Source organism: Micromonospora ferruginea, from assembly GCF_013694245.2.
Lineage (GTDB): Bacteria > Actinomycetota > Actinomycetes > Mycobacteriales > Micromonosporaceae > Micromonospora > Micromonospora robiginosa.
In genome coordinates this window covers 2,632,435-2,687,138 of sequence record NZ_CP059322.2, presented here as the reverse complement: position 1 = coordinate 2,687,138, position 54,704 = coordinate 2,632,435, and the positions used below count along the sequence as shown (strand labels likewise).

The following is a 54,704-nucleotide window of genomic DNA, read 5'->3' as shown; positions in this document are numbered from 1 at the left end:
GGCTACAAGGACAACGTCATCCCCGGCCGGGCCACCGCCACCATCGACTGCCGCAGCCTGCCCGGGCAGAGCGAGGAGCTGGAGCGGCAGCTACGCGACCTGGTCGGCCCGGACATCGCCATCGAGTACGTCCAGCGCCAGCCGGCCCTGGAGACCACCTTCGACGGCGACCTGGTGGACCAGATGTCGGCCGCGCTGCGCGCCGAGGACCCGGGGGCGCACCCGGTGCCGTACATGCTCTCCGGCGGCACCGACGCCAAGGCGTTCTCCCAGCTCGGCATCCGCTGCTTCGGCTTCGCGCCGCTGCGGCTGCCGGCCGACCTCAATTTCTCCGGCCTGTTCCACGGCATCGACGAGCGCGTCCCGCTGGACGGACTACAGTTCGGCGTGCGGGTTCTCGACCGCTTCCTCCGCAACTGCTGACCGCGCCCGCCGCGGCGCCGCCGGCGCGGACCTGCCCCCATCGCGAAGGGACTGCCTCACATGACCGACCAGCACGCTGAGCTGGACGCCGCCCTCGAGCAGGTGATCGACGCCGCCCGCGCCCACCTGGCCGCCGTCCGGGCCGCCCAGGGCCGGATCGACGACGACGCCGTCTGGCAGGCGTACGTCGCGTTGAACAACGCCTCGTTCGCCTACGACGAGCAGCTGCTCGACGCGTTCGGCGAGGTGACGCCCTGGGACGTCGAGTCGATCGACCCGGACGAGGCGGACGAGCGCTTCGGCGCGGTGGAGGGCGGCGAGCCCACCGACCCGCACCCGCGGGTGATCTCGGTGCGGCAGCGGCGCGACTACCGGGTGCCCAGCATCGCCGCGCTGCTGCGGGTGGCCGAGGCGGCCCGCCGGGAGGGCACCCCGGAGGAGGACGAGCCAGCGCCGGTCGAGGGCGTCGGCGAGGCGGTGCTGGAGCTGCTGCAGAGCGGCGACGGCTCGCTCTCCGCGCTCGACGTGCCCGAGCTGGAGCCGCTCGACGGCGTGGTCATGGTCAGCGAGGTCGGCACGCCAGTCGACCTGGAGTCGTTCGACGACGACGACTCGGTGGGCCCGTTCCAGCCGGCCGTGGACGACCGGCTGGTCGGCCGCCTCGACGAGCACCCCTTCCTGGAGCTCGACGAGGAGCACGACCACGCCCACTAGGCCGTGCTCGCCCCGGGGCCGCACCGCGCGACGCGGCCCCGGGACGGGACGCCCGTCAGTACGACAGGCCCGGCTGCGGCTTGCTCACCACGCGACGGCGCAGCATCACCTGCCGCGTGCCGTCCCGGTAGAGCCGCACCCGGGCCAACTCCCAGCCGGAGAACTCCGCCTGGATCGCCAGCTGCGCCGCGGCGGTCAACCGATCGACGTTCGAGGGCAACCGCAGCGGCGCGTATTCGTAGTCCATGGCTCCTATGCTGCCCAGCTCGCGAGCCCTTCGCCACCCCCTGACGGTGACCCGGATCGCGTCGCCGGGGCGGGGTCGCTCAGCCGTCGCGCTCCGGGTAGCCGACCGGCACCGCGGAGACGTCGTCCAGCGCGGTGACGATCTCGTCCGGCAGGGTCATCCGCTCCACCTGGAGCGCGCCGAGCAACTGCCCGACCGTGCGGGCGCCGAGGATCGGCGCGGTCACCCCGGGCCGGTCCCGGACCCAGGCCAGCGCCACCTCCGTCGGCGACACGCCGAGCCCGCCGGCGGCGATGGCCACCGCCTCCACGATGCTGGAGCAGCGCGGCTCCAGGTAGGTGCCGACGAAACGCTCGAAGTGCGGCGACACCGCGCGCGAGTCGGCCGGGCGGCCGTTGCGGTACTTGCCGGTGAGCACCCCCCGGCCCAGCGGCGACCAGGGCAGCACCCCCAGCCCCATCCCGCCGCAGGCCGGCAGCACCTCGCGCTCGATGCCACGCTCCAGCAGCGAGTACTCCACCTGGACGGCGACCACCGGCGCGCGCCCCGGCCAGGCGGCCTGCCAGGCGGCGGCGCGGGCGGTCTGCCAGCCGGAGAAGTTCGACACCCCGACGTAGCGGGCCTTGCCGCTGGACACGGCGTGGTCGAGCGCGGTGAGCGTCTCCTCCAGCGGCGTGTCCGGGTCGTAGCCGTGCACCTGCCACAGGTCGACGTGGTCGGTGCCGAGCCGGCGCAGCGACGCGTCCAGCGTGCGCAGCAGATGCCCGCGCGACCCGTCGCGGCGGCGTCCGCTGCCCGGCCGCAGCCCGGCCTTGGTGGCGATGAGCAGGTCGTCGCGGTCGACCAGGCTGCCCAGCAGCGAGCCGATCACCGACTCGGCGTCGCCGTCGGCGTACACGTCGGCGGTGTCGACGAGGTTGCCGCCCGCGTCGAGGTAGCTCTTCAGCTGGGCGGCCGCGTCGTCGGCGTCGGTGTCCCGTCCCCAGGTCATGGTGCCGAGCGCGAGCCGCGAAACCGCCAGCCCGCTTCGGCCGAGCGGTCGCTGTTGCATGGGTGAACCTTATTTCCATCCCGGGCGTCACGGATATCCTCGCCGCAGTCAACTTCCCGCGCGAGCGCAGAGCGGTGTGACGTGTTCGGGGCGAGCCGGTCGTCGGCGGTCGCACCAGCATTGCGTAACCTGATGCGACCTGTGGTGCGGACGGTGGGAGGACCAGTGCGACTCGGGCTCAACCTCGGATACCAGACGGCATGGAGCACGCCCGCCGACCATCTGGCGTTCGCCCAGGAGGCGGACCGGCTCGGCTACTCGGTGGTGTGGGCCGCGGAGGCGTACGGCTCCGACTCGCCGAGCATGCTCGCCTGGATGGCCGGGCAGACGCAGCGGATCGACCTCGGCTCCGCCGTGATGCAGATCCCGGCGCGCACCCCGGCGATGACCGCGATGACCGCCGCGACCATCGACACGCTCTCCGGCGGCCGGTTCCGGCTCGGCCTCGGCGTCTCCGGCCCGCAGGTCTCCGAGGGCTGGCACGGCGTCCGGTTCGCCAAGCCGCTGTCGCGCACCCGGGAGTACGTCGACATCGTCAAGCTCGCGGTGGCCCGCAAGGAGGTCGCGTACGAGGGCGAGCACCACACGCTGCCGCTGCCGGACGGCCCGGGCAAGGCGCTGCGGCTCAGCTTCCACCCGCCGCGCGCGCACATCCCGATCTACCTGGCCGCCGTCGGCCCGAAGAACCTGGAGCTGGCCGGCGAGATCGCCGACGGCTGGCTGGCCGTCTTCTACGCCCCGGAGTTCGCCGAGGAGCACCTCGCCGCGATCCGGGCCGGGCGGGCCACCGCCGGCAAGGAGCTGGCCGGCTTCGACGTGGTCCCGTCGGTGCCGGTGGTGGTCGGCGACGACGTCGCCACCTGCGCCGAGCTGGTCCGCTGGTACGCCGCGCTCTACGTGGGCGGGATGGGCAGCCGGAAGCAGAACTTCTACAACCAGCTCGCCACCCGGATGGGCTACGGCGACGCGGCCCGCGAGGTGCAGGAGCTCTACCTGGCCAAGCGGCAGCGCGACGCGGCCGCCGCGGTGCCGATGGAGTTCATCGACCGCACCTCGCTGCTCGGCCCGAAGGAGCGCATCGCCGAGCGGATGCGGGAGTACGCCGCCTCGGGCGTGACCACCCTGTCGGTGTCGCTGTTCGTGGCGGACCGGGACAGCGGCGTGGCGACGCTGCGCACCGTGGCCGAGGCGCTGGAGCTCTCCGGAGTCGGCGAGTGACCTGGGTCGAGGCCATCGTCCTGGGCGTCGTCCAGGGGCTGACGGAGTTCCTGCCGGTGTCGTCGTCCGGGCACCTGCGGATCACCTCGGCGATCTTCTTCGGCCGGGACGCGGGCGCGTCGTTCACCGCGGTCACCCAGCTCGGCACCGAGGCCGCCGTGCTGATCTACTTCTTCAAGGACATCTGGCGGATCGTCCGCACCTGGTGCCTGGGCCTGGTCGACCGCTCGGTGCGCTCCAGCCTCGACTACCGGATGGGCTGGTACGTCATCGTCGGCACCATCCCGATCGGGATCCTGGGGCTGCTGTTCAAGGACCAGATCCGCACCGCCGGCCGCAACCTCTACCTGATCTCGTTCACGTTGATCTTCTTCGCCCTGGTGCTGGCGTTCGCGGAGTACTTCGGCCGGCAGACCCGCACGCTGGAGAACTTCCGGATGCGCGACGGCGTGGCGATGGGCCTGGGCCAGGCCATGGCGCTCATCCCCGGCGTCTCCCGCTCGGGCGGCACGCTGACCGTGGGCCTGTTCCTCAACCTGACCCGGGAGACGGCGGCGCGCTACTCGTTCCTGCTGGCCATCCCGGCCGTGGTGATCTCCGGCGTGTTCAGCCTGCCGGACGTCTTCGAGCCGTCCGCGCCGGGCACCGCCGCGCCGAGCGTGGCGCAGATGGTGGTGGCCACGCTGATCGCGTTCGCCATCGGCTACGCGGCCATCGCCTGGCTGCTGCGCTACGTCGCGCACCACACGCTCTACCTGTTCGTGCTCTACCGGGTGGCGCTCGGCACGCTGGTGCTCTGCCTGCTGCTCACCGGCACGATCAGCGCCACCTGATCCCGGCGACACGACGAAGGCCGGCACCCCGTCACGGGGTGCCGGCCTTCGCGCTGTCGGTCAGCCGTTCCAGTGCTGGGCGACCAGGTCGGCGGCCTGCTGCTCCCACTGCGCGTACGCGTCCGGGTACGCGGAGACCTGCACGGTCTGCGCGGCCTGGGTCAGCGGCATGTCCTGCCAGCCGTCGACCTGCTTGAGGCCCTTGAGGAAGGCGAGCGTGGAGTACTCCGGGTCGGTGATCTGCTCCGGTGTGCCCCAACCACTGGACGGGCGCTGCTGGAACAGGCCCAGCGAGTCGTGGTCGTTGCGGTCGCCGAGGTGACCGAGGTTCTCCAGCTTCGACTCCTGCAGGCTGGTGGCGATCGAGACGACCGCGGCGCGCTCGTCCATGCCGGCCTTCTTGGTGGCGGCGACGATCGCCTTCACGTTGGCGGTCTGCTCGTCGTTCAGGTCGATGCGGGACTGCGCGCCCTGCATGCCGTGCGGGACCAGCGCGGCCGGGTCGGCCTGGACGGTGACGGCCGCCTCGCGGGCGGTCGGCGCGCCGTCCTGGTGGTTGAGCGGGCCGGCGGCCAGGCCACCGGCGACGGTCAGACCGGCGATACCGAGGATGCTCTTACGCAGCATGGTGTTCATGGGGGGCTCCATTCGGGGGTTCGACACACCGGGGGTGTGCGAGCACCGTCAGGCGCTCTCGCGGGGGACTTCGTCGGCGCACGGGGCGGGGCCTCGTCGTGGCGGCGGAACCATGTGCAACGACCGGCCCCCCACCGTCATTCCCCGGAACCGGTACTCCAGGCGGTGGGCGTTTCCGCTGCTCAGCCGTGCACCGGTTACAACGCCCCCGCCCCCGGACCCATTCCACCCGACATCTGTCCCAGACCACCTCCGCCCCGGACATACCGCCCACCCGGGGCGGCCGGCATGCGGTGTGCGCGGTTCGGGTCGGCTGGCCCCAGCGGCGGAAGGGGACGACCCACCCCACCCCACCCCACCCCACCCCACCCCGCCCCCGCCCCTCCGCCGATCTTGCACTTGCGGCCCCCAAACGCCGGAATCATCCCGCTATGGGCGGGCCGGAAGTGCAAGATCGGCGGGCGGGTGGCCGTTGGTCCTTACCACTCGCGCAGGGTGGGCGGACTTGTCGGCTTCCGTGGGCGTCTGGTGCGGGACGCGACGCGCTCCCCGCGCCGGACGCCCGACTCGGTCGATCATGAGGTTGGCGGGGGTTCTGTGTGATTTGCGACGGTCAACTTCATGGTCAACTACTCCGGGCGACCGAGCCGATCGAGCCGGTCGAGCCGCCGGGCCGGTTGGGCGGTGGGCCGGTGGGCCGCCGGGCCGGTGGGGCGGCGGGCCGGTGGGGCGGCGGGCCGGTGGGGCGGCGGGCCGGTGGGGCGGCGGGCCGGTGGGGCGGGGGCCGGCGGGCCGGTGGGGCGGCGGGCCGGTGGGGCGGGGGCCGGTGGGGCGGTGGGGCGGTGGGGCGGGGGCGGTGGGGCGGTGGGGCGGGGGCGGTGGGGCGGGGAGTGCGGGGGAGTGTGGGCGGCGCTGTGGTGGTGGGGCCGGTGGACGAGGTGGCACGGCTAGGGTGGTGGGCGTGGCGACCCTTCTGCTTCTGCGACACGGCCGGACCACCGCGAACGCCGACGGTGGGCTGGCCGGGCGGCAACCGGTCGAGTTGGACGACACGGGACGGGCCCAGGCCACGGCGGTCGGCGGTCGGCTGGCCGGGCTGCCGCTCGCGGCGGTGGTGACCAGCCCGCTGATCCGCTGCCGGCAGACGTTGGAGCTGGCGTTGCCGCAGGCCGAGCCGGTGGTCGAGGACGGGCTGATCGAGTGCGGCTACGGCGCCTGGGAGGGGCAGGCGCTGAAGAAGCTGGCGAAGGAGCCGCTCTGGCCGGTCGTCCAGCAGCACCCCAGCGCCGCCGCCTTCCCGGAGGGGGAGTCGATGGCGGCGATGTCCGCGCGGGCGGTCGCCGCGGTGCGGGCGTGGGACGCGCGGGTCACCGCCGAACACGGGCCCGAGGCGGTCTGGCTGGCGTGCAGCCACGGCGACGTGATCAAGGCGATCGTGGCTGACGCGCTCGGCGTACACCTGGATCTCTTCCAGCGGATCGTGGCCGACCCGGCGTCGGTGACGGCGATCCGCTACACGCCGCTGCGGCCGTTCCTGGTCCGGCTCAACGACACCGGCGGCGACCTGTCGGCGCTGGTCCCGCCGCCGCGCAAGCGGCGACGGCGGGCGCCGCGCGCCACCGAGTCGGACGCGGCGGTCGGCGGTGGCGCGGGGGCGGGGAGGTCGTGACCGCGTGCGGCGGGCCCGGCGGGGCGCGTTGCGCTCTGGGCGGATTCGGCGTCGGTGGGCTGCGCGGTGCTTCCGCGCGCCGGATAGGGTCGTGGGTATGACGCACCAGGTGCACGCGTTCGAGCCGCCGGAGCGGTTCGTCGCCGGAACGGTCGGCCCGCCGGGGGAGCGCACGTTCTTCCTCCAGGCGCGTGGCGGCGGCCGGCTGGTCAGCGTCGCGCTGGAGAAGGTCCAGGTGTCGCTGCTCGCCGAGAAGCTGGAGGAGTTGCTCACCGAGGCGCAACGCCGGTTCGGGGTGAAGCTGCCGGAGTCGGCGCCGATCGCGCTGGGCGACAACGAGCCGCTGGACACCCCGGTCGACGAGGAGTTCCGGGTCGGCACGCTGGGCCTGGCCTTCGACGTGGACACCGCGACCGTGGTGATCGAGGCGATCGCCGTCGGCGAGGCGGAGGTCGAGGTCGAGCTGGGTGACGCGGACGACGACGAGGTGGAGATCGACGAGGAGCCGGACGAGCCGGACGACGACCTCGACCGGCTCCGGGTGCGGCTGACCCCGGAGGCGACCCGCGAGTTCATCGAGCGCGCCAAGCGGGTGGTCAACGCCGGCCGGCCGCCCTGCCCGCTCTGCGGCCAGCCGCTCGACCCGGCCGGCCACCTCTGCCCCCGGCACAACGGCTATCACCGGTGACCTCGTCGGAACTGCAGCCCCGACAGGACGGCGCCGAGGCGCTGCGGTTGCTCGCCGACGGTGAGCTCACCCTGGAGGGGCGGCTGGTCGACGCCTCCAACGCGACGTTGCGCGCCGTCATCGCCCTCGGCGAGGTGAGCGCGCACTGTGTCTACAAGCCGGTGCGCGGTGAGCGCCCGCTCTGGGACTTCCCGGACGGCACGCTGGCCGGTCGGGAGGTCGCCGCCTACCTGGTCTCCCAGGCCAGCGGGTGGGACCTGGTGCCGCCCACCGTGCTGCGCGACGGCCCGTTCGGCCCCGGCTCCTGCCAGCTCTGGATCGACGAGCCGGCCGACGCCGAGCCGCTGGTCGGCTTCGTGCCCGCCGAGGCGGCGCCGCCGCGCTGGTTTCCGGTCGCCGCGGCGCGCGACGACGACGGTGCGGCGTACGCGCTGGCGCACGCCGACGACCCGCGGCTGGCCCGGCTGGCCGTCCTCGACGCGGTGATCAACAATGCCGACCGCAAGGGCGGGCACGTGCTCGTCGGCGCGGACGACCGCATATACGGGGTGGACCACGGGGTCAGCTTCCACGTGGAGGAGAAGCTGCGCACGGTGCTCTGGGGCTGGGCCGGTCGCCGGCTCCCACCGGACGCGGTCGAGATGCTCGACGGGCTGGCCGCCCGCCTCGACGGCGCGCTCGGCGAGGAACTGGCCGAGCACCTCACCCTCAGTGAGGTCAGGGCGGTGGCGGCCCGGGTGGACCGGCTGCGCGACACCGGCCGGTTCCCGCTGCCCCCGGAGGAGTGGCCGGCGATGCCCTGGCCACCCATGTGAGCCGCTGTCGCGTTGATCACCCGTGGGCCGGCACCGGCGCGCCTGACGGATCGTTAGGCTGGCGGTCATGGAGTCTTGGGCGGGACACGAGGTGCCACGGCTGCCGGGCGAGGGCGTGCCACTGAGGTTGTACGACTCGGCGCGGCAGGGCCCGCACCCGTCCCGGCCCGACGGCGTCGCCTCGATGTACGTCTGCGGCATCACCCCGTACGACGCCACCCACCTCGGGCACGCGGCCACCATGATCACTTTCGACCTGGTGCAGCGGATGTGGCGCGACGCCGGCCTGACCGTGCGTTACGTGCAGAACGTCACCGACATCGACGACCCGCTGCTGGAGCGCGCCGAGCGCGACGGCGAGGACTGGAAGGTCCTGGCCATGCGGGAGACCGCGCTGTTCCGCGAGGACATGGAGGCGCTGCGGATGATCCCGCCGGCGCACTACGTCGGCGCGGTCGAGTCGATCCCGGACATCGCCGACAAGGTGCTCGTGCTGCTCAAGGACGGTGCGGCGTACCGGCTCGACGACGGCACCGGCGACGTCTACTTCGACGTCTCCGCCGCGCCCGCGTTCGGCTACGAGTCCAACCTGTCCCGCGCCGAGATGCTGGAGATCTTCCCGGAGCGCGGCGGCGACCCGGACCGCGCCGGCAAGCGGGACCCGCTCGACCCGCTGCTGTGGCGCGGCGCCCGCGAGGGCGAGCCGTCCTGGCCCGGCGGCGAGCTGGGTCCGGGCCGCCCCGGCTGGCACATCGAGTGCACGGTCATCGCGTTGAACCTGCTCGGCGACCGGATCTCCGTGCAGGGCGGCGGCAACGACCTGATCTTCCCGCACCACGAGTGCTCCGCGGCGCACGCCGAGCGGCTGACCGGCGAGACACCGTTCGCCGACCACTACGTGCACGCCGGCATGATCGGCCTGGACGGCGAGAAGATGTCCAAGTCCAAGGGCAACCTGGTCTTCGTCTCCCGGCTGCGGGCCGACCGGGTCGACCCGATGGCGGTGCGGCTGGCGTTGCTCGCCGGCCACTACCGCAGCGACCGGTCCTGGACCGACGAGCTGCTCGCCGAGGCGCTGGAGCGGGTGGACCGCTGGCGGCGGGCCGCCGCCGCGCCGGCCGGCCCGTCGGGCGAGGCGTTGCTGGCCGGGGTACGCGACCGGCTCGCCGACGACCTGGACACGCCCGGCGCGCTGGCGGTGGCCGACGCCTGGGCCGAGCGCACCCTGGCCGGCGACGCCTCCGACGCCTCCGACGCCGGCGCGCCCGCGCTCTTCGCCGACACCCTGGACGCCCTCCTCGGCGTCCGGCTGTAAGGCGGGGCCCCCGCTTAACGCTTTCGGTATAGGCGGGGCCCCTGCTTAACGCCCCTCCGCCGGTGGGTCAGCCCAGGACGAGCCCGGGATCGGGGTCCGGGTCGGGCGACGGGGCGGGGATCTTGTACTCCTCGGTGAGGGTGGTCATCGGGCCGGGCCAGGTGGCCTGGGCGACCTCGATCGGCTTGTGCCGCTCGTCGTAGGCGACGTGCAGCAGGTGCAGCACCGGGGTGTCCGGGCGGATCTGCAGGATCTCCGCCTCCTCCCGGCTGGGCTGGCGGGCGCTGATGGTGTCCGTCGCGGTGGTGTACCGCCGGCCGGTGGCCTCCTCGGCCTCCTGGTAGAGCGGCCGGCCGAACGCCTCGGCCCGTTCGAGGGAGGTGCCGGCGGTGTCGGCGGGCAGGAACCAGGAGGCGCCGACCTCGACCGGGGAGTCGTCGGTGCGGACCAGGTGCCGCCGGCAGAGCAGCTCGGTGCCGTCGGGAACGCCGAGCGCGTCGGCCACCTCGGCCGGGGCGGCGGCGCGGCCGACCGAGACGAGCTGCTGGCGGTACCGGGCGGCCAGGTCGGTGTGGTAGCCGCGGAAGCCGCCGTACCGGCCGCGGGAGAGGCGGTTGAGTCGGCGGCGGGTGCCTCGGACGTACGTACCGGAGCCGGGTTTGGTGATCAGGATGCCCTCGACCCGAAGCTGGTCGACGGCGCGTTGCACGGTCTGCTTGGCGACGCCGAACATCTCGGCGATGGCCGGGATGGACGGCAGTCGCTCGCCGGGGCCCCAGTCGCCGCGGCGCACCTGGGCCTTGAGCTGCGCGGCGATCTGCCGGTGCGGGAATTCGGCCGCGCCCGGGTTGATCTGCATGCCCGCCTCCTCGTGACAGCTAGGTTCCTAGGATGCCCTACGGCGTGTGACCGCGCCACCCCGGACACGGAGAAGCCGGGCCCCGACAGGGGAGCCCGGCCTCGGCGGGAGGAGCTACCAGGAGCCGGCGGTCGGCCCGGCGGAACCGCCCCGCCGGCGCAGGTACTTCTCGAACTCCTGGGCGATCTCGTCCCCGGTCAACGGGGTGATGCCCGCGTCGCCGACGCGTTCCTCCAGCTCACGAACGTATTCACCGAGCTCGGCGTCCTGCTCGGCGGCGCTGCGCACCCGCTGCTCCCACTCGGCGGCCTCCTCGGCCAGGTCGGCCATCGGCACCGGCAGGTCGAGCACCTCCTCGACCCGGTGCAGCAGCGCCAGGGTGGCCTTGGGGCAGGGCGGGTTGTTGGCGTAGTGCGGCACGTGCACCCAGAACGACACCGCGTCCACCTCGGCCCGCGTGCACGCGTCGTGCAGCACCCCGACGATGCCGGTCGGGCCGTCGTAGCGGGTCGGGGTGAGCTGGTAGCGCTTGGCCGCGTCGGCGTCCGACGCGCTGCCGCTGATCGGCAGCGGGCGGGTGTAGGGCACGTCGGCCAGCAACGCGCCGAGCAGCACCACCCGCTCGACCTCCAGGCTGTGGCAGATCTCCAGCACCTGCTCGCAGAAGGTGCGCCAACGCATGCTCGGCTCGATGCCCCGGATCAGCACCACGTCCCGCTCGGTGCCCTCCGGGCTGGCCACCATGAACCGGGTCGTGGGCCACTCGACCCGGCGGGTCTCCCCGTCGGCCATGGTGATGGTCGGCCGGCTCACCTGGAAGTCGTAGAAGTCCTCCGGGTCCAGCTCGGTCACCTGCCGGGACTGCCAGACCTGCTCCAGATGCTCCACGGCGGCGGTGGAGGCGTCCGCGGCGTCGTTCCAGCCCTCGAAGGCCGCGATGGCGACCGGCGAGCGCAGTACCGGCAGCCCGTCGAACTCGGTCACGCCGTCACCTCACCCTGCTCGTCGGGAGCGGTGCCGCCCCGTCGCACGGTCGCCTCCCTGATGTCCTTCACGTCCGCCAGCCTACGTGCCGCCGACGGAGGCGGCCCGTCGGCCGCGCCGGTCGCCCGGCCGGACCACCCGGTCGAACCGGATGAAAGGTACGGGTGATCCGGCCGACAGTATGTGGGAAGGCGTCATTGGGGTGACCGTCCGACAGCCGAGCGCACTAACCTGGCCGTGTGCCTACTTCGTTGCGTGACCTACTGGCGGACCGGATCCTGATCGCCGACGGGGCCATGGGGACGATGCTCCAGGCGGCCGACCTCACCCTGGACGACTTCGACGGCCTCGAGGGCTGCAACGAGATCCTCAACGTCACCCGGCCGGACGTGGTCCGCGGCGTGCACGAGGCATACCTCGCCGCCGGCGCGGACTGCGTGGAGACCAACACGTTCGGCGCCAACCTGCCCAACCTCGCCGAGTACGGCATCGCCGACCGGATCCGGGAGCTGTCCGAGGCGGCCGCGCGGATCGCGCGGGAGGCCGCCGACGCGTACGCGACCCCGGAGCGACCGCGGTTCGTGCTGGGCTCGATGGGACCGGGCACCAAGCTGCCCACCCTGGGGCACGCGAGCTACGCCTCGCTGCGCGACGCGTACCAGGAGAACGCCGCCGGCATGATCGCCGGCGGCGCGGACGCGCTGATCATCGAGACCTGCCAGGACCTGCTCCAGGTCAAGGCCGCGGTGGTCGGCGCGAAGCGGGCCCGCGACGCCGCCGGCCGGGACGTGCCGATCATCTGCCAGGTGGCCGTGGAGACCACCGGCACCATGCTGCTGGGCAGCGAGATCGGCGCGGCGCTGACCGCGATCGAACCGCTCGGGGTCGACCTGATCGGGCTCAACTGCTCCACCGGCCCGGCCGAGATGGGCGAGCACCTGCGCTACCTGTCCCGCCACTCGCGCATCCCGTTGTCGGTGATGCCGAACGCCGGCCTGCCGGTGCTGACCGCAGACGGCGCCTACTTCCCGCTCGGCCCGGACGAGATGGCCGACGCCCTGGAGCAGTTCGTCGACGACTACGGCGTCGGGCTGATCGGCGGCTGCTGCGGCACCACTCCGGAGCACATCCGGGTGCTGGTGCAGCGGCTCGGCGGGCGTCGCCCGGTGGCCCGGGAGCCCGAGCCGGAGGCCGGTGTCTCCTCGATCTACCACCACGTGCCGTTCGCCCAGGACGCCAGCGTCCTGATGGTGGGGGAGCGCACCAACGCCAACGGCTCCAAGGCGTTCCGCGAGGCGATGCTGGCCGCCGACTGGCAGGCCTGTGTGGAGATCGCCCGTAACCAGGCCCGCGACGGCTCGCACCTGCTCGACCTCTGCGTCGACTACGTCGGCCGTGACGGCACGCAGGACATGCGGGAACTGGCCGGCCGGTTCGCCACCGCGTCCACCCTGCCGGTCGTGCTGGACTCCACCGAGCCGGCGGTGATCGAGGCCGGGCTGGAGATGCTCGGCGGCCGGTGCGTGGTCAACTCGGTGAACTTCGAGGACGGCGACGGCCCCGACTCCCGCTACGCCCGGATCATGCCGGTGGTCCGCGAGCACGGTGCCGCCGTCGTGGCGCTGCTCATCGACGAGGAGGGCCAGGCCCGCTCCCGGGAGTGGAAGGTCCGGGTGGCCCGCCGGCTGATCGACGACCTGACCGGCCGGTGGGGGCTGCGCCGGGAGGACATCCTCATCGACGCGTTGACGTTCCCGATCGCCACCGGGCAGGAGGAGACGCGCCGCGACGGCATCGAGACGATCGAGGCGATCCGCGAGATCACCGCCGAGTATCCGGGGGTCAACTTCACCGCCGGCATCTCGAACGTCTCCTTCGGCCTCAACCCGGCGGCCCGCCAGGTGCTCAACTCGGTGTTCCTGCACGAGTGCGTCCAGGCCGGCCTCAGCTCGGCCATCGTGCACGCCAGCAAGATCCTGCCGATGTCGAAGATCCCGGACGAGCAGCGCGAGGTGGCGCTCGACCTGGTCTACGACCGCCGCCGCGAGGGCTACGACCCGGTGCAGCGGTTCATCGAGGTGTTCGAGGGCGTCGACGCGGCGTCGGCGCGGGCCACCCGGGCCGAGGAGTTGGCCGCGCTGCCGCTGGAGGAGCGGCTCAAGCGGCGGATCATCGACGGGGAGCGCAACGGCCTGGAGGCCGACCTGGACACCGCGATGGCCGAGGGGCGCGCGCCGCTGTCCATCATCAACGACCTGCTGCTCGACGGCATGAAGGTGGTCGGTGAGCTGTTCGGCTCGGGCCAGATGCAGTTGCCGTTCGTGCTCCAGTCCGCCGAGGTGATGAAGACCGCGGTGGCCTACCTGGAGCCGCACATGGAGCGGGCCGACGACGACGGGAAGGGCCGGATCGTGCTCGCCACCGTTAAGGGCGACGTGCACGACATCGGCAAGAACCTGGTCGACATCATCCTGTCCAACAACGGCTACGACGTGGTCAACATCGGCATCAAGCAGCCGATCAACGCGATTCTCGACGCGGCCGAGGAGCACCGGGCCGACGCGATCGGCATGTCCGGGCTGCTGGTCAAGAGCACGGTCATCATGAAGGAGAACCTGGCCGAGATGGCCTCGCGCGGCGTCGCCGAGCGGTGGCCGGTGCTGCTCGGCGGGGCGGCGCTGACCCGGGCGTACGTGGAGGACGACCTGCGGTCGATCTACCCCGGTCAGGTGCACTACGCCCGCGACGCGTTCGAGGGACTGTCCCTGATGGACCGGGTGATGGCCGCCAAGCGCGGCGGCGCGCCGGTGGTCGACCCGGCGCGGGAGGCCGCGCTGGCGGCCCGCCGGGAGCGCCGGGAGCGGCAGCGGGCGCAGGTCCGCGAGGCGCTGCCCGAGCTGGACGACGCGTCGGTCCGTTCCGACGTCGCTTCCGACGTGTCGGTGCCCACCCCGCCGTTCTTCGGCACCCGGGTGGTCAAGGGCGTGCCGCTGGCCGACTATGCGGCGCTGCTCGACGAGCGGGCCACGTTCCTGGGCCAGTGGGGGCTGCGCGGCGCCCGCGGTGGCAAGGGCCCGTCGTACGAGGAACTGGTGGAGACCGAGGGCCGGCCCCGGCTGCGCTACTGGCTGGACCGGCTGATCTCCGACCAGGTGCTGGAGGCGGCCGTGGTGTACGGCTACTTCCCGGCGTACTCCGAGGGCAACGACCTGGTGCTGCTGGACGAGAACGGGCACAGCGAGCGGGCCCGGTTCTCGTTCCCGCGGCAGCGGCAGGAGCGCCGGCTGTGCCTGGCCGACTTCTTCCGCCCGCAGGGCGACCAGCTCGACGTGGTGGCGCTGCAACTGGTCACCGTCGGGCAGCCGATCAGCGAATACACGGCGAAGATGTTCGAGGCCAACGAATACCGCGACTACCTGGAGGTGCACGGCCTGTCGGTGCAGCTCACCGAGGCGCTGGCGGAGTACTGGCACCGGCGGATCCGGGCCGAGCTGGTGCTGCCGGGCGGTGGGACGGTCGCCGACGACGACCCGGCGGACCTGGCCGGCCTGCTGCGCACCGACTACCGGGGCTGCCGGTATGCGTTCGGCTATCCGGCCTGCCCGGACCTGGAGGACCGGGCGAAGATCGTCGGGTTGCTGGGCGCGGAGCGGATCGGGGTGCAGTTGTCGGAGGAGTTCCAGCTCGTCCCGGAGCAGGCCACCGACGCGATCGTGGTGCACCACCCGGAGGCGAACTATTTCAACGCCAAGTGACGTCGAAAGGCGCTCTGGCCTTCGAAAGTGCCTGGTCTCGCATGACGGTTTGACGAAACGGCATCGCAGGACGCTTGACGTTAGGTCGAGATCGATAGGTTCTGCGGCGATGGTAGGCCGAGGTCGTCCCGGCGGGGCCTGTTCGCGTTCGGGTTCCGGCCGCGGGATGGCAGGATGCGTGCGGTGAGTTGGCACTTGCTGGTCACGCCGCTGTATGTGGCGGCCGCAGACGGTGGACTTGAGTGGGCGGCTGCCGCTGAGTCGGCCTTTGGTCTGCCCGACGAGCCACCGGCCCCCCATGAGTTGCCAACGGTGGAGCAGGTGCTGGCTGCGTTCCGCGAGGCCGGCTGTCACGGCGTGCGGTGGTTCCAGATCGCCGGACATGACGCGACCAGCGATCTTCCGGGCTGTCCGGATCCGGCTACCTGCGCGTCGGTGGGTGGCCTGGACCTCGGCGAGGTCAGTGTGGGAGTCGATGGTGCCGGCGGGGACGAGCCTGTGAAGTTGGACCAGGCCGTGACCGACATCGGGTTCCGTAAGCCATCCGGCAGGGGGGTGTTGGCCGCGACGGTGGCGCTGGCATCGCAGACGGGGCCGCTGCTGGTGTTCGGCGACAGCGGCGAGCACGTGTTCGTGGTGTCTCCGGGCGACGATCCGACCCACCTGGGTCAGCATTGGCCTTGGTAGCCATCACCCGCCCGCTCGCTCGATGCAGCCACGTCCCCGAGCCGGCGCGGATCAAGCGGCGCTCGGGGCCACGCCGAGCGCCGGGGGACGGCGGCGCAGGACGCGCCGGCTAACAGGGCCGACGGTGTGGGGCACGCGCGCAATGATGGCGTGATGATCGTGGACCGGATGCGGATGGTGGAGCACCTGGAGGGGCTCCCCGGCAGCTCCGACGGCTGCCTTCTCGCCCTGACGTTGGAGGTTCCGACCTTTCTCCGCGTCGGCGATGTCTGGTGGGTCGAGAACGCGGTCATGTACGTGCGACGAGGAGATGCCTCCCCGATGGCGCATCGAGGTCGACTCGAATGGCGTCGGAAGTGGTGATGCCGGCGGCGACCACCCGGTGACGCTACCGGTCTTCGTCCTCGTCGTCGCGCATCAGGCGGTCGAGGTCGTCCGGACGCATCCGCTTGATCTCGGTCTCCAGCTTGCGGCTGTACGTACGGTCGTTGGGATCCATTCCGTTGCGCCGCCGTGAGCTGCGGCCGTATCCCTTGAGGAAGGCACCCAGCTCCCGACGCATCCGTTCTCGACGGCCCGGCATGGACGCAATGTAGGGGCCGGCGGTCGGCTCGCGCTCCCATTTTCCGGATGGCAGGTGGTTTCGGCGCAGCCCGCTCACGTGCTGGGGGGATTGCGGTGCCGCTCGGCGAGGCCCGACGCGAGGTGACGCTCCGCCTCGTGCCGACGCTGGTCGGCGCCGGCGTGCCGGACCGCCGTCTGATCCTCCTCGGACGAAAGCCGATCGCGGTCCCGCCGGCTCACGAAGACGACCACGGCGAGCACCAGCACCACGAGCACCGCGACCGACACCACCACCGTCGTCATGCGATCGACGCTACGGCATGCCCGCAAGTGCCGGGTGACGTCGCTGGGCGGCGTGGCGATCGGCGGGGGACTCTGCTATCCGGTGCAGCACTCCACCCAGCGGCAGGCGGCGCGCACCGAGCAGCGCCGGCAGGCGCTCGCCCTGGCGGAGAGCCGGCGCGCCGAGCGGCTCGCGTTGCTGGAGCGGTTCGTCGGGGTGGCGGCGGACGCGGAGCGGTGCGCGTTCACCCGGTGACCGGGGATGGTCACTCGGACGGGTTTCGCCCTCGTCTTCCGCTTATGTGAAGAAGTGTCCGGTCTTAGCGTGAGGTCGCACGCCGGCACGGGTCCGAGGCCCGTCGGCCCGACCGGAAGGCGACGACCATGCCCGACATCTCTCGACGTACGCTGCTCCAGGCCACCGCGGCCGTCGGCGCCGGGGCGGTCGTCGCGCCGGCCGTGCTCGCCGGGGCCGCCCAGGCCGCCACCGGCACCGACGGCTCGGGGGCGCCGATCTGGGCCGATTGCCCGCCGGCGGAGCTGACCGGCCGGATCGTGCGTTTCGGTGATCCGGACTATCCGTCCGCGAGTCTCGGCTGGGACGAGCTGTTCGTGCGCAACCCGCTGGTCATCGTGTTCGCGCAGAACACCCAGGACGTGGTGAACGCGCTCGCCTGGTCCCGGCAGAACGACGTCGCGCTGCGGGTGCGCAGCGGCCGGCACAGCCTGGAGGGCTGGTCGAACGTGGACAACGGCATCGTCATCGACGTCAGCGAGCTGAAGTCGGCCGACATCGACCGGGCCGCGCTCACCGCGCGGGTCGGCGCCGGGCTCAACCAGTTGGAGGCGGTCACCGCGCTCGCCCAGCAGGGCCTCGCGGTGACCACCGGTACGGAGGGGAGCGTCGGCCTGTCCGGCGCGACGCTGGGCGGGGGTTTCGGCTTCCTCACCCGCTGGCTCGGCATGGCCTGCGACAGCCTGATCGGGGCGGAGATCGTCGTGGCGTCCGGCGCGAACGGCGCCAGGGCGATCCAGGTGGACCTGCGCAACCGCCGGGACCTGCTCTGGGCGTTGCGCGGTGCGGGCAACGGCAACTTCGGCATCGTCACCTCGCTGACCTACCGGGTGGCGCCGCTGCGCGGCGTGGCCTATCTCCAGGCCACCTGGTCCGGGCTGGACGACCTGCGGGAGGTCTTCGACAGGTGGCAGCGCACCGCGCCGTTCACCGATGTGCGCCTCGGCTCCCAGTTGGAGATCCACAAGTCGCAGATCCTGCTGTTCGGCGTGCTCGTCGAGGGCACCGACGCGGAGGTGCGGAGGCTGCTGGCGCCGGTGCTGTCGGTCGGCAGCCCGCAGGTGACCGTGCAGATCGGCGGCTGGGGTGAGATCTACGCCGGGTTCCAGATCCCGACCCAGGACGAGCCGGCGAACTGGAAGTTCTTCTCCCAGTTCACCCGTCGGCCGTTCCCGCCCGAGGCGATCGAGATCGTCCGTAGCTTCATGGCGGTCGCGCCCACCGAGGACAGCAACTTCTTCACCCAGGCGTTCGGCGTCGGCGCGCAGGCGAAGCAGCCGGTCGGCGGGTCGGCGTTCCCGCACCGCGACGCGATCTTCTACTCCGAGCCGGGCGCCGGCTGGGGGACCCGGGGCGTGCCGGACAGCGGCGACGCCCTCACCCCGGCCGCCCAGGCGTGGATCGCCGAGTTCAGCCAGGCGTTGCGCCCCTACGTGGACGGCGCCTACGTCAACGTGCCCAACATCGGCATGCAGGAGTGGGAGACCGCGTACTGGGGGCCGAACGTGGAGCGGTTGCGCCGGATCAAGGCGGTCTACGACCCGCACAACGTCTTCCAGTACGAGCAGAGCGTCCCGCCCGCGTCGTGCTGACCTAACGAGCGGTGCGGAGGATCTCGCGGGCCTGTTCGGCGGCGCGGGTGATGCTCTCGCTGATGAAGTCGAGGAAGCGGGCGATGTTCTCCAGTCGGGCGGCGGCCGGGCTGTCCGGGCCGAGCAGGGCGACGCCCTGGCGTGCCACGGCGACGAGCTGGTCGTTGGCGCGTGCGCTGGCGACGGTCGCCTGGTAGAAGAGGTCGTCGTCGACGACGTACCGCTCCCGGCGGCGGTCGTCGCGTTCCCGGCGGACCAGGCTCTGCCCCTCCAGGAAGGCGATCGCCTTGGAGATCGAGGCGGGGCTGACCTGGAGGCGTCGGGTCAGGTCCGCCGCGGTGAGGCTGCTCGCGTCGGTGGTGAACAGGCAGGTCAGCACGCGGGCCGCCATGGTCGGCAGGCCCGAGGCCATGAGGACGGTGGTGAGGGTTTCCGCGTACGCGGTCATGGCCGCGTCGTCGGGGTCGGGTGGTCCTTCGCGGCGCGTGGCGGCGGTCGTGCGTCGCCGGGCGCGGTGCTCGGTGGCGCGGTGGGCCAGGTCGGCGCGGTAGCCGGTGGGACCGCCGTTGCGCATCACCTCGCGGGTGACGGTGGAGGTCGGACGGTCGAGGCGCCGGGCGATCTCCGCGTAGGCGAGGCTCTCGGCCAGCCCGGCGGCGATCCGGTGGCGGTCCTGCTGGGTGAGTCTGCCTCCCGGCATCCGGCGGCCCCTCTCTGCGGCATCCACGGCCGACCATAGCGTTCAACTCTCACCATTGCAACGAGCGCGACCACCGCCATTGCGTTCGGTTCAGGGTCGTTGCAATGATTGCACCACTTCTGAAGTGCAAAAACGGCTTCCCAGGGCAACGAGTTTGTTGATGCTTATTGGAAAGCAACGTAGCGTTTCCGGTGTTCAGAAAACGGGTTCACGCACCGGGAGAGCACGATGCAGACGTTCACCACCCCCGCCCCCATCTCCGCCGTCCTGGACGTCCCCGCCGGGCGGATCCAGGTCATCGCCGCCGACCGCGCCGACACCACCGTCGAGGTCCGGCCCGCCGACGCCGCCCGCGACCGCGACACCCGCACCGCCGCGCAGGCGGTCGTCGGCTACGCCGACGGCGTCCTGCGGGTCCGGATCCCGGCGGCCACCAACCGGCTCGTCGGCGCCGCCGGGTCCGTGGAGGTCACCGTGCGGCTGCCCGCCGGCTCCCGCGTCCAGGTCACCTCCGGCGCCGCCGAGGTACGCGGCGTCGGCCGCCTCGGCGACGTCACCGTCGACGGCGCGTACCGCCAGGTCAAGATCGACGAGGCCGCGAGCGCGCGCCTGACCGCGACCGACGGCGACATCGAGATCGGCCGGCTCACCGGCGCCGCGGAGATCAGCACCGCCCGCGGCGACATCCGGATCGCCGAGGCGGTACGCGGCACGCTCGTGCTCCGTACCCGCTCCGGCGACATCACGGTGGCCGCCGCCGGCGGGGTCCCGGCCACCCTGGACGCCGGCACCGACCACGGCCGGGTCAGCAACGCCCTGCGCAACGACGGCGCACCGGTGCTCGACATCCGGGCCACCACCTCGCACGGCGACATCACCGCCCGCAGCCTCTGAGCCCCCCCGACAGGAGCAGAACCATGACGACGAACGCGTGGACCGGAACGGTGCCCGTCGAGGACACCGCGCTGGCGGTCACCGACACCGGCGGCGCCGGCGTGCCGGTGCTCTACCTCAACGGCCAGTTCGCCACCCAGGGCTACTGGCGGCGTGTGGTCGCCGGCCTGGGCGACGGCTGGCGGCACATCACCTACGACGAACGGGCCCGCGGCCGCTCGAAGCGGTCGGCGGACTACTCCTTCGCCGCCGCCGTGCGCGACGTCGACGCCGTGCTCGCCGCCCGCGACGTGGACCGGGCGCTGCTGGTGGGCTGGTCCTACGGCGCCGTCGTCGCCGCGCACTGGGCCGCGCACAACCCCGACCGTACGGTGGGGGCGGTCCTGGTCGACGGCGCGTTCCCGCACGACTGGCTCGACGAGGCCATGGAGGTGCGCATCCGCAAGCTGTTCAAGCGGCTGGGCTGGTTCACGCCGCTGCTGCGCCCGACCGGCCTGACCCCGCGGATGAGCGCCGCGCAGCAGGCCGAGAGCAACATCGAGCTGGGCCGGCTATCCCGGGAACGCGAGCTGGGTCCGGTGCTGGACCGGATCGGTGTCCCGGTGCGCTACGTGGTCGCCTCGGGCACCTCCCTCGGCAGCCGCGGCGACGAGCAGGAACGCATCCGCGCCAGCCTCGACGGGGTGACCGCCCGCAACCCGAACATCCGGGTCAGCGCCAAGGTCGCCAGCAACCACGGCGCGCTGCTCAAGAAGGACGCCCCCGCCGTCGTGGCGGCCGTCCGGGAGGTCGCCGCCCTCGGCGAGGCGGCGACGGCCGGCTAGGGCGACCCGGCGTCGAGCGGTCCGGACGGGCCGCTCGACGCCGGATCGGGCACGCCGGGGCTCGGGGACAGGCGGTCCCGCAGCCAGGTCACCACCAGCTCGTCGAAGCCGGGCGCCCGCGCGCCGGCCACCCGGATGCCGTGGTCGGCGTCCGGAAACACCACGACCGTGTGGTCGGCGTGCCCGGCGTCGCCGAGGACCCGGTCCAGCACGCGCACGCTGGCCTCGACCGGGACCTGCACGTCGTCCGCGCCGAAGATCGCCAGCAGCGGGCAGCGCAGGGCGGCCAGCGGCGGCTCCGGGTCGTGGCCGGCGATGCCGGCGAGGAAGCCGATCGACGCCGGCGAGGTGCCGGCGAGCAGCGGATACCAGGGCGCGTCGTGCCACCGGGCCTGCGCGGCGTGGACGTCGGCCGGGTCGTCGCCGGCCCGTACCCGGTCCACCTGCTCGTGCAGCAGCGCCACCGCCCGACCGGCGTCGACCTCGGTGAAACCGGCCGCGACGAGTTGGCGTCGCAGCCGGTACTGCTCCTGCGCCACCACCCCGACTGCCGGGCCGGACACGGTGACCACCGCGTCGACGACCGCGGGGGAGCGGGACGCGGCGAGCGGTGCCACCCACCCGCCCTGGCTGTGGCCGACCAACGCGACCGCCCGCACGTCCGACCGGGACCGTAGGGCGTCCACCGCGGCCAGGGTCTCGCCGGCCCGCCCGCGCAGGCTCTGCCGGGTCCAGCCGCCGGTCGAGGCCCCGGAGCCGGGCTTGTCGTAGGCGAGGCTGGCGAGGCCGGCGGCGGCCAGCCGGATCTGCCAGTCGCGCTGGTCGCGCCCGCCCGGGCCGGAGCCCTCGACGAAGACCACCGCCGGGTACGGGCCGGGCCAGGGCGGCCGGACCAGGTCGCCGACCAGGGTGTCGTCACCGTGTCGGAAGGACAGCTCCACCGCCCGCGGCGCGAACAGCATCGTCGTCAGCTCGCGCGCGGCGCGTACATGATGATCGCGACGCCGACCAGGCAGACGGCCGCGCCGGCGAGGTCGTAGCGGTCGGGCCGGAACTTGTCCACGAGCATGCCCCAGGCCAGCGAGCCGGCCACGAAGACGCCGCCGTAGGCGGCGAGGATGCGCCCGAAGTTCGGGTCGGGCTGGAACGTGGCCACGAAGCCGTAGGCGCCCAGGGCGATGATCCCGCCGGCGATCCAGAGCAGCCCCCGGTGCTCCCGCCAGCCCTGCCAGACCAGCCAGGCGCCGCCGATCTCGGCCACCGCGGCGACCAGGAACAGCAGGATGGAGCGGGCGATCGTCATGCGTTCGACCGTACCGTGACGATCTTGTCGCCGGGCCGGCAGGCGCAGTCGCCGCCCGCGCAACCGGCGCGGTGGCCGCGCCGTGCGGCCCACCACCAGGACAGGCCGGCGGGCCCGGTCAGGCCGGTGAGCAGCAGGCGGCTCAGCCGGTCAGCGGGGTTCGGCACGGTCGTTCCTCTCGGCGATTTCGGCGAACGGCAGTGGGCAGCAGGAACTGCCGGCGCAGGCGATCAGGTCGTCGCAGCCGGCCGAGATCGCGGCCCGCAGCGTGTCCCGGATGACGGTGAGGTCCGCCAGCCGCTGCTCCACCTCGGCGAGCTTCTCCCGGGCGCGGGCCCGCAGGCCGACGTCGTGCCGGTGCCGGCCGGCTTCGAGCAGGTCGGCGACCTCGGCGAGGGTGAAACCGAGCCGTTGCGCGGTCTTGACCACCCGCAGCAACGTGACCGCCTCGGCCGGGTAGAGCCGATGCCCGCCGGGGGAGCGGCGTGGCACGTCGAGCAGCCCTCGCCGCTCGTAGTAGCGCAGCGTCTGCACGTTCACGCCGGCTGCGTCCGCGAGCTGGCCGGTGCGCAGGCCGGTCACCGGCGCGGTGCGGGCGTGGCCCGCTCGGCGAGGGCGTCGAGCACGTCGACGCGGGCGGGCGGCACCCGGATGTCGAGCATCAGCACGTCGCCGGCGGCCCGGGTGAGGTGGAAGGTGAAGAAGGAGCAGCACGCCGACTCCCGGACGATCAGATCCCGGGCGGCCGGCTCGGCGGCTCCGTCGAGACGCAGTCGCAGATGGCGGGTGGACACTCGGTCGATCCGCCGGACGGCGTCGTGGAACAGCCCGTCGAACTCGGCCAGCCGCAGCGGGCGGTCGGCGGTCGGCAGGGTGCAGGCGTCGGGCGCCCAGTCGCGTTCGGTCACCCGTCGACGGTAAGCCCGTACCGGGGTACCGGATGCAACCCCGGATAGATGGGAGTGCCAGCGGCCGCTGGGCGAGGCGCGCAGGGTGCGGGACATGGGACTCCATCCGGACGGGATTGACGCTTGAACCCCTTTGTGTAGACAGGCATGGAAGTGGCGGTCCAGCCCGACTGCCGTGAACCTTCGCCGACCATCATCCCCACTACCTGCGTCGGCGTCGGGAATAAGGGGTGTGCCGGCCGGTCCGGCGGGCTACCGTCACCGGAGTACGGCCGACGCCGGCCCGCCGCGCGCCGCGTCCCCACCCGCGCCGTCCGGTTGACGCGGCGGAGACGCCGCCGGGCGAGCATGAGTGCGACGAGAGGGGCGGAAATGGCCGACCAGGTGACGACGAAGGTGCCGCCGGAGCAGGCGCACGTGCTGACCGTGCCGCCCCGGCCGGCGGCGGTCGGCCCACCCAGCAGCCTGGACCTGTGGGCCCGCGCCCAGGTGCTGCACCGCTGCTTCGGCGACGACGACGGCGAGCCCCACATCATGCGCGGGCTGGACTGACGCCCGAGCTGACCGTGCGGGTCAGCGCACCGCCGCGCCCGCGCGGGCCAGCGCGTCCCGCCAGGAGCGGGTGTGGAACGAGGCGCCCCCGTTGAACACCAGGTCGAGGAAGCCCGCCCCGTCGCCGCTCGGCGGGGCCCGGTGGGCCCAGAACTCGTCGAGCTCGCGCCGCTGGTCGGCGCTGGGCGACGGCGAGACGTCGGAACCGCGTCCCACGATGGCGTACCGCCGGCCGCCCACGGTCAGCAGCAGCGTGCTCAGCCGGGTCAACCGGCCCCGGACCTGACCGGCGGGCACGGCGAACACCTCGGCGCCGTCGCGGTCGCGGGCCCGCAGCCAGCCCTGGTCCAGGGTCATCAGCACCGGTACGCAGCGCATGCCGTTCCAGAGGCTGCGTCGCCAGTAGACGACACTGGCGAGGGTCACGTCGGGAGTCACGGCGGGGACTGTACCGGGGTGGGTCCAGGGTGGCCGGCGGCGGCTACCCTGCCGCCGTGACCCGTCGATCCTGGTTCCTCGTGCTCGCCGCCGGCCTCGCCGTCGCCCTGCTCGCCGCGTGCGGCGGTGTGCTCTGGCTGCTGAGCGCCGGCGACGGCGAGGACACCGACTGCGCGGCGCGGGTCGCCGCCGAGGAGGCCGAGGTCCGCACCGACCGGCGGTGGACCGAGCAGGACGTGCCGGGGATCGGCGCCTACCCCGAGATCCACTGGCAGGTCGACTACCCGAGCTTCGCCTGTTCCCGCGCCCCCGGCCCGACCGACCGGCGCTACCAGGGCGTGGTGCGGCTCGCGCCGGCCGACGCGCGGGCGCTGGCCGCCGCGTACACCTGGGCGCCGGTGACCGGCGCGGCGCCCGCCCTCTGGCCGGCGCTGGCCGGGTACGTGCCGGACGGTGTGCGCTGGGAGCGCAGCGCCGACCACGACGCGGGGACCACCGAGGTGTTCCTCGACCCCGCTCGGGCGCTGCTGCTGTTCACCGCCGTGGACACCTGATGAACGATTGCCGCCGCCGGCGCGTGAGAGCCGGTGGGAACCGGGGTACTGCGGCGGGACACGGGGTCGGACAACCGGAGGTGGTCGTGGGGGAGAGTGCGGGACGACGGCGGCTCGGGCCGCTCGCCGGGCTGCTGGTGGCCGCGGTGGTGGCGGCCGGGTGCATGGGCGGCGGGCTCGACCAGGGCGAGCCGCAGCAGCCCGCGCCACGGCAGAGCGGCCGACCGGCGTCACCGGGCGCGGAGACCACCCGGGCGGACGGGACGACGAGCGTCGCCGAGTTCAAGCAGGACTTCCAGGACGCGGTCGCCGGCGCCGAGCAGTACTGGACGGCGCAGTTCCGCGCCTCCGGCGACCAGTTCCGGCCGATCCGCCGGGTGGTGCCCTACACCCGGGCCGGCGAGGTGTCCTGCGGCGGGCAGGGGCTGCCGCGCAACAACGCGGTCTACTGCTCCGCCGGCGACTTCATCGCCTACGACGTCAACTGGTCGGTGTCGGCGTTCCGGCAGATCGGCGACGCGTTCCTGTTCTATTTGCTAGGTCATGAGTACGCCCACGGCGTGCAGACCCGGCTCGGCATCCGCTACAACTTCACCATCCAGCAGGAGTTGCAGGCCGACTGCATGGCCGGGGCGTACCTCGGCGACAGCGTCCGCTCCGGCACGCTCAAGCTGGAGGACGGCGACCTGGACGAGTTCCGGGAGGGGCTGCTGGCGGTCGGCGACGACCCGGACCAGCCCTGGTTCGCCGAGGGCGCGCACGGCACCGCCGAACAGCGCTCGGAGAAGTTCTTCGCCGGCTACGAGCAGTCGCTGGACGCCTGCGGCCTCCGGTGATGCCGCAGGTCACCCCGATCGGGTACGCCGCCGGCCGGGCCGGGGTCGGCTGGCAGGATCGGCGGGGTACGCCCATCGAAGGAGGCCCCCGCTGAGCAGCCCACACCCCGCCGCCGTGCTCTTCGACATGGACGGCACCCTGGTCGACAGCGAGAAACTGTGGGACGTCGCGTTGCAGGAACTCGCCGCCGTCTACGGCGGCACCCTGTCCGACACGGCCCGCCGGGAGATCGTCGGCACCGGGATGGCCGACGCCATGCGCATCGTGCACGACGACCTGGGCCAGCCGCAGCGGGACCCGCAGGCCAGCGCCGACTGGATCAGCGCGCGGATCCTCGACCTGTTCCGCACCGGGCTGCGGTGGCGTCCGGGCGCGTTGGCGTTGCTGCGCGCCGTGCGGGCCGCCGGCATCCCCACCGCGCTGGTCACCTCCAGCGGCCGGCCGCTGGTCGAGGTCGCCCTGGACACGCTGGGGCGCGACAGCTTCGACGCGGTGGTCTGTGGCGACGAGGTGGGCGAGGCCAAGCCGCACCCGGAGCCCTACCTGACCGCCGCGAAGCTGCTCGGCGTGCCGGTCGAGCGGTGCGTGGCGATCGAGGACTCGCCGACCGGGGTGGCGAGCGCGCTGGCCGCCGGGGCGGCGGTGCTGGCCGTACCGGCCGAGGTGCCGCTGCCGCCGACCGACGGCGTACACCAGGTGGAGAGCCTGACCGCGGCGGACCTGGAGCTGCTCGCCGCCCTGCTCAACCGTTAGGAAGGGGCCCCTCCTATCGCCCAGGCGATAAGAAGGGCCCCCGCCTTGCACCTCAGTCGTGGGCGATGGCGCCGAGGACGTTGATCCGGGCGGCGCGGATGGCCGGCAGCACCGCCGCCACCACGCCGATGATCGCCGCCAGCACCAGGAACGTCACCATCTGCCCCCAGGGCAGGACCAGGTCGGTGATCCCCTCGTCCTTGAGCGCCCGCACCACGGCCGCGCCGAGGCCGGTGCCGACCACCACGCCGAGCAGCGCGCCGAAGATCGAGATCACCACCGCCTCGACGGTGATCATCCGCATCGTCTGCGCCCGGCGCAGGCCGATCGCCCGCAGCAGACCCAGCTCGCGGGTCCGCTCCAGCACCGACAGCGCGAGCGTGTTGATGATGCCCAGCACCGCGATCACGATGGCCAGCGCCAACAGGATCTGGATCATCCGCAGCGGGGTGTCGAGCTGGCTGGTCTGCTGCTTGATGAACGCCGCCCGGTCCGCCACCGACACCTCGGGACTGTCCGCCAGCAACCGCTCGACCTGCGGCTGCACCGCGCCGACCGAGGTGCCCGGGTCGAGCTGCACGAAGCCCTGGATCGGCTGCGGGATGGCGAAGTCGGCCGCCGCCTGCGGCGGCAGCACCACCGGGTTGGTGAGCTGAGAACTCTCGTAGATGCCGCTGACCGTGTAGGTGCGGGCGTCGCCGCGCGACAACTGCACCGGCACAGTCGAGCCGACCGACAGGTTGCGCGCCTTCGCGGTGTCCGAGCTGAGCAGCATCTGGTCCGGGGCCAGCCGGCCGATGTCACCGGCGGTGGCCTTCGCCCCGAAGATCTGCTCCAGCGCGGCCACGTTGCTGGACGCCGCCACCCAGGTCCGCTCGCCGCCGACCGTGGCCATGTCGCCGTACTCGCCGTCGACCAGCCGCACCCCGGGGATCGCCGCGGTCTTCTCCAGCACCGCCGCGTCGAAGCTCGCCGGGCGCGGCCCGGACGAGGCGCCGGAGATCACCAGCTCGGCCTTGATGGTGTCCTCGGCGAGCGCGCTGATGCTGCCCTTCGCCGAGTCCAGGATCACCGTCACGCCGGTGACCAGCGCGATGCCGACCATCAGCGCGGCCGCGGTGATCGCGGTGCGGCGCGGGTTGCGGCCCGAGTTGAGCCGGCCCAGCTTCCCCGGCACCGACCAGGAGAAGATCGTGCCGAGCAGCGACACCACCGGCCGGCTGATCACCGGCGTCAGCAGCGCCACCCCGATGAACGCGAACAGCACGCCGCCGAGGATCGTCGCGAGCGTGTTGCCGCCGGCGTTGCCACTGAGGCCGAGGAACAGCAGCACCGCGCCGATCCCGGTGACCACCGCGCCGCCGATCGTCACCTTGGTCAGCGGCCGGTCCGGCGTGGCCACGTCCTGCATCGCCGCGATCGGCGGGATCCGCGCGGCCCGCAGCGCCGGCAACAGCGCCGCGACCACGGTGATGACCAGACCGACGCCGAACGCGCCGATCACCGCCGCCGCCGGCACGCCGAGCCCGGCCAGGCTCAGACCGCCGGCCAGCTTCCCGAACAGGTACGCCAGCAGCGCGCCCACCCCGATGCCGGCGGCCAGCCCGAGCACCGAGGCGATCAGGCCGACCGCCACCGCCTCCAGCACCACCGAGCCGATGACCTGCCGGCCGCTGGCGCCGATGGCCCGCATCAGGGCCAGCTCACGGGTGCGCTGGGCCACGATGATGGAGAAGGTGTTGAGGATCAGGAACGTGCCCACCAGCAACGCCACTGCGGCGAAGCCGAGCAGGATCTTGTTGAAGAAGGACAGCCCCTCCTTCAGCCCGGCCGAGGCGCTGTCGGCGAGCTGCTTGCCGGTCTTCACGTCGTAGCCGCCGCCGAGCGCGCGCGACACCTCGTCGCGCAGCGCCTCCGGCGTGGTGCCGGCGGCGGCGCGCGCGCTGATGTTGGAGAACACGTCCGGCTTGCCGAGCATCAGCCGCTGCGCGACCGGCGTGGTGAAGGCGACCTCGTTCGCCCCGCCGACGGAGTCCCGGCCACCGCTGTAGCCGAACACGCCGACCAGCGTGAACTCCTTCTTCGGCGACAGCGTCAGCACGCCGACCCGGTCGCCCACCTTCACGTTCGCCGCCTTCGCCAACGCGGCGTTGACCACGATCTCGTCGTCGGCCTGCGGGCCGCGCCCCTCGCGCAGCTTCACCAGGTCACCCTCGCCGAGCCAGTTCTCGCCGAGCTGCGGCGGCCCGAACGAGGTGACCACCTTGCCGTTGCTGCCGATCAGCCGGGCGCCGTCGGTGGCGACCACGCCGCGCACGTCCGCCGCGCCGGGCACCGCCTTCACCCGGTCCACGAGCGACGCCGGCACCGGGGCGGCCACCTGCTCGCCCTCGGCCTCGGAAACCTCGACCTTCGGCTTCGCCGCCACGTTCACGTCGATGTCGGCGTAGGCGTCGGCGAAGACCGCGTCGAAGGAACGCCCGAGCGTGTCGGTCAGCACGAACGCGCCGGAGACGAACATGACGCCGAGCACCACCGCCAGGCCGGACAGCAGCAGGCGCAGCTTGCGCGCCAGCAGGCTCTTCAGTGTTGCCCGCAGCATCAGTTGCCCACCTCGACCGGGGCGTCCAGCTTCTTCATGGTGTCCAGCACCGTCTCGGCGGTCGGCTCGATCAGCTCCGAGACGATCTGCCCGTCGGCGAGGAAGACCACCCGGTCGGCGTACGCGGCGGCGGTCGGATCGTGGGTGACCATGACGATGGTCTGGCCGTGCTCGCGCACCGAGTCGCGCAGGAAGGCGAGCACCTCCGCGCCGGAGCGGGAGTCCAGGTTGCCGGTCGGCTCGTCGGCGAAGATCACCTCGGGCCGGGCGACCAGCGCCCGCGCGCACGCCACCCGCTGCTGCTGGCCGCCGGAGAGCTGGGCCGGGCGGTGCCCGAGCCGGTCCCGCAGCCCGACCGTGTCGATCACCGTGTCGTACCAGGCCGGGTCGGGCTTACGCCCGGCGATCGACAGCGGCAGCAGGATGTTCTCCTGCGCGGTCAGCGTGGGCAGCAGGTTGAACTGCTGGAAGATGAAGCCCACCTTGTCCCGGCGCAGCTTCGTCAGGCCGGAGTCGTTCAGCCCGGTCACCGTGGTCTCGCCGATCGCCACGGTGCCCTTGGTCACCGAGTCCAGGCCGGCGAGGCAGTGCATCAGCGTCGACTTGCCCGAGCCGGACGGTCCCATGATCGCGGTGAACCGGCCGCGTTCGAACTCGGCGCTCACCCCCCGCAGCGCGATCACCTGCGCCTCGCCGCTGCCGTACACCTTCCACACGTCGTTCGCCCGGGCCGCGGCCTGCGCCTGCCGGCCTACCGTCGCGGTCACGTCATCTACCTCTTCCGTCTGCCTCGGAGATCCGCACCGCCCCCGCTGGTCGGTGCGGCGGTTCCCATCCTCGGTGCCGCCGGTCGCGAATCCGTCCGACCCCGGGCGGAATCCGTGCCGAACTTCTGGTGGGGGTGGCCCCCCACCCCGGGTCAGGGTGATCCCTGACCGGCCGGCAGCGCCGACGGTAGGACCTCACGTCGCGTCATGGTCAACCCCGCACCACCGCCGTTGGTCACGGTACGTGAGCGCCGCCACCTATTTGCCGGGCCGGACCAGCCCCGTCTCGTACGCCAGCACGACCGCCTGCACCCGGTCGCGCAGCCGCAGCTTGGTCAACATGTGCCCGACGTGGGTCTTCACCGTGGTCTCGCTGACCGACAGCTCGCGGGCGATCTCCGCGTTGGACAGCCCGCGCGCCACCTGCACCAGCACCTCCCGCTCCCGGTCGGTCAGCGGGTCCAGCACCGGCGGCGCGGCGGCCGCCGGGTCGGGCAGCACGTCGGCGAAGCGGTCCAGCAGCCGGCGCAGGATCCGCGGCGCCACCACCGCCTCCCCGGCGGCCACCGTGCGGATCGCGGTGACCAGGTCCTCCGCCGGCACGTCCTTGGCCAGGAACCCGCTCGCGCCGGCCCGCAACGCCCCGACCACGTACTCGTCCAGCTCGAACGTGGTCAGCACCAGCACCCGCACCGGCAGCCGGGCGTCCACGATCGCCCGGGTGGCGGCCACCCCGTCCATCCGGGGCATCCGGATGTCCATCAGCACCACGTCCGGCAGCAGCCGCCGGGACAGCTCCACCGCCTCCACGCCGTCGCCGGCCTCGCCCACGATGTCCAGGTCGTCCTCGACGCCGAGCACCATCCGGAACCCGGTGCGCAGCAGCGGCTGGTCGTCGGCGAGCAGCACCCGCACCGGTCGGGGTGCGGCGGCGTTCGTCATGGGTGTCCCCTCGTCGGGCCGGACGGTCGGGCCGGGACCGCGCCGGCCGGGTCCAGCGGGATCCGGGCGTACACCCGGAAACCGCCACCCGGCGCGGGGCCGGTCCGCAGGATCCCACCGTAGAGGGCGACCCGCTCCCGCATGCCGACCAGGCCGTGCCCGATCCTGTCGGGTGGACCCGGGCCGCGCCCGGTGTCGGTGACCTCCACGGTCAGCGAGCCGCCGCCGGCGGCGAGCCGGACCAGCGCGGTGGCCGGGCCGGCGTGCCGGAGCACGTTGCGCAGCGCCTCCTGCACCACCCGGTACGCGGCCAGCGCCACCCCGTCCGGCACCCGCCCGAGCGGGCCCTCGGTGCGCACCGTGACCGGCAGCCCGGCGTCGCGGGCCGCGCCGGCCAGCGCGGCGATGCCGGCCAGGCCGGGCTGCGGCGCCAGCTCGGCCGCCGACCCGGCGTCGGCGCGCAGCACGCGCAACAGGCGGTGCAGCTCCCGCAGGGCCGCCCGGCCGGTGTCCTCGACCGCGGCCAGCGCCCCGTCGGCCGCGCCCGGATCGCGGCGCAGGGCCCGGCGGGCGCCCGCGGCCAGCACCTCCATCGCGGCGACCTGGTGCGCCACCAGGTCGTGCAGCTCACCGGCGATGCGGCGCCGCTCCTCGGCGAGCACCCCCGGCCCGGCGGCGGCCCGGGTGCGCGCCCGGGCGGCCCGCCGGGCCTGCGTCGCGCGGCCCAGCGCGAACGCCAGCGCCGCGGTGAGCAGCGTGTCGCGCATCCGCCGGGCCGGTAGCCGGTCGGTCATGCCTGCGACGCTAGGCCGCCGGGCGACCCGCCTCGTCGTCGCCGCAGCCGAACCCGGTCTCCTCCCCGAGGAGGAGCCTCACTCGTCGGCCCCCGGGGTGGCCGGCCGGGAGCGGGCGTCCACCAGCGGGTCCGGCGCGGCGGCGGCCACCGGGAACGGCGGCGGGGTGCCGCCGAAGCTCGGGCACCGCGACTGGTGGCTGCACCAGTCGCAGAGCCGGCTCGGCCGGGGCCGGAAATCCTGCCGCGCGGTGGCCTGCTCGATCGCCCGCCACAACGCCACCACCGTGCGCTCGAAGCGGACCAGCTCCTCGGCGTCGGGGGCGTAGTCGCAGACCTCGGCGTCCTTGAGGTAGAGCAGGCGCAGCACCCGCGGCACCACGCCCCGGGTGCGCCACAGCACCAGCGCGTAGAACTTGAGCTGGAACAACGCCCGCGCCTCGAACGCCTCGCGCGGCGCGCCGCCGGTCTTGTAGTCGACCACCCGCAGCGCGCCGTCCGGCGCCACGTCGAGGCGGTCGAGGTAGCCCCGGATGAGCAGCTCGTCGTCGACCACCGCGGAGATCAACGCCTCGCGCTCGGCCGGCTCCAGCCGGCGCGGGTCCTCCACCGCGAAGTAGCCCTCCAGCAGGCCCGCCGCCGACCGGAGGAAACCCTCCAGGCCGACCGCGTCGCCGTCGGCGAACAACGTCGCCAGCTCCGGCTCCTCGGTGACCAGCCGGTCCCACTGCGGGGCCACCAGGTCACCGGCCGACTCCGGGGTGCGCGCCGGGGCCGGCAGGTCGAACAGCCGCTCCAGCACGGCGTGCACCAGCGTGCCCCGGGCCTGCTCGACCGTGGGGCGCTCGGGCAGCCGGTCGATGCTGCGGAAACGGTAGAGCAACGGGCAGGTCTTGAAGTCGGCCGCGCGCGACGGCGACAGCGACGCCCGCACCGTGACCGGCGCCCGCGCCACCGTCTGCTCGCCCTGCGAGTCGATCACCGATTCCGCCGTCATGTCCGGAAGGTTAGGCCACCGGTGTGACACGGCCGCCGTCGCCGCACCGGGTCATGATCCGCCGCGCGTAGCATCGCCGGAGTGCGACAGCGGACCCGACCACGGCGCCGGCGCGGGCTCAGCCTCGGCCGGGTCTTCGGCGTGCCGCTGCGCGCCGACGCCTCGATGCTCCTGCTCACCGTCGTGGTCACCGTGCTCTACGCGGCCCTGGCCCGCCGCCAGCTCGACCTCGGGCACCTCGGCGGCTACCTGGTCGGCCTCGGCTTCGTGGTCTCGCTGCTCGGCTCCGTGCTGCTGCACGAGCTGGGCCACGCGCTCACCGCGCGCCGCCACGGCATCGGTGTGCGGGGAATCACGCTGGAACTGCTCGGCGGCTACACCGAGATGGACCGCGACGCGCCGACCCCCCGCGTCGAGCTGCTGATCTCGCTGGCCGGCCCGGCCGTGTCCGCGGTGCTCGGCGCCGGCGCGGTCGCCGCCACGCTCGCGCTGCCCGCCGGCACGCTCGGCCACCAGCTCGCCTTCCAACTCGCGGTCAGCAACGTGGTGGTGGCGATCTTCAACAGCCTGCCCGGCCTGCCGCTCGACGGCGGGCGCGCGCTGCGCGCCGCGGTCTGGGCGCTCACCCGCGACCGGCACCGCGGCACCGAGGTGGCCGGCTGGGTCGGCCGGGCCGTCGCCCTGGGCACGCTCGCCCTGGTGGTGGTGCTCACCCTGCGCCGGGCGCTCGCCCCGCTGGCCCTGCCGCTGCTCCTGCTGGTCGCGCTGACGCTGTGGCGCGGCGCCGGGCAGTCCATCCGGCTGGCCCGCATCGGCCGCCGGCTGCACCTGGTCGACCTGACCCGGCTCGCCCGCCCGCTGCTGCCGGTGCCCACCGGCACCCCGCTGGCCGAGGCGCAACGCCGCCGCGACGAGGCCGGCACGCCCGACGCCGCGCTCGCCGTGGTCGACTCCGCCGGCCGTACCGTGGCGCTCGTCGACCCGGCCCGCGCCGCCGCCGTACCCCCGGAACGGCGGCCGTGGCTCGCGGTGGACGAGGTGGCCCGCGGCCTCGCCGACCTGCCCACCCTGCCGGTCGCCGCGGACGGCGAGCGGGTGCTGGAGACCGTCCGCACCCACCCGGGCGCGCAGTACCCGGTGACGGCAGGCGAAGATGTGGTCGGCGTGCTGCACATCGCGGATCTCGCCCAGCTCCTCGAACCGAAACGGAAGACGAACACGTGACCGCAGAGCTCTCCACCGTCCCGGCGCTGCCTCCGGTGCACCGCGGGCCGTTCCGGCCCGGCGACCGGGTCCAGCTGACCGACCCGAAGGGCCGGATGCACACCGTGACGCTGGAGCCCGGCAAGGAGTTCCACACCCACCGGGGCATCCTCAAGCACGACACGTTGATCGGCCTGCCCGACGGCAGCGTGGTCACCACCGCCGGCGGCGGCACCGCCTTCCTCGCGCTGCGGCCGCTGCTGTCGGACTACGTGCTCTCCATGCCCCGCGGCGCCCAGGTGATCTACCCGAAGGACTCCGCGCAGATCGTCGCCATGGGCGACGTCTTCCCCGGCGCCAAGGTGCTGGAGGCCGGCGCCGGCTCCGGCGCGCTGTCCTGCTCGCTGCTGCGCGCCGTCGGCACCGAGGGTGAGCTGCACTCCTTCGAGATGCGCGACGACTTCGCCCAGATCGCCCGGCGCAACGTCGAGGCGTTCTTCAACGGCCCGCACCCGGCGTGGCGGCTGCACGTCGGCGACGTCGCCGACTGCGCCGAGACCGGCTTCGACCGGATCATCCTCGACATGCTCACCCCGTGGGAGATGCTCGACATGGTCGAGCGGGCCCTGGTCCCCGGCGGCGTGCTGATCGGCTACGTGGCCACCACCCCGCAGCTCTCCGAGCTGGTCGAGGCGCTGCGCGAGCGCGGCGGCTGGACCGAGCCGCGCGCCTGGGAGTCGATGGTCCGCGACTGGCACGCCGAAGGGCTGGCGGTCCGGCCCGACCACCGCATGATCGCGCACACCGCGTTCCTGGTCTCCGCGCGCAAGCTCGCCCCCGGGGTCACCGCGCCGCCGCGCCGCCGCAAGCCCAGCAAGGGCGCCGAGGCGTACGCGCAGCGCCGCGACGCCCTGCGCGCCGCCGCGGCGGCCCGGTCGGCGGAGGAACCCGAGCAGTCCTGACCCCCGCCGCGCGAACCACCGCGGGCGGGGGAATCATGTGTGCCCGTGGGGACGACGACACCGGAGACGGTAAGCATGAGGGAGCGGATCGGGGCGCGGGGCGGTCGGGGCGTCCGCCCCGGCGACGGCGGCGCGGGCCGACGGGAGGTGGCGTGAGCAGTCCCGGCTACGGCAACGGCGAGATGCCCGCCGTCTTCCCCGACTGGTCGCCCTACGCCGACCTGGAGTCGGCCGCCCGGGCCTACCTGCGTGACCCCGACATCGCCCTGGAGGCGCTCGGCGGGGTGCTGCGGGGCGCCTCGGTGCTCGGCTTCACCCTGGAACGCTTCGTCAACGAGGTCAACGGGGTGTGGCAGGAGGTCGTCGTCTGCGACGGCAGCCGGCTGGTGCTCTGGCACGGCGAGGACGTCCCGCCGGGGGAGGGGCCACCGGGCGCGATGACCTCGTCGCTGCGCGTGGTGCCGGTCTCCACCGTCACCGAGGTCGGCTGCCGGCGCCGGCTCACCCGCGCCGACGACGGCACGGTCCGGGTCGACAGCATCGACGTCTACCTGCTGCTCAGCTCGCTGGACGAGGCGCCGCCGAGCGACGAGGCGGTGGGCACCCCCCGGCACGACGCGCTGCGCTTCGGCAAGACGCTCGACGACGGCGGCGCCGGGCAGATCACCCGGCTGGAGGAATTCGCCCGGCTGGTCGCCTCGGTCGTCGGCCGTCCCATGCTCTGAGACGACGGTGAGCCGGGGACGGTGTCCCCGGCCCGCCGCATCGGTCTCAGTCCTCGGCCTCCGGGCCGGCCACCTCGACGCCGTCGCTGCCCCGCACCACGTGGATGCACTCGCCCGGGCACTCCTTCGCCGAGTCGATCACCTCGAGGCGCAGGTGCTCCGGCACGTCCACCCGGGCGCCCGGCGCCAGCCGCAGCTCACCGTCGGCGCCCTTGACGTACGCCAGGCCGTCGACGTCGAACTCGAAGACCTCCGGCGCGTACTGCACGCAGAGCCCGTCACCCGTGCAGAGATCCTGATCCACCCAGACCTGCAACTGGTCGGTCGCGACGTCGGTCACGAAGCACCCCCCATGTTCTCCCGTCCCGGACTCCGACGGTACCCGAACGCCCGTACCCGCCCGTCGACCAGCCCTTGGCGATCAAGCTTCGGTGACGAGCGCGTTGCGGAGGACCGAATCGGGCTCATAGCGGCTAGTGTTAGCTCAGAACGTTCAAGCCCCCCGGGGAGGTGGGACGTGGCACGCAGCGACGACGCGGACTCGCGCGCCGCACGGTGGGAGAAGGAAGCCCACGATCTCTCCACGCAGGTCGCGTTCCTGCAAGAGGAACTCGCTCTGGTGCGACGCAAGTTGACCGAAAGCCCCCGACACGTCCGGCAGCTCGAAGAGCGGCTGGCCGCCACCCAGGCGCAGTTGGCACGGCTGAACGAGAACAACGAGCGGCTCGTGAGCACCCTCAAGGAGGCTCGCGCGCAGATCGTGACGCTCAAGGAGGAGATCGACCGACTCGCCCAGCCGCCGAGCGGTTACGGCGTCTTCCTGGCGAGGCACGACGACGGCACGGTGGACGTGTTCACCGGCGGGCGCAAGCTCCGCGTCGCCGTCTCGCCCTCGCTGGAGGTCGACGAGCTGAGCCGTGGCCAGGAGGTCCTGCTCAACGACGCGCTCAACATCGTCGACGCGTTCGGTTTCGAACGGGTCGGCGAGGTGGTGATGCTCAAGGAGATCCTGGCGGGTCCCGACGGCGCTCCGGGTGACCGGGCGCTGGTGGTGTCCCACTCCGACGAGGAGCGGATCGTGCACCTCGCCGAGACCCTGATCGGCAGCGCGATCCGGGCCGGCGACTCGCTCATGATCGAGCCCCGCTCGGCGTACGCGTACGAGCGGATCCCGAAGAGCGAGGTCGAGGAGCTGGTCCTCGAGGAGGTGCCCGACGTCGGCTACGAGGACATCGGTGGCCTCCAGTCGCAGATCGAACAGATCCGCGACGCGGTGGAGCTGCCGTTCCTGCACGCCGACCTGTTCCGCGAGCACCAGCTCCGGCCGCCGAAGGGCATCCTGCTCTACGGCCCGCCCGGCTGCGGCAAGACGCTCATCGCCAAGGCGGTGGCCAACTCCCTGGCCAAGAAGATCGCCGAGCGCGAGGGGAAGGAGCGGCACACCAGCTTCTTCCTCAACATCAAGGGTCCCGAGCTGCTCAACAAGTACGTCGGCGAGACCGAGCGGCACATCCGGCTGATCTTCCAGCGCGCCCGGGAGAAGGCCGGCGAGGGCACCCCGGTGATCGTGTTCTTCGACGAGATGGACTCGATCTTCCGCACCCGCGGCTCCGGCGTCTCCTCCGACGTGGAGAACACCATCGTCCCGCAGTTGCTCAGCGAGATCGACGGCGTGGAGGGCCTGGAGAACGTCATCGTCATCGGCGCCTCCAACCGGGAAGACATGATCGACCCGGCGATCCTGCGCCCGGGCCGGCTCGACGTGAAGATCAAGATCGAGCGGCCGGACGCCGAGGCGGCCAAGGACATCTTCTCCAAGTACGTCCTCGCCGACCTGCCCCTGCACGCCGACGACCTGGCCGAACACGGCAGCGACCCGCGGGCCACCGTGGCCGCCATGATCGACGCCGTGGTCCTCCGGATGTACTCGGAGACCGAGGAGAACCGCTTCCTCGAGGTCACCTACGCCAACGGCGACAAGGAAGTCCTCTACTTCAAGGACTTCAACTCCGGCGCGATGATCCAGAACATCGTCGACCGGGGCAAGAAGATGGCCATCAAGGAGTTCCTCACCTCCGGGCGCAAGGGGCTGCGCCTGCAGCACCTGCTCGACGCGTGCGTCGACGAGTTCCGCGAGAACGAAGACCTGCCCAACACCACCAACCCCGACGACTGGGCGCGCATCTCCGGCAAGAAGGGCGAACGGATCGTCTACATCCGCACGCTCGTCTCCGGCGGCAAGGGCGCCGAGGCCGGCCGGTCCATCGAGACCGCCAGCAACACCGGCCAGTACCTCTGAGATCGATCCACCGGGGCGGCGCCGCGCAGGCGCCGTCCCGGTCGGTCTCTTCCGGGGCCACACGAACGGACGCCGCCCGCTAGGGTCTGCACCCGTGCGTAGATCACTTGTCCCGGCCCTGGCCGTCTCCCTGACGGTCCTGCTCGCCGCCTGCGGCACCTCCACCGACCCCGCATCCGACCCGGGCGCCGCGCCGTCGGCCTCGGCGTCCGCCTCCACGCCCACCGCCGCCGAGGCGCCCGCCGAGATCCGGCAGGGCTTCCAGCGCAGCCTGGAGAAGTCCGTCCGGATGGACGTCGTCATCAAGGCGGGCAACCAGACCGTCACCATGCGCTCCGCCCTCGACCCCGCCACCGGCGGCATGACGCTGGACATGGCCACCCCCGAGCCGGTCAGCATGGTCGTCACCGCCGACGCCGTCTACGTCCAGCAGGACAAGTCCGAGAGCAAGCGCTGGCTCAAGCTGGACCGCAAGCGGCTGCGCCCCGACGGCCAACTGGCCCAGGGCCTCGACATCCGCGCGCAGGCCGGCATCCTCGGCGGGGTGGTCTCCGCCGAGCCGGCCGGCGACGGCCGCTACACCGGCGTCGCCGACCCCGACAAGGCCGTCGCGGCCGCCTCCAGCGAGAGCGAGCGGGGGACGCTGCGGAACGCGTTCAAGGTGCTCAAGACCAAGTCGGTGCCGTTCGAGGCCACGCTCGACGACGCGGGCCGGCTCACCCTGCTCACGTACACGTTCGACACGGCCGCCGGGAAGGTCGACAACGAGATGAAGATGCACAGCTTCGGCGAGCCGGTCACCGTCACCGCCCCGAAGGCCTCGGAGACCGAGCCGGCGGCGGCCGAGATGTACCGCTTCTTCTGACCCGAGGCACCGGGCCGGCCGGGGCGGAACCCCGCTCCGGCCGCCCGCCCCGGGCCCGGCACACCACCTACCGTCCACGCGCCGACTACGCTCGACGTGACGGGGAACCCGACGGCGAGCGGAGCGGGCAGGTCGATGAGCGTCAGACGGATCATGGGCACCGAGGTCGAGTACGGCATCTCCGTGCCCGGCCAGGCCGGAGCCAACCCGATGGTCACCTCGTCGCAGGTGGTCAACGCCTACGGAGCACGACCCGAACTCAACCGGGGCGGGCGGGCACGCTGGGACTACGAGGAGGAGTCGCCACTGCGCGACGCCCGCGGATTCACCTACTCCGGGGCGGCGTACGACCCGGCCGAGGCGCTCGCCGACGAGGACCTCGGGCTCGCCAACGTGATACTCACCAACGGCGCCCGGCTCTACGTCGACCACGCCCACCCCGAATACTCCACGCCCGAGGTGACCACGCCGCTGGACGTGGTGCGCTGGGACAAGGCGGGGGAGCGGGTGATGGCCGAGGCGGCCCGGCGGGCGGCCACCATCCCGGGCACCCACCCCATCCACCTCTACAAGAACAACACCGACAACAAGGGCGCCAGCTACGGCTCCCACGAGAACTACCTGATGCGCCGGCAGACGCCGTTCGCCGACATCGTGGCGTACCTGACGCCGTTCTTCGTCACCCGGCAGATCGTCTGCGGCGCCGGCCGCGTCGGCATCGGCCAGGACGGCGGCCAGAGCGGCTTCCAGATCTCCCAGCGCGCCGACTTCTTCGAGGTCGAGGTCGGGCTGGAGACCACGCTCAAGCGGCCCATCATCAACACCCGCGACGAGCCGCACGCCGACGCCGACAAATACCGCCGGCTGCACGTCATCATCGGCGACGCCAACCTCTCCGAGATCTCCACCTTCCTCAAGGTCGGCACCACCGCGCTGATCCTCACCATGATCGAGGAGAAGGCGCTCGGCGCGGACCTGGGCATCGCCGACCCGGTCGCCGAGCTGCGCGCGGTCAGCCACGACCCGTCGCTGAAGCACCTCATGCGGATGCGCGACGGTCGCCGGCTCACCGCGCTGGACGTGCAGTGGGCCTACCTCGACCGGGTCCGTTCCTTCGTGGACGACCGCTACGGCGCCGACGTGGACGCGCAGACCGCCGACGTCCTGGACCGCTGGGAGAGCGTGCTGGACCGGCTCGGCCGCGACGCCTTCGAGTGCGCCGACGAGCTGGACTGGGTGGCCAAGCTGCGCCTGCTGGAGGGCTACCGGGAGCGGGAGAAGCTCGGCTGGGGCTCGCACAAGCTGCAACTGGTCGACCTGCAGTATTCCGACGTGCGGACGGAGAAGGGCCTCTACCACCGGCTGGTCCAGCGCGGCTCGATGAAGACGCTGCTCACCGACGAGCAGACCCGCACCGCGATGACCGAGCCGCCGGAGGACACCCGGGCCTACTTCCGCGGCCGCTGCCTGGACCGGTACGCCTCCGAGGTGGTCGCCGCGAGCTGGGACTCGGTCATCTTCGACGTGGGCCGCGAGTCGCTCGTCCGGGTGCCGATGATGGAGCCCGAGCGGGGCACCCGGGCGCACGTCGGCCAGCTCTTCGACCGGTGCGAGAGCGCCAAGGATCTGCTGGAGATGCTCACCGGCGGCTGACCAGGATGCCGGAAGGCCCGTCGAGTGCCGGAACCCCGCGCGCGACGGGCCTTTCGTCGTCCGCGCGAGGTAAGTTGATCGCAGGCGATCGTGGAGGAGGCACCACCATGGCGGCACAAGAGGGTGGGCAGACCCAGTCCGGCAAGTCCCACGAGGAGGTCGAGGAGGTCACCGCTCAGGCCAACCCCGAGGTTGCCGAGCGGCACGCCGAGATCACCGAGGACGTCGACGACCTGCTCGACGAGATCGACTCCGTCCTGGAGGAGAACGCCGAGGAATTCGTGAGAGGATATGTGCAGAAAGGGGGTCAATGAGGCTTATGTCCGATTTGCCGGGGGCTTCGGACAAGCTCTGTCCTCAGTGCGGCCGATCCTTGCCGCCGTCGGCGTTTCACCGTAACCGACGGCGGCCCGACGGGCTGGCGTTCTACTGCAAGACCTGTGCCGTCGCGCGTTCCGAGGCAAGTCGACGGAAGCGCGGGATCGCGCCGCAGCGCAAGGCCGCCGAGCCGGTCGGGGACGGCCTCAAATGGTGTCCGGACTGTGAGCAGATCAAGCCGGTCGACGACTTTCCCCGCACGACGAACGCGAGCGGCCGGCACAGCTATTGCAAGCCTTGCCACATCGCCCGTGGCAACGAGACCAAGCAGCGGCCCTACGGCGGCAGCCGGGAGTACCACCTACGTCGCCGCTACGGCATCGGTGAGAAGGAGTTCCAGGAGCTCCTGGCCGAGCAGGGCGGTCGGTGCGCGATCTGTCGGCGTCCCGATCCGGAACATCTGGACCACGATCATCGCACCGGATGGGTGCGCGGGATACTCTGCTTCAACTGCAACGGCGGTCTCGGCCAGTTCAAGGACGACCTCGACAACCTGGCCGGGGCGATCACATACCTGAGAGGAACCACGTGGCAGCGGGTTTTGATCCATCCGGGCGTCTTCCAGATGTGTTCACCAACGCGGGGACGTCCTCCTTCACCACGTTCCTGAGCAAGGCGGCCCCCGAGATGCTGCCCGGCCGTCGGCCGCTGCCGCCCGGCATGGCCGCCGACCTGGCGCCGCACGCGACCACGATCGTGGCCATCTCCGCCGCCGGCGGCGTGGTCATGGCCGGCGACCGGCGAGCCACCATGGGCAACCTGATCGCCCAGCGCGACATCGAGAAGGTGCACCCGGCCGACGCGTACTCGCTGGTCGGCATCGCGGGCACGGCGGGCATCGGCATCGAGCTGATGCGACTGTTCCAGGTGGAGCTGGAGCACTACGAGAAGATCGAGGGCGCGATGCTCTCGCTCGACGGCAAGGCCAACCGGCTGGCCTCGATGATCCGGGGCAACCTGGGCGCGGCCATGCAGGGCCTGGCGGTGGTGCCGCTGTTCGCCGGCTTCGACCTGGCCGCGAGCGACCCGGCGCGGGCCGGCCGGATCTTCAGCTTCGACGTCACCGGCGGCCCCTACGAGGAGACCGGCTACGACGCGATCGGCTCCGGTTCGCTGTTCGCCAAGTCGGCGCTGAAGAAGCGTTTCCGGGCCGGCCTGTCGATCGACGACGCGACGCGGTTGGCCGTCGAGGCGCTCTACGACGCGGCGGACGACGACACCGCCACCGGCGGTCCCGACCTGACCCGGCGGATCTACCCGGTCGTGATGACCGCGACGGCCGACGGCACCCACCGGCTCACCGACGCCGAGACGGCGGCGATCGCGGAGGGTGTGGTGTCCGGCCGGATGGAGAACCCGGGCGGCTGACGCCGCTCCCACCCCCACCGAGTCAGCAGTCCCGCACCACAGGCACGAAGGAGAACCACCGCCGTGGCCATGCAGTTCTACGCCTCGCCCGAGCAGATCATGCGCGACCGCTCCGAGCTGGCCCGCAAGGGCATCGCCCGGGGCCGCAGCGCGGTGGTCCTGAGCTATGCCGGCGGCGTGCTCTTCGTCGCCGAGAACCTGTCCAGCACGTTGCACAAGGTCAGCGAGATCTACGACCGGATCGGCTTCGCCGCGGTCGGGCGCTACAACGAGTTCGAGAACCTGCGCCGCGCGGGCGTGCGGATGGCCGACCTGAACGGCCTGAGCTACGACCGGCGGGACGTGAACGGCCTGGCGCTGGCGAACGCGTACGCGCAGACGCTGGGCGCCATCTTCACCGAGCAGTCGAAGCCGTTCGAGGTGGAGATCTGCGTGGCCGAGGTGGGCGCGTCGGCGGAGGACGACTCGCTCTACCGGGTGACCTACGACGGCTCGGTCAACGACGAGCCGGGCCGGATGGCGATGGGTGGGCAGTCCGAGGCGATCGCCGGGGTGCTGAAGAACGAGCACCGGCCGGAGATGTCGCTGTCCGAGGCGGTGCGCGCCGCGATGAAGGCGCTGAGCAGCGTCGGCGGTGACGGCGGGGCGGCCCGCACGATCGCCGCGAACCAGCTCGAGGTGGCGGTGCTGGACCGGGCCCGGGTGGGCCGTACGTTCCGGCGGATCACCGGCGCGGCGTTGTCCGCGCTGCTGGACGGCGACGCGGAGGCGGACGTCGCGCCGGCGCCGGGGCGGGCGAAGACCCCGACGGTGCCGACCGAGGAGGCGAAGAAGCCGACCACGTCGGCCGGTTCCGCCGACCTGGAGGGCAACCAGGAGGACACGTCCGGCGAGTGAGGCCGGTGTCGGACCCCGTCACGTCGGCGATGTGGCGGGGTCCGTTGCTGTCCGGGGCGGGGCCGCCGCAGGACGGTGACGCCGCGCGCTGCCCATCGGGGGCTCCGGGCGGCTAATGTCTCATCATGGAGCGGCGAATCTTCGGCCTCGAAACCGAGTACGGCGTCACCTGCACCTATCGCGGGCAACGCCGTCTGTCCCCCGACGAGGTCGCGCGGTACCTGTTCCGGCGGGTGGTGTCGTGGGGCCGGTCGAGCAACGTGTTCCTCCGCAACGGCGCCCGCCTCTATCTGGACGTCGGTTCGCATCCGGAGTACGCGACACCGGAGTGCGACTCGGTGACCGACCTGGTGGCCCACGACCGGGCCGGTGAGCGGATCCTGGAAGGGCTGCTCGTCGACGCGGAGAAGCGGCTTCACGACGAGGGCATCGCGGGCGAGATCTACCTGTTCAAGAACAACACCGACTCGGCCGGCAACTCGTACGGCTGCCACGAGAACTACCTGGTGTCGCGGCACGGCGAGTTCGGCCGGCTGGCCGACGTGCTGATCCCGTTCCTGGTGACCCGGCAGTTGATCTGCGGCGCGGGCAAGGTGTTGCAGACGCCGCGCGGCGCGGTCTACTGCCTGTCGCAGCGTGCGGAGCACATCTGGGAGGGCGTCTCCTCGGCGACCACCCGCAGCCGGCCGATCATCAACACCCGCGACGAGCCGCACGCGGACGCGGAGCGCTACCGCCGGCTGCACGTGATCGTCGGTGACTCCAACATGAACGAGGTCACCACGCTGCTGAAGGTCGGCACCGCCGACATCGTGCTGCGGATGATCGAGGCGGGCGTGGTGATGCGGGACCTGACGTTGGAGAACCCGATTCGGGCGATCCGCGAGGTGTCGCACGACATCACCGGCCGGCGCAAGGTCCGCCTGTCCTCCGGCAAGGAGGTGTCGGCGTTGGAGATCCAGCAGGAATACCTGGCCAAGGCGACGGAGTTCGTGGAGCGCCGGGGCGGTGACCAGACCGCCAAGCGGGTGGTGGACCTGTGGGCGCGGGTGTTGCGGGCGGTGGAGACCGGTGACCTGGACCCGGTGGCGCGGGAGATCGACTGGGTGAGCAAGCTGAAGTTGATCGAGCGTTACCAGCGCAAGCACGACCTGCCGTTGTCGCATCCGCGGGTGGCGCAGATGGATCTGGCCTACCACGACCTGCGGCGCGGCCGGGGCCTCTACGGGCTGCTGGAGCGTCGGGGCGAGGTGGACCGGGTGGCCAACGACCCGGAGATCTTCGAGGCGAAGGAGACGCCGCCGCAGACCACCCGGGCGCGGCTGCGCGGCGAGTTCATCCGGCACGCGCAGGAGAAGCGGCGTGACTTCACCGTCGACTGGGTGCACCTGAAGTTGAACGACCAGGCGCAGCGCACGGTGCTCTGCAAGGACCCGTTCCGGGCGTACGACGAGCGGGTGGAGCGGCTGATCGCGAGCATGTGAGGCCGGTGGGCGGCCGGTGCCCGACGCCGGCCGCCCGGGCACCGGTACGCTGGCGTCGCCATGGACACTTCCGAACCGCAGGGCCGCGAGCGCGGCCAGACCTCCGGCCGCGAGCGGGACGGCGGCACCGAGAAGCTCAACTGGATCGACCGGCGGCGGGAGAAGATCCGCGCGGAGATCGAGCGCAACCGCCGCGGTGACCACCGGATCCCGACCTGGGTGATGGCGGTCGCGCTGGTGGTGATCGTGGTCGCCTGGATCGGCTTGATCCTCTGGTTCGGCTGAGCCTGGGTTCGGCTCAGTCGAGCAGGCCGGCGGCGTGCCGGCCGGCGGCGGCGGCGGTCAGGAAGTAGGCGTGGTCGGCGTCGAGGCCGCGGCCCATCGTCGACAGTCCGACCGGGCTGGCGCGTAGCGCCGCGTCGAGGCCGTCGGTGGGTACGGTGACGATCCGGTGCCGCTCGGCCAGGGGCGCCAGCGCCGCCGTCACGGCGGCGGCCAGATCCTCCCCGAGGCCGTCCGGCACGACCAGCTCCGCGGGGGCCAGCGCCACCCGGCCGTACGCGGTGAGGCTGTGGTGGGAGACGCCGCGGTGCCGGGGTCGGGGGTCGGCGCCGGAGACGCGCAGCGAGCCGACCGGGCGTCCGCCGAGCGTGGCGACGGCGTTGACGGCCTCGCCGACGGCGACCCCGGAGAACCCCCAGCGGGTGCCGGTGCCGAGGTTGCCCGGCCCCTGGGCGACGATCGCCAGGTCGGCGTGGAGCACGTGCCGGGCGGCGAGCAGGCCGCTGTGCAGGGTGGTGGCCTCCAGGTCGCCGCCGAACGCCTGCCCCACGGTGACCGTGCCGGCGAGGTGGCCGGCGAGCCCGGCGAGGGTGCGGGAGAACCAGGCGGGCAGCGCGCCGCCGTCGGTGAGCAGGTAGGCCACCCGGGCGCCGGGGGCGTCGGCGTGCACGCCGGCCAGGACGGCGGGCAGCGCGGAGTGCAGGTCGGCGGTGACCACCGGCATCCCGTCGATGGTCTCGGCGTCGGCCAGGCGCGCGTGGTGCGGGGAGGCTTCCTCGTCCACCCCGAGCAGGATCGGTTGCAGCGGGGTGTAGCGGGCCTTGACCAGGTGCCCGGCGTCGCGGGTGTCGCCGGCCTGCGGCGGGTCGGCGGGGAGCCGGTCGGGCAGCGCGACGACGAGCGCGTACCCGCCGGTGCCGAGGCCCATCAGCAGGGCGCCGGCGTTGAGCAGCACCCGGTCGCCGGGTTCCGGGTCGCCGACCAGCGCCGGGTAGGCGAGGGCCCGCATCCGGGCGCCGTCGGGCAGTGTGACGTCGAGTTCGACCGCGCCGGCCCACCGCCGCCGTACCGTCGTGACCGTGCCGGACCGCCATCGCACCATGCCGGCACGCTATCGGCCGGCGACCGGGTGGCCGCCGGCCGGGTCAGGCCTCCTGGTCGACCGGCCGGTCGGGCTCGTCCTGGGTGGTCCGGGCGCGGCGGCCGGCGCCTCGGGAGCGGGTCGGGTCGAGGAAGACGTACGCGATCTCCGGGAACTCCCCGGTGAGCCGCCGTTCGGCCTCGTCGGCGGCGGCCTCGATCTCGGCGCCGGTGGCGTCGTCGCGGAAGTCGACCTTGGCGGCGACGAGGATGTCGTCCGGGCCGAGGACCATGGTCATCAACGTGTCGACCCGGTCGACGGTGGGGAGCTGCGCCAGCTCCTGCTCGATCCGGCGGTGCACCCGCTCCGACACGGCGCGGCCGACCAGCAGCGAGATGTTGCTGCGGGCGAGGACGGCGGCGACCACCAGCAGCAGCACGCCGATGAGGATCGAGGCGATCCCGTCCCAGAGCTCGTCGCCGGTGAGGTGCGACAGGGTGAGGCCGGCGGCGGCGAGCAGCAGGCCGATCAGCGCGGCGCTGTCCTCCAGGAAGACCGCCTTGACCGTGGTGTCGGCGGTGAGCCGCAGGTAGCGGCGGGGGGTGGTGCCCCAGCGCTTCGACTCGCCGCGTACCTGTCGGACGGCCCGGGCCAGCGACACCGACTCGATCGCGAACGAGACGGCCAGCACGACGTACGCGGTCAGGTAGCTGCCGGTGTGCTCGTGCACCAGAATGGTGGTGACGCCGTGGGTGATGGCGAAGCCGGCGCCGGCCACGAACGTGAACAGCGCGGCGAGGAACGCCCAGACGTAGCTCTCCTTGCCGTACCCGAAGGGGTGGCGGGGGTCGGCGGGCCGTGCGCCACGGCGCAGCGCCAGGTAGAGCAGCACCTCGGTGGTGGTGTCGGCGACCGAGTGGGCGGCCTCGGAGAGCATCGCCGCGGAGCCGGAGATCAGGCCGGCGACCAGCTTGGCGATCGCGATGGCGAGGTTCGCCGCGCCGGCGACCACGACGGTGCCGACGCTCTCGGTCTTGACTTCCGCTTCCGCCATCCGCTCACCCTATGACCGGTCCGGACGGGCCGCCCGTCGAGCCCGGGCCGCGCCGCGCCCGCGCGGGTGCCCGCGTCGGACGTGCGGGCTGCTAGCGTTCGGTACGTGTCCCGGACCCGTACCGAACGCCTGGTCAACCTGGTGATCTGCCTGCTGTCCACGCGGCGTTTCCTGACCGCCGCCCAGATCGCCGCGACCGTGCCCGGCTACGAGCACGATCCGGACGACGCCAAGGACCACGAGGCGTTCCAGCGCAAGTTCGAGCGGGACAAGGCCGAGCTGCGGGAGCTGGGCGTGCCGCTGGAGACCGGGACGGCCAGCGTCTTCGACGCCGAGCCGGGCTACCGGATCGCCCACCGGGAATACGCCCTGCCCGACATCCCGCTGGAGCCGGACGAGGCCGCCGCGGTGGGCATCGCGGCCCGGCTGTGGCAGCACGCCGGCCTGGCCGCCGCCGCGTCGTCCGGGCTGGCGAAGCTGCGTGCCGCCGGCATCGACGTGGATCCGCAGGCCACCCTGGGTCTGGAGCCGATGGTGACGGTCGACCCGGCGTTCGCGCCGCTGACCGCCGCCGCGCGCGACCGGCGGGAGGTCACCTTCGACTACCGGGTGCCGGACCGGGACGCGCCGACGCGCCGCCGGGTGCAGCCGTGGGGAGTGGTCTGCTGGCGCGGCCGGTGGTACGTGGTCGGCCACGACCTGGACCGGGCGGCGACCCGCTGCTTCCGGCTGTCCCGGGTGGTGGGCACGGTGCGGGCCACCGGTGAGCCGGGCGCCTACCAGCCGCCCGCCGGGGTGGACCTGATCAGCCACGTGGCCCGCTGGTCGGGGCCGGTGGAGCGCACCGGCCGGGCGACGGTGCTGGTGGCGCCGGGCCGCGCCGCCGGGTTGCGGCGCTGGGCGGTGGAGAGCCACGCCGGCCCGGACGGCGACCGGCTGGTGCTGCCGTACGCCGACGCCGACTTCCTGGCCGGCCAGGTCGTCGGGTACGGCCCGGACGTGCGGGTGCTGGAGCCGCCGGAGGTGCGTGAGGCGGTCATCCAGCGGTTGAAGGAGGTCGCCGCCCGGCACGACGAGCTGGCGGTCACCGGGGGTGTCCGGTGACCCGGCCGGCGACCCGCGGCGGTCGCGCCTCGGCCGACCGGTTGGCCCGGCTGCTCAACCTGGTGCCCTACCTGCTGGCCCGCCCGGGCATCGAGATCGCCGAGGCGGCGCACGACCTCGGGGTGACCGAGAAGCAGTTGCGGGAGGACCTGGAGCTGCTGTGGGTGTGCGGGTTGCCCGGTTACGGCCCCGGCGACCTGATCGACATGGCGTTCGACGGTGACCGGGTGACCATCACCTACGACGCCGGCATCGACCGGCCGCTGCGGCTCACCCCGGACGAGGCGCTGGCCCTGGTGGTGGCGTTGCGGATGCTCGTCGAGACGCCCGGGGTGGCCAACCGGGAGGCGGTGGAGCGGGCCCTCGCCAAGATCGAGAGCGCGGCGGGTGACCTGGCCGGCGCGCCGGTCGAGGTGCGGCTGCCGGGCGACACCGCCCGGGCGCGCGAGCTGCGCGCTGCGGTCGAGCGGGGCCGGGCGCTGCGGATCACCTACTACACGCCGGCCCGCGACGAGACCACCGAACGCACCATCGACCCGCTGCGCATGCTGATGGTCGGTGGCCGGGCGTACGTGGAGGCGTGGTGCCGCCGGGCCGAGGCGGTACGGCTGTTCCGCGCCGACCGGATCGACGCGGTCACCGAACTGCCGGAGCGGGCCGTGGTGCCGCCGCAGGCCCGCCCGCACGACCTGAGCGACGGGGTGTTCCGGCCCTCGGCCGACCTGCCGTTGATCACGCTGCGGGTCGGCCGGGGCGAGCGGTGGATCACCGAATACTACCCGTGCGAGCGGGTCGAGGCCGACGGTGAGCAGTGGCTGGTGTCGCTGCGGGTCACCGATCTGGGCTGGGCCCGCCGGTTCGTGCTGGGGCTGGGCCCGGAGGTGACCGTGGTGGCGCCGGCCGAGCTGGCCGAGCAGGTCCGCGCCCAGGCGGTCGCCGCGCTCGACGCGTACGCGGTCCCGACCGGCACCGCCGATCCGGCGGCGACCGGCGTCACCGGCTAGGCTGACCGCCGTGGTGATCTGGATCGTGCTCGGGGTCGTGCTGTTCGCGCTGGTCGTGCTGGCCCTGGCGGTCCGTCCGGTGGTGGCGCGGCTGCCCCGGCTGCGCCGCTCGGCGGTGGCGTTGCAGCGCCGGGCGGTCGAGGCGGAGTCGCTGCGCGCGGCCGCCGAGGAGTTGCAGGCGCGGGCCGAGACGCTCCAGGAGCGGGCGGCCGTCGCGCAGCAGCGGGTCACGTTGATCAAGGCCAAGCGCGGGGAGTGATCGATGTGGGTCGTTTCCCGCCCGAATGCTGCGTGACGGGTGGTTGACGGGACACTTCGGGTTGGTCGAGACTTCACCGACCGGGCCGGCACCAGCAGACCCGGCGGGGGTGGCAAGCCGCTTCGACGCACGTACGATGGGCGGCGACCCACCACACACCGACACAGAGCGACTGGAGCTTCCCATGGGTGCCCTCAAGCCGTGGCACATCGCCGTACTCGTGGTCGTGCTGATCCTGCTCTTCGGCGCGAAGCGGCTCCCCGACGCGGCCCGCTCGCTGGGCCGCTCGCTGCGGATCATCAAGGCCGAGACCAAGAGCCTGCACGACGACGACCGTGACCTGGCCGAGAAGGCCGACGCGCAGGCCGGCTACCAGCCGCTCCCGCCGCAGCAGCCGGTCCAGGGCCACCCGCAGTACGCGCAGGGCCAGCAGCAGTTCGCGCAGCCGCAGCAGCAGCAGTACGCCCCGCAGCCGCAGCAGCCGGTCGCCCCGCCGGTCGACCCGGTGCACCGCGTCCGCGAGAACTGATCCGAAAGGGCCCCCACCACCGTGGCCTTCGGGTTGAAGAAGCGCGGGCCGAGTTCGTTCGCGCGCGCGTCCGACGGTTCGATGACGCTCATCGAGCACATCCGCGAGCTGCGTAACCGCCTGTTCCGGGCATCGCTGGCGGTCGTCGTCGGCTTCGGCTTCGGCTTCTGGCTGGCCGAGCCGGTCCGGAAGTTGCTGTCGCAGCCCTACTGCGACCTGCCGCAGTCGGTCGATCCGGACACCGGCAAGTGCCTGTTCGTCCAGCTTGGCGTCGCTGACGTCTTCCTGCTGAATTTGAAGATCGGTCTCTGGGTCGGCCTGATCATCGCTGCGCCGGTCTGGCTCTACCAGCTCTGGGCGTTCATCGCCCCCGGTCTGCATCGGCACGAGCGGCGCTACGCATACATCTTCACCGCGCTAGCGGCCCCGCTGTTCGCCGCCGGCGCGGTGCTGGCGTTCTTCGTCACCACCAAGGGCCTGGAGTTCCTGCTCAACGTCTCCGGCGACGACATCGCGACCAACCTCGAGGTGACCCGCTACATCTCCTTCGTCACCAACCTGATCCTGCTGTTCGGGGTGGCGTTCGAGTTCCCGCTGATCGTGCTGATGCTCAACTTCGTCGGCCTGGCCAGCGCGAAGCGGCTGTTGAGCTGGTGGCGGGTGGCGATCTTCGTGTTCTTCGCGTTCTCCGCGGTGGTCACGCCGACGCCGGACCCGTTCGGCATGACGGCACTGGCGATCTGCCTCTCTGCGCTCTACTTCGGTGCGGTCGGGGTGGCGTTCCTCAACGACCGGCGGCGTGGAAAGGGCCGGGAGGTCTACGCGGGCATCGACGACGACGAGGTGTCACCGCTGGACCTGTCGAACGAGCCGGTGCCGACGGGCGCCCGGATCGAGGCGTCCGCCCCGGTCGAGGCCCCGGCGCCGATCACCGCTCCCGCCCCGATCGAACGCCGCTACGACGACATGACCTGACCCGCCCCCGCTCCACCCGAACGCCGCCCCGCACCCGCGAGGGCGGCGTTCCCCGTCCCGCCCCACCCTCACCCCCGGTCCTTGTCTCGGTCCCGCCCCCGGTATTGGTCCCGCTCCGCCCCGCCCTCGGTCTTGGTTCCGGTATCGGTCCCGTCGATCTTGGACTTGTGGCGCCTCGAATGTCGCTTAGGCGGCTTTTATTTACGACCACAAGTCCAAGATCGACGAGGCGAGGGAGGGGCTAGGGCTAGGGCGGGGCTAGGCCGTGTCTTCAAAGAGTTACAACCATTGCAGTAGCGCGGCGATGGTGACGGTGGCCTGGTACGACGTCGCGGTCTTGTCGTAGCGGGTGGCGACGCTGCGGCACTGCTTGAGCCGGTTGAAGCAGCGTTCGACGACGTTGCGCCGTTTGTAGAGCTGCTTGTCGAACATTGGTGGCCGGCCGCCCCGACTGCCTCGTCGGCGGCGGTTGGCCTGCTGGTCAGCGCGCTCGGGAATGGTGTGCCCGATGCCTCGTCGGCGCAGGTCGGACCGGATGGCCTTGGAGCTGTAGCCCTTGTCGGCGATGACGTGGTCCGGGCGGACTCGAGGCCGGCCGGTTCCTACCCGCTGGACACGGATGGCGGCCATGACGTGGGTGAAGCGGGTGCAGTCGTTGACGTTGCCACCGGAGAGCACGAACGCCAGGGTCCGACCCCAGCCGTCGCAGGCGAGGTGAATCTTGGTGGTCAGTCCACCTCGACTTCGACCGAGGGCGTGATCTTGTGGTTCGTCCGATTCCCGCCGCCCCCTTTAGCGCCGGCTGCGTGCTGGTGAGCGCGCACGATCGTGGAGTCGACCGACACCAGCCAGTCGATGTCACCAGCCGCGTCCGCGTCGGCCTGGACCCCGGCGAGCATCCGCTCGAACGTGCCATCAAGGGCCCACCTGCGGAAACGGGTGTAGATCGACTGCCACGAGCCGTAACGGGCGGGCACGTCCCGCCACGCTGCTCCAGCCCGGATCTTCCACACGATCCCGTTGAGCACCCGCCGGTCATCCGCCCGCGGCCGACCACCGGTCACCGCCGACGGCAGATACCTCGACAGCGCTTCCCACTCGACGTCAGACAACTCGTAGCGACGACCCACGCGCTACATCATCCGACACCAAGATCCTTTGAAGACACCGCCTAGGGCGAGGGCGGGGCCGGCGGTGGGGGTGAGGGTGGGGCGGGCGGGGGTGGGGTCAGGCGGTTCGGCGGGCGGCGGTGGGGAGACGGGTGGGAGGGCGTCCGGGTGCAGGATGGCGGCGATCGCCTCGGCGCCGTCGACCAGGCGTGGGCCGGCGCGCACGATCAGCGCGTCCGCGTCCAGCGCCCACACCTCGGCGCCGGGGAAGTGCCCGGCCACCACGTCCGCCTGCTCGGCCGCGCCGTCCAGGCGGAAGCCGCACGGCGCGACGAGCACCACCTCCGGGTCGGCGGCCCGCAGGTCCGCCCAGGTCGTCGGCGTGGACCGGGCCCCGGGGTGGGTGGCCACCGGCGTGCCGCCGGCGACGTCCACGAGATCCGGGATCCAGTGCCCGGCGCCGAACGGCGGGTCCACCCACTCGACGACGGCGACCCGCCGCCGGGGCCGGCCGGCCACCGCCGCGCCGATCGCCGCCAGCCGGGCCCGCAGGCCGTCCACCAGCGCCTCCGCGCGCTCCGGCACCCGGGCCGCCGCGCCCACCGCGCGGATCGTGCCCAGCACGTCGTCGAGGGTGTACGGGTCCAGCGACAGCACGTCCGCCCGGGCGCCGAGGTGGTCCACGGCGTCGGCCACCCGACCCGAGGGCAGCGCGCAGACCCGGCACAGGTCCTGGGTGAGGATCAGGTCCGGGTCCAGCCCGGCCAGCGCGCCGGCGTGCAGCGTGTAGAGGTCCGCACCGGCCGCGACCCGTTCCCGGACGTACGCGTCGATGTCGCCGGGGCTCATGCCGCGGGTGTCCCGGCCGCCCACCACCACCGTGACGCCGGCCCGGTACGCCGCCGGCACCTCGCACTCGAACGTCACCCCGACCAGGTCGTCGCCGAGCCCCAGGGCGTAGACGATCTCGGTGGCGGAGGGGAGGAGGGAGACCAGTCGCATCCCGCCATCATCGTCGCACCGGAGCCGGACATTCGCGCCGCCCTGGGGCCTTGCCGGGACGCCGCGCCCGCTTAGACTCTGCTGACTTCGCGAAGTCCCCCACCCCCGTACCGGTCAGCGCGCTGACCTCCGCTCCGGAGAGCCCCGATGAAGAGCCGTACCGCCGCCGTCCTGACCGTCCTCTGCGCCGCCACCGCGCTCACCGCTTGCGGTGACGACGAGCCCGCGCCGAAGGGTGAGCAGGTTCCGGTGACCGCCACCGACACGAGCTGCGAGGTCACCACCACGCTGTTCACCCCGGGCACGGTCACCTTCGCCGTGACCAACCGGGGGCAGCAGGCCACCGGTGTCTACGTCTACGGCCGGGAGGGCGACGGCTTCACCAAGGTCGTCGCCGAGGTGGCCGACGTGCCGGCGGGACGCACCGGCGACCTGCGCGCCACGCTGGCCACCGGCTCGTACGAGGTGGCCTGCAAGCCCGGTCGGCAGGGCGACGGGGTGCGGACCCGGATCACCGTCTCCGACGACGGCAACGTGGCCAGCGCCGCGGCGGAGACCGCGTACGACCGGGCGGTCGCCGTCGAGCTGACCGGTGACACGCTCACCGGCGCCGACGGGCTGATCGCCGAGCCCGGCGAGAAGCTCTCGCTGAAGGTGACGAACAAGACCGCCGGGGCCCGGACGCTGTACGTGCTCAACCCCGACGGCAAGCGGATGGCCGAGTTGAAGGCCGAGCCGAACGGCACCGCCGAGACGGTGGTGACGCTGGGCGCCGCCGGCACCTGGACGCTCAAGGTGAAGGGTGACGGGGTCGCCCCGGTGAGCAAGCGCCTGGTGGTCCGCTGAGCGGGTGAGCCGCACCACCCGCGGCGGGCGTTCGGCCGGGTGGGGCCCGGCGCGAGGGCTAGTGTTCGCGCCGAGCATCCCGCCAGCCGCCACTCCAGGAGCACCGATGCGCGCCACCGTCATCCACGGCCCGAACGACGTCCGCGTCGAGGAGGTGCCCGACGCCGCCGTCCGCGAGCCCGGCGACGCCGTGGTGCGGACGGTGCTGGCCTGCATCTGCGGCAGCGACCTGTGGGCCTACCGGGGGGTGGCGCAGCGCCGGCCCGGGCAGCGCATCGGGCACGAGTTCCTCGGCGTGGTCGAGGAGGTCGGCGCCGAGGTGACCGCGGTGCGCGTCGGTGACCTGGTGGTCGCGCCGTTCGTCTGGTCCGACGGCACGTGCGAGTTCTGCCGCGAGGGCCTGCACACCTCCTGCCCGAACGGCGGCTTCTGGGGCACGCCGGGCTCCGACGGCGGGCAGGGCGAGGCGGTACGCGTGCCGTACGCCGACGGCACGCTGGTGCGGCTGCCCGCCGAGGCCGCCGGGGACGACCGGCTGCTGACCGCGCTGCTGGCGCTGTCGGACGTGATGGCCACCGGGCACCACGCGGCGCTGGCCGCCCGGGTGCGGCCCGGCGCGACGGTGGCCGTGGTCGGCGACGGCGCGGTCGGGCTGTGCGGCGTGCTGGCCGCCCGCCGGCTGGGCGCGGAGCGGATCGTGGCGCTGGGCCGGCACACCGCCCGCACCGACATCGCCCGGCGGTTCGGGGCCACCGACGTGGTGGCGCAGCGCGGCGAGGAGGCGGTCGAGGCGGTCCGCGAGCTGACCGGCGGCCACGGCGCGCACGCCGTGCTGGAGGCGGTCGGCACGCAGGAGTCGATGCGTACCGCGATCTCGATCGCCCGCGACGGCGGCGCGGTCGGCTACGTCGGGGTGCCGCACGGCGGCAGCGCCGGTGTCGACGTCGGGCAGATGTTCAACCGCAACGTGACGCTCGCCGGCGGCGTCGCGCCGGCCCGCGCGTACCTGCCGGAGCTGCTGGCCGACGTGCTGGCCGGCACCATCGACCCGTCGCCGGTGTTCGACCGGTCGGTGCCGCTGGACGGCGTGCCGGACGGCTACCGGGCGATGGACGACCGCAGCGCGCTGAAGGT

At 73.0% G+C, this 54,704-nt stretch carries 61 protein-coding genes and 1 pseudogene (2 of these 62 only partly in view); 38 read left to right on the top strand and 24 right to left on the bottom strand.

What is annotated here, in order from left to right; all coding sequences use genetic code 11:
• On the top strand, window positions 1-423 hold the 3' end of the coding sequence (locus H1D33_RS11310; RefSeq protein ID WP_181568105.1) for a M20/M25/M40 family metallo-hydrolase. Its footprint begins 897 nt before the window's first position; 423 of the gene's 1,320 nt are visible here — the last part of the coding sequence; the start codon falls outside the window, past its left edge; its stop codon occupies window positions 421-423.
• Window positions 424-483: 60 nt separating this feature from the next.
• The gene (locus H1D33_RS11305; protein WP_181568106.1) at window positions 484-1,137 is read left to right on the top strand and encodes a hypothetical protein; all 654 of its coding nucleotides are present in this window, start codon (window positions 484-486) and stop codon (window positions 1,135-1,137) included.
• A gap of 55 nt (window positions 1,138-1,192) precedes the next feature.
• Here the strand turns inward: H1D33_RS11305 and H1D33_RS11300 are convergent, their stop codons facing one another.
• Window positions 1,193-1,384, bottom strand: coding sequence for a DUF5703 family protein (locus H1D33_RS11300; RefSeq protein WP_091058244.1), 192 nt, complete (start codon window positions 1,382-1,384; stop codon window positions 1,193-1,195).
• Between the two features lie 79 nt (window positions 1,385-1,463).
• Window positions 1,464-2,435, bottom strand: coding sequence for an aldo/keto reductase (locus tag H1D33_RS11295; protein WP_181568107.1), 972 nt, complete (start codon window positions 2,433-2,435; stop codon window positions 1,464-1,466).
• A 165-nt stretch (window positions 2,436-2,600) separates the two neighbouring features.
• On the opposite strand from H1D33_RS11295, the gene H1D33_RS11290 reads away from it, so the two are divergent.
• Together H1D33_RS11290 and H1D33_RS11285 are read left to right on the top strand one after the other, a co-directional pair.
• The gene (locus H1D33_RS11290) at window positions 2,601-3,653 is read left to right on the top strand and encodes an LLM class F420-dependent oxidoreductase (protein WP_181568108.1); all 1,053 of its coding nucleotides are present in this window, start codon (window positions 2,601-2,603) and stop codon (window positions 3,651-3,653) included.
• On the top strand, window positions 3,650-4,486 hold the full coding sequence (locus tag H1D33_RS11285; protein WP_181568109.1) for an undecaprenyl-diphosphate phosphatase: 837 nt from the start codon (window positions 3,650-3,652) through the stop codon (window positions 4,484-4,486). The genes H1D33_RS11290 and H1D33_RS11285 overlap by 4 nt, the downstream gene beginning before the upstream one ends.
• A 60-nt stretch (window positions 4,487-4,546) precedes the next feature.
• Here the strand turns inward: H1D33_RS11285 and H1D33_RS11280 are convergent, their stop codons facing one another.
• The gene (locus H1D33_RS11280; RefSeq protein ID WP_181568110.1) at window positions 4,547-5,122 is read right to left on the bottom strand and encodes a hypothetical protein; all 576 of its coding nucleotides are present in this window, start codon (window positions 5,120-5,122) and stop codon (window positions 4,547-4,549) included.
• A gap of 952 nt (window positions 5,123-6,074) precedes the next feature.
• Between H1D33_RS11280 and H1D33_RS11275 the strand changes: the two genes are divergently transcribed.
• The 4 genes from H1D33_RS11275 (at window position 6,075) to mshC (ending at window position 9,609) form a co-directional block, all read left to right on the top strand.
• Window positions 6,075-6,791 carry an MSMEG_4193 family putative phosphomutase gene (locus H1D33_RS11275; protein ID WP_181568111.1) on the top strand — a complete coding sequence of 239 codons (717 nt, stop codon included), beginning with the start codon at window positions 6,075-6,077 and terminating at the stop codon, window positions 6,789-6,791.
• Between the two features lie 97 nt (window positions 6,792-6,888).
• Window positions 6,889-7,479: a DUF3090 domain-containing protein gene (locus H1D33_RS11270; protein ID WP_181568112.1), complete on the top strand. Its 591-nt coding sequence runs from the start codon at window positions 6,889-6,891 to the stop codon at window positions 7,477-7,479.
• The gene (locus H1D33_RS11265; RefSeq protein ID WP_181568113.1) at window positions 7,476-8,294 is read left to right on the top strand and encodes an SCO1664 family protein; all 819 of its coding nucleotides are present in this window, start codon (window positions 7,476-7,478) and stop codon (window positions 8,292-8,294) included. Before H1D33_RS11270 ends, H1D33_RS11265 begins: the two co-directional genes overlap by 4 nt.
• Before the next feature lie 67 nt (window positions 8,295-8,361).
• The gene (gene mshC / locus H1D33_RS11260; RefSeq protein WP_181568114.1) at window positions 8,362-9,609 is read left to right on the top strand and encodes a cysteine--1-D-myo-inosityl 2-amino-2-deoxy-alpha-D-glucopyranoside ligase; all 1,248 of its coding nucleotides are present in this window, start codon (window positions 8,362-8,364) and stop codon (window positions 9,607-9,609) included.
• 67 nt (window positions 9,610-9,676) lie between these two features.
• Here the strand turns inward: mshC and H1D33_RS11255 are convergent, their stop codons facing one another.
• Window positions 9,677-10,468, bottom strand: a complete 792-nt coding sequence (locus tag H1D33_RS11255) for a GntR family transcriptional regulator (RefSeq protein ID WP_181568115.1) — start codon at window positions 10,466-10,468, stop codon at window positions 9,677-9,679.
• 114 nt (window positions 10,469-10,582) lie between these two features.
• On the bottom strand, window positions 10,583-11,452 hold the full coding sequence (locus H1D33_RS11250) for a PAC2 family protein (protein ID WP_089157832.1): 870 nt from the start codon (window positions 11,450-11,452) through the stop codon (window positions 10,583-10,585).
• A gap of 251 nt (window positions 11,453-11,703) precedes the next feature.
• Here H1D33_RS11250 and metH point away from each other — a divergent pair, with 251 nt between their 5' ends.
• From metH to H1D33_RS11235, 3 genes are all read left to right on the top strand, one after another.
• A complete protein-coding gene (gene metH, locus H1D33_RS11245) occupies window positions 11,704-15,207 on the top strand; it encodes a methionine synthase (protein WP_414685536.1) in 3,504 nt (1,167 codons plus the stop codon).
• Between the two features lie 183 nt (window positions 15,208-15,390).
• Window positions 15,391-15,894, top strand: coding sequence for a hypothetical protein (locus tag H1D33_RS11240; RefSeq protein ID WP_181568117.1), 504 nt, complete (start codon window positions 15,391-15,393; stop codon window positions 15,892-15,894).
• Window positions 15,895-16,044: 150 nt separating this feature from the next.
• Complete coding sequence (locus H1D33_RS11235; RefSeq protein ID WP_181568118.1) at window positions 16,045-16,257, top strand: hypothetical protein; 213 nt, start codon at window positions 16,045-16,047, stop codon at window positions 16,255-16,257.
• A 25-nt stretch (window positions 16,258-16,282) separates the two neighbouring features.
• Here the strand turns inward: H1D33_RS11235 and H1D33_RS11230 are convergent, their stop codons facing one another.
• Both H1D33_RS11230 and H1D33_RS11225 read right to left on the bottom strand, forming a co-directional pair.
• Window positions 16,283-16,555 (bottom strand): hypothetical protein, encoded by a 273-nt coding sequence (locus H1D33_RS11230; RefSeq protein WP_181572961.1) that lies wholly within the window; start codon window positions 16,553-16,555, stop codon window positions 16,283-16,285.
• Entirely contained in the window at window positions 16,552-16,761 is a 210-nt protein-coding gene (locus H1D33_RS11225) for a hypothetical protein (protein ID WP_181568119.1), read from the bottom strand. The genes H1D33_RS11230 and H1D33_RS11225 overlap by 4 nt, the downstream gene beginning before the upstream one ends.
• Here H1D33_RS11225 and H1D33_RS11220 point away from each other — a divergent pair.
• Complete coding sequence (locus tag H1D33_RS11220) at window positions 16,760-16,996, top strand: hypothetical protein (protein WP_181568120.1); 237 nt, start codon at window positions 16,760-16,762, stop codon at window positions 16,994-16,996. The genes H1D33_RS11225 and H1D33_RS11220 overlap by 2 nt on opposite strands.
• Window positions 16,997-17,124: 128 nt before the next feature.
• A complete protein-coding gene (locus H1D33_RS11215) occupies window positions 17,125-18,627 on the top strand; it encodes an FAD-binding oxidoreductase (RefSeq protein ID WP_181568121.1) in 1,503 nt (500 codons plus the stop codon).
• Between the two features lies 1 nt (window position 18,628).
• Here H1D33_RS11215 and H1D33_RS11210 read toward each other — a convergent pair whose 3' ends face one another.
• Entirely contained in the window at window positions 18,629-19,327 is a 699-nt protein-coding gene (locus tag H1D33_RS11210) for a MarR family transcriptional regulator (protein WP_181568122.1), read from the bottom strand.
• Window positions 19,328-19,555: 228 nt separating this feature from the next.
• Between H1D33_RS11210 and H1D33_RS11205 the strand changes: the two genes are divergently transcribed.
• Both H1D33_RS11205 and H1D33_RS11200 read left to right on the top strand, forming a co-directional pair.
• Window positions 19,556-20,221, top strand: coding sequence for a DUF4097 family beta strand repeat-containing protein (locus H1D33_RS11205; RefSeq protein WP_181568123.1), 666 nt, complete (start codon window positions 19,556-19,558; stop codon window positions 20,219-20,221).
• A 23-nt stretch (window positions 20,222-20,244) separates the two neighbouring features.
• On the top strand, window positions 20,245-21,045 hold the full coding sequence (locus H1D33_RS11200; protein ID WP_181568124.1) for an alpha/beta hydrolase: 801 nt from the start codon (window positions 20,245-20,247) through the stop codon (window positions 21,043-21,045).
• Here the strand turns inward: H1D33_RS11200 and H1D33_RS11195 are convergent.
• From H1D33_RS11195 to H1D33_RS11175, 5 genes are read right to left on the bottom strand one after another with little or no spacing between them, the layout of a single operon-like run.
• Window positions 21,042-22,007 carry an alpha/beta hydrolase family protein gene (locus tag H1D33_RS11195; protein WP_181568125.1) on the bottom strand — a complete coding sequence of 322 codons (966 nt, stop codon included), beginning with the start codon at window positions 22,005-22,007 and terminating at the stop codon, window positions 21,042-21,044. The two genes, H1D33_RS11200 and H1D33_RS11195, sit on opposite strands and share 4 nt — an antisense overlap.
• A 5-nt stretch (window positions 22,008-22,012) precedes the next feature.
• The gene (locus H1D33_RS11190) at window positions 22,013-22,348 is read right to left on the bottom strand and encodes a YnfA family protein (protein WP_181568126.1); all 336 of its coding nucleotides are present in this window, start codon (window positions 22,346-22,348) and stop codon (window positions 22,013-22,015) included.
• Window positions 22,345-22,515: a hypothetical protein gene (locus tag H1D33_RS11185; protein ID WP_181568127.1), complete on the bottom strand. Its 171-nt coding sequence runs from the start codon at window positions 22,513-22,515 to the stop codon at window positions 22,345-22,347. Before H1D33_RS11185 ends, H1D33_RS11190 begins: the two co-directional genes overlap by 4 nt.
• Window positions 22,499-22,930 carry a MerR family transcriptional regulator gene (locus H1D33_RS11180; RefSeq protein WP_181568128.1) on the bottom strand — a complete coding sequence of 144 codons (432 nt, stop codon included), beginning with the start codon at window positions 22,928-22,930 and terminating at the stop codon, window positions 22,499-22,501. Before H1D33_RS11180 ends, H1D33_RS11185 begins: the two co-directional genes overlap by 17 nt.
• On the bottom strand, window positions 22,927-23,256 hold the full coding sequence (locus H1D33_RS11175) for a hypothetical protein (protein WP_181568129.1): 330 nt from the start codon (window positions 23,254-23,256) through the stop codon (window positions 22,927-22,929). Before H1D33_RS11175 ends, H1D33_RS11180 begins: the two co-directional genes overlap by 4 nt.
• Before the next feature lie 372 nt (window positions 23,257-23,628).
• On the opposite strand from H1D33_RS11175, the gene H1D33_RS11170 reads away from it, so the two are divergent.
• Window positions 23,629-23,808 carry a hypothetical protein gene (locus H1D33_RS11170; protein WP_181568130.1) on the top strand — a complete coding sequence of 60 codons (180 nt, stop codon included), beginning with the start codon at window positions 23,629-23,631 and terminating at the stop codon, window positions 23,806-23,808.
• A 21-nt stretch (window positions 23,809-23,829) separates the two neighbouring features.
• Here H1D33_RS11170 and H1D33_RS11165 read toward each other — a convergent pair whose 3' ends face one another.
• Window positions 23,830-24,246: a hypothetical protein gene (locus tag H1D33_RS11165; RefSeq protein ID WP_181568131.1), complete on the bottom strand. Its 417-nt coding sequence runs from the start codon at window positions 24,244-24,246 to the stop codon at window positions 23,830-23,832.
• Between the two features lie 56 nt (window positions 24,247-24,302).
• Between H1D33_RS11165 and H1D33_RS11160 the strand changes: the two genes are divergently transcribed.
• The 3 genes from H1D33_RS11160 (at window position 24,303) to H1D33_RS11150 (ending at window position 26,390) form a co-directional block, all read left to right on the top strand.
• Complete coding sequence (locus H1D33_RS11160) at window positions 24,303-24,800, top strand: hypothetical protein (protein WP_181568132.1); 498 nt, start codon at window positions 24,303-24,305, stop codon at window positions 24,798-24,800.
• Window positions 24,801-24,886: 86 nt separating this feature from the next.
• Window positions 24,887-25,636: a neutral zinc metallopeptidase gene (locus H1D33_RS11155; protein WP_181568133.1), complete on the top strand. Its 750-nt coding sequence runs from the start codon at window positions 24,887-24,889 to the stop codon at window positions 25,634-25,636.
• Window positions 25,637-25,751: 115 nt separating this feature from the next.
• A complete protein-coding gene (locus H1D33_RS11150) occupies window positions 25,752-26,390 on the top strand; it encodes an HAD family hydrolase (RefSeq protein ID WP_181568134.1) in 639 nt (212 codons plus the stop codon).
• Between the two features lie 52 nt (window positions 26,391-26,442).
• On the opposite strand, the gene H1D33_RS11145 is transcribed toward H1D33_RS11150, so the two are convergent.
• From H1D33_RS11145 to H1D33_RS11125, 5 genes are all read right to left on the bottom strand, one after another.
• On the bottom strand, window positions 26,443-28,992 hold the full coding sequence (locus H1D33_RS11145; RefSeq protein ID WP_181568135.1) for an ABC transporter permease: 2,550 nt from the start codon (window positions 28,990-28,992) through the stop codon (window positions 26,443-26,445).
• Window positions 28,992-29,759, bottom strand: coding sequence for an ABC transporter ATP-binding protein (locus H1D33_RS11140; RefSeq protein ID WP_181568136.1), 768 nt, complete (start codon window positions 29,757-29,759; stop codon window positions 28,992-28,994). The genes H1D33_RS11145 and H1D33_RS11140 overlap by 1 nt, the downstream gene beginning before the upstream one ends.
• Window positions 29,760-30,017: 258 nt before the next feature.
• A complete protein-coding gene (locus tag H1D33_RS11135; RefSeq protein WP_181568137.1) occupies window positions 30,018-30,701 on the bottom strand; it encodes a response regulator in 684 nt (227 codons plus the stop codon).
• Window positions 30,698-31,495 carry a sensor histidine kinase gene (locus H1D33_RS11130; protein WP_181568138.1) on the bottom strand — a complete coding sequence of 266 codons (798 nt, stop codon included), beginning with the start codon at window positions 31,493-31,495 and terminating at the stop codon, window positions 30,698-30,700. Before H1D33_RS11130 ends, H1D33_RS11135 begins: the two co-directional genes overlap by 4 nt.
• Window positions 31,496-31,573: 78 nt before the next feature.
• Window positions 31,574-32,491, bottom strand: a complete 918-nt coding sequence (locus H1D33_RS11125) for a RecB family exonuclease (protein ID WP_181568139.1) — start codon at window positions 32,489-32,491, stop codon at window positions 31,574-31,576.
• A gap of 165 nt (window positions 32,492-32,656) precedes the next feature.
• Here H1D33_RS11125 and H1D33_RS11120 point away from each other — a divergent pair, with 165 nt between their 5' ends.
• From H1D33_RS11120 to H1D33_RS11110, 3 genes are all read left to right on the top strand, one after another.
• On the top strand, window positions 32,657-33,715 hold the full coding sequence (locus tag H1D33_RS11120) for a M50 family metallopeptidase (RefSeq protein WP_246412238.1): 1,059 nt from the start codon (window positions 32,657-32,659) through the stop codon (window positions 33,713-33,715).
• A complete protein-coding gene (locus H1D33_RS11115) occupies window positions 33,712-34,656 on the top strand; it encodes a tRNA (adenine-N1)-methyltransferase (RefSeq protein WP_181568141.1) in 945 nt (314 codons plus the stop codon). The genes H1D33_RS11120 and H1D33_RS11115 overlap by 4 nt, the downstream gene beginning before the upstream one ends.
• Before the next feature lie 152 nt (window positions 34,657-34,808).
• Window positions 34,809-35,381 (top strand): hypothetical protein, encoded by a 573-nt coding sequence (locus tag H1D33_RS11110; RefSeq protein ID WP_181568142.1) that lies wholly within the window; start codon window positions 34,809-34,811, stop codon window positions 35,379-35,381.
• Window positions 35,382-35,427: 46 nt separating this feature from the next.
• Here H1D33_RS11110 and H1D33_RS11105 read toward each other — a convergent pair whose 3' ends face one another.
• The gene (locus H1D33_RS11105) at window positions 35,428-35,721 is read right to left on the bottom strand and encodes a ferredoxin (protein WP_181568143.1); all 294 of its coding nucleotides are present in this window, start codon (window positions 35,719-35,721) and stop codon (window positions 35,428-35,430) included.
• Window positions 35,722-35,898: 177 nt separating this feature from the next.
• Here H1D33_RS11105 and arc point away from each other — a divergent pair, with 177 nt between their 5' ends.
• From arc to H1D33_RS11060, 9 genes are all read left to right on the top strand, one after another.
• Window positions 35,899-37,680 carry a proteasome ATPase gene (gene arc / locus H1D33_RS11100; RefSeq protein WP_181568144.1) on the top strand — a complete coding sequence of 594 codons (1,782 nt, stop codon included), beginning with the start codon at window positions 35,899-35,901 and terminating at the stop codon, window positions 37,678-37,680.
• A gap of 94 nt (window positions 37,681-37,774) precedes the next feature.
• Window positions 37,775-38,545: a hypothetical protein gene (locus H1D33_RS11095; protein ID WP_181568145.1), complete on the top strand. Its 771-nt coding sequence runs from the start codon at window positions 37,775-37,777 to the stop codon at window positions 38,543-38,545.
• 135 nt (window positions 38,546-38,680) lie between these two features.
• The gene (dop, locus tag H1D33_RS11090) at window positions 38,681-40,198 is read left to right on the top strand and encodes a depupylase/deamidase Dop (RefSeq protein WP_349255164.1); all 1,518 of its coding nucleotides are present in this window, start codon (window positions 38,681-38,683) and stop codon (window positions 40,196-40,198) included.
• A 107-nt stretch (window positions 40,199-40,305) separates the two neighbouring features.
• A complete protein-coding gene (locus H1D33_RS11085) occupies window positions 40,306-40,512 on the top strand; it encodes a ubiquitin-like protein Pup (protein WP_181568146.1) in 207 nt (68 codons plus the stop codon).
• A gap of 5 nt (window positions 40,513-40,517) precedes the next feature.
• On the top strand, window positions 40,518-41,186 hold the full coding sequence (locus H1D33_RS11080) for an endonuclease VII domain-containing protein (RefSeq protein ID WP_181568147.1): 669 nt from the start codon (window positions 40,518-40,520) through the stop codon (window positions 41,184-41,186).
• The gene (gene prcB / locus H1D33_RS11075; RefSeq protein WP_181568148.1) at window positions 41,105-41,944 is read left to right on the top strand and encodes a proteasome subunit beta; all 840 of its coding nucleotides are present in this window, start codon (window positions 41,105-41,107) and stop codon (window positions 41,942-41,944) included. Before H1D33_RS11080 ends, prcB begins: the two co-directional genes overlap by 82 nt.
• Window positions 41,945-42,007: 63 nt before the next feature.
• On the top strand, window positions 42,008-42,841 hold the full coding sequence (gene prcA, locus H1D33_RS11070) for a proteasome subunit alpha (RefSeq protein ID WP_181568149.1): 834 nt from the start codon (window positions 42,008-42,010) through the stop codon (window positions 42,839-42,841).
• 125 nt (window positions 42,842-42,966) lie between these two features.
• Window positions 42,967-44,325: a Pup--protein ligase gene (gene pafA, locus H1D33_RS11065; protein WP_181568150.1), complete on the top strand. Its 1,359-nt coding sequence runs from the start codon at window positions 42,967-42,969 to the stop codon at window positions 44,323-44,325.
• Between the two features lie 60 nt (window positions 44,326-44,385).
• Window positions 44,386-44,610 carry a hypothetical protein gene (locus H1D33_RS11060; protein ID WP_181572962.1) on the top strand — a complete coding sequence of 75 codons (225 nt, stop codon included), beginning with the start codon at window positions 44,386-44,388 and terminating at the stop codon, window positions 44,608-44,610.
• Between the two features lie 13 nt (window positions 44,611-44,623).
• Here the strand turns inward: H1D33_RS11060 and H1D33_RS11055 are convergent, their stop codons facing one another.
• Both H1D33_RS11055 and H1D33_RS11050 read right to left on the bottom strand, forming a co-directional pair.
• On the bottom strand, window positions 44,624-45,709 hold the full coding sequence (locus tag H1D33_RS11055) for a DUF3866 family protein (protein ID WP_181568151.1): 1,086 nt from the start codon (window positions 45,707-45,709) through the stop codon (window positions 44,624-44,626).
• Between the two features lie 43 nt (window positions 45,710-45,752).
• Window positions 45,753-46,742 carry a cation diffusion facilitator family transporter gene (locus H1D33_RS11050; protein WP_181568152.1) on the bottom strand — a complete coding sequence of 330 codons (990 nt, stop codon included), beginning with the start codon at window positions 46,740-46,742 and terminating at the stop codon, window positions 45,753-45,755.
• Between the two features lie 105 nt (window positions 46,743-46,847).
• Between H1D33_RS11050 and H1D33_RS11045 the strand changes: the two genes are divergently transcribed.
• The 5 genes from H1D33_RS11045 to tatC all read left to right on the top strand — a co-directional run bounded on the left by H1D33_RS11045 (window position 46,848) and on the right by tatC (window position 50,613).
• On the top strand, window positions 46,848-47,846 hold the full coding sequence (locus tag H1D33_RS11045) for a helix-turn-helix transcriptional regulator (protein ID WP_181568153.1): 999 nt from the start codon (window positions 46,848-46,850) through the stop codon (window positions 47,844-47,846).
• Window positions 47,843-48,850, top strand: a complete 1,008-nt coding sequence (locus H1D33_RS11040; RefSeq protein ID WP_181568154.1) for a helix-turn-helix transcriptional regulator — start codon at window positions 47,843-47,845, stop codon at window positions 48,848-48,850. The genes H1D33_RS11045 and H1D33_RS11040 overlap by 4 nt, the downstream gene beginning before the upstream one ends.
• Window positions 48,851-48,860: 10 nt before the next feature.
• Window positions 48,861-49,109 carry a hypothetical protein gene (locus H1D33_RS11035; RefSeq protein WP_181568155.1) on the top strand — a complete coding sequence of 83 codons (249 nt, stop codon included), beginning with the start codon at window positions 48,861-48,863 and terminating at the stop codon, window positions 49,107-49,109.
• A gap of 184 nt (window positions 49,110-49,293) precedes the next feature.
• Window positions 49,294-49,638 (top strand): Sec-independent protein translocase subunit TatA, encoded by a 345-nt coding sequence (gene tatA / locus H1D33_RS11030; protein WP_181568156.1) that lies wholly within the window; start codon window positions 49,294-49,296, stop codon window positions 49,636-49,638.
• Between the two features lie 21 nt (window positions 49,639-49,659).
• On the top strand, window positions 49,660-50,613 hold the full coding sequence (tatC, locus tag H1D33_RS11025) for a twin-arginine translocase subunit TatC (protein ID WP_181568157.1): 954 nt from the start codon (window positions 49,660-49,662) through the stop codon (window positions 50,611-50,613).
• A gap of 279 nt (window positions 50,614-50,892) precedes the next feature.
• On the opposite strand, the pseudogene H1D33_RS11020 reads toward tatC, so the two are convergent.
• Window positions 50,893-51,743 (bottom strand): annotated as a pseudogene (locus H1D33_RS11020) (IS5 family transposase).
• 3 nt (window positions 51,744-51,746) lie between these two features.
• Window positions 51,747-52,724 carry an ABC transporter substrate-binding protein gene (locus H1D33_RS11015; RefSeq protein WP_307755391.1) on the bottom strand — a complete coding sequence of 326 codons (978 nt, stop codon included), beginning with the start codon at window positions 52,722-52,724 and terminating at the stop codon, window positions 51,747-51,749.
• Window positions 52,725-52,871: 147 nt separating this feature from the next.
• Here H1D33_RS11015 and H1D33_RS11010 point away from each other — a divergent pair, with 147 nt between their 5' ends.
• Both H1D33_RS11010 and H1D33_RS11005 read left to right on the top strand, forming a co-directional pair.
• A complete protein-coding gene (locus H1D33_RS11010) occupies window positions 52,872-53,570 on the top strand; it encodes a hypothetical protein (protein ID WP_181568159.1) in 699 nt (232 codons plus the stop codon).
• A gap of 106 nt (window positions 53,571-53,676) precedes the next feature.
• Window positions 53,677-54,704, top strand: partial view of a zinc-dependent alcohol dehydrogenase family protein gene (locus H1D33_RS11005; RefSeq protein ID WP_181568160.1) — the 5' portion only. It continues 16 nt past the right edge of the window; the window shows 1,028 of its 1,044 coding nt (coding positions 1-1,028); it begins with the start codon at window positions 53,677-53,679; its stop codon lies beyond the right edge, outside the window.

What these genes read in the sequence shown, in the direction of transcription:
- H1D33_RS11305 (WP_181568106.1), top strand. Translation starts at nt 484, where the DNA reads ATGACCGACCAGCACGCTGAGCTGGACGCCGCCCTCGAGCAGGTGATC.
- H1D33_RS11300 (WP_091058244.1), bottom strand. Translation starts at nt 1,384, where the DNA reads ATGGACTACGAATACGCGCCGCTGCGGTTGCCCTCGAACGTCGATCGG.
- H1D33_RS11295 (WP_181568107.1), bottom strand. Translation starts at nt 2,435, where the DNA reads ATGCAACAGCGACCGCTCGGCCGAAGCGGGCTGGCGGTTTCGCGGCTC.
- H1D33_RS11280 (WP_181568110.1), bottom strand. Translation starts at nt 5,122, where the DNA reads ATGAACACCATGCTGCGTAAGAGCATCCTCGGTATCGCCGGTCTGACC.
- H1D33_RS11270 (WP_181568112.1), top strand. Translation starts at nt 6,889, where the DNA reads ATGACGCACCAGGTGCACGCGTTCGAGCCGCCGGAGCGGTTCGTCGCC.
- mshC (WP_181568114.1), top strand. Translation starts at nt 8,362, where the DNA reads ATGGAGTCTTGGGCGGGACACGAGGTGCCACGGCTGCCGGGCGAGGGC.
- H1D33_RS11255 (WP_181568115.1), bottom strand. Translation starts at nt 10,468, where the DNA reads ATGCAGATCAACCCGGGCGCGGCCGAATTCCCGCACCGGCAGATCGCC.
- H1D33_RS11220 (WP_181568120.1), top strand. Translation starts at nt 16,760, where the DNA reads ATGCGATCGACGCTACGGCATGCCCGCAAGTGCCGGGTGACGTCGCTG.
- H1D33_RS11225 (WP_181568119.1), bottom strand. Translation starts at nt 16,761, where the DNA reads ATGACGACGGTGGTGGTGTCGGTCGCGGTGCTCGTGGTGCTGGTGCTC.
- H1D33_RS11215 (WP_181568121.1), top strand. Translation starts at nt 17,125, where the DNA reads ATGCCCGACATCTCTCGACGTACGCTGCTCCAGGCCACCGCGGCCGTC.
- H1D33_RS11210 (WP_181568122.1), bottom strand. Translation starts at nt 19,327, where the DNA reads ATGCCGGGAGGCAGACTCACCCAGCAGGACCGCCACCGGATCGCCGCC.
- H1D33_RS11205 (WP_181568123.1), top strand. Translation starts at nt 19,556, where the DNA reads ATGCAGACGTTCACCACCCCCGCCCCCATCTCCGCCGTCCTGGACGTC.
- H1D33_RS11200 (WP_181568124.1), top strand. Translation starts at nt 20,245, where the DNA reads ATGACGACGAACGCGTGGACCGGAACGGTGCCCGTCGAGGACACCGCG.
- H1D33_RS11195 (WP_181568125.1), bottom strand. Translation starts at nt 22,007, where the DNA reads ATGCTGTTCGCGCCGCGGGCGGTGGAGCTGTCCTTCCGACACGGTGAC.
- H1D33_RS11190 (WP_181568126.1), bottom strand. Translation starts at nt 22,348, where the DNA reads ATGACGATCGCCCGCTCCATCCTGCTGTTCCTGGTCGCCGCGGTGGCC.
- H1D33_RS11170 (WP_181568130.1), top strand. Translation starts at nt 23,629, where the DNA reads ATGGCCGACCAGGTGACGACGAAGGTGCCGCCGGAGCAGGCGCACGTG.
- H1D33_RS11145 (WP_181568135.1), bottom strand. Translation starts at nt 28,992, where the DNA reads ATGCTGCGGGCAACACTGAAGAGCCTGCTGGCGCGCAAGCTGCGCCTG.
- H1D33_RS11135 (WP_181568137.1), bottom strand. Translation starts at nt 30,701, where the DNA reads ATGACGAACGCCGCCGCACCCCGACCGGTGCGGGTGCTGCTCGCCGAC.
- H1D33_RS11130 (WP_181568138.1), bottom strand. Translation starts at nt 31,495, where the DNA reads ATGACCGACCGGCTACCGGCCCGGCGGATGCGCGACACGCTGCTCACC.
- H1D33_RS11125 (WP_181568139.1), bottom strand. Translation starts at nt 32,491, where the DNA reads ATGACGGCGGAATCGGTGATCGACTCGCAGGGCGAGCAGACGGTGGCG.
- H1D33_RS11120 (WP_246412238.1), top strand. Translation starts at nt 32,657, where the DNA reads ATGCTCCTGCTCACCGTCGTGGTCACCGTGCTCTACGCGGCCCTGGCC.
- dop (WP_349255164.1), top strand. Translation starts at nt 38,681, where the DNA reads ATGAGCGTCAGACGGATCATGGGCACCGAGGTCGAGTACGGCATCTCC.
- H1D33_RS11085 (WP_181568146.1), top strand. Translation starts at nt 40,306, where the DNA reads ATGGCGGCACAAGAGGGTGGGCAGACCCAGTCCGGCAAGTCCCACGAG.
- H1D33_RS11080 (WP_181568147.1), top strand. Translation starts at nt 40,518, where the DNA reads ATGTCCGATTTGCCGGGGGCTTCGGACAAGCTCTGTCCTCAGTGCGGC.
- pafA (WP_181568150.1), top strand. Translation starts at nt 42,967, where the DNA reads ATGGAGCGGCGAATCTTCGGCCTCGAAACCGAGTACGGCGTCACCTGC.
- H1D33_RS11060 (WP_181572962.1), top strand. Translation starts at nt 44,386, where the DNA reads ATGGACACTTCCGAACCGCAGGGCCGCGAGCGCGGCCAGACCTCCGGC.
- H1D33_RS11055 (WP_181568151.1), bottom strand. Translation starts at nt 45,709, where the DNA reads ATGGTGCGATGGCGGTCCGGCACGGTCACGACGGTACGGCGGCGGTGG.
- H1D33_RS11050 (WP_181568152.1), bottom strand. Translation starts at nt 46,742, where the DNA reads ATGGCGGAAGCGGAAGTCAAGACCGAGAGCGTCGGCACCGTCGTGGTC.
- tatA (WP_181568156.1), top strand. Translation starts at nt 49,294, where the DNA reads ATGGGTGCCCTCAAGCCGTGGCACATCGCCGTACTCGTGGTCGTGCTG.
- H1D33_RS11015 (WP_307755391.1), bottom strand. Translation starts at nt 52,724, where the DNA reads ATGCGACTGGTCTCCCTCCTCCCCTCCGCCACCGAGATCGTCTACGCC.
- H1D33_RS11010 (WP_181568159.1), top strand. Translation starts at nt 52,872, where the DNA reads ATGAAGAGCCGTACCGCCGCCGTCCTGACCGTCCTCTGCGCCGCCACC.